Below are 56545 nucleotides of genomic sequence, written 5' to 3' on the forward strand. Positions count from 1 at the left end.
ACCGGCTCCGCCAAGGGCGGCAGGTACACGCCGTTCGAGCAGGGCGCGGGCCGGATCCAGGTCGACCGGGCCATCAAGCAGACCGTGGTCGCCGACCCGGTGTCGGTCGACTTCGGTGTCCAGCAGTGGCCGCACACCGACGACACCCCGGTCACCAAGCAGCTCACCTACCGCAACCTCGGCACCAAGGACGTCACGCTCAGCCTCTCGGCGAGCGCCACCGGCCCGCGGGGCGCGGCGGCCCCGGCCGGATTCCTCAAGCTGGGCGCGACCAAGGTGACCGTCCCGGCCGGCGGCACGGCCGCCGTCGGCGTCACGGTCGACACCCGGCTGGGCGGCACCCTCGACGGCGCCTACTCGGCCTACGTCACGGCCACCGGCGACGGCCAGAGCGTCCGGACGGCGGCCGCGGTCCAGCGTGAGGTGCAGTCGTACAGCGTCACCGTCAAGCACATCGGGCGCGACGGCGCCCCGGCCGGTGTCTACAGCACCGACCTGGTGGGCTCCTCGGGTCTCGCCGAGGGCCGTGACTACGCGGTGCCCGCCGACAACTCCGGGACCGTCACGATCCGGGTGCCCAAGGGCACCTACCTGCTCGACGCCCTGATCGCCAAGGACCTCACCACCTTCGACGGCGGCGTCGACTGGCTGGTCCAGCCGAAGCTCAGCGTCACCCGGGACCTCACACTCACCCTCGACGCCCGGACCACCAAGGCCGCCGACATCACCGTGCCTGACCCGCGGGCCAAGCCCGGCTTCGCGACGGTCGACTACATGTACGACCCGGTGGGTGTCGGGTTCGGAATCGGCTTCGACACCTTCGACAAGATCCGGATGGCGCCGCTGGGCGGCGAGGTCGCGAGCGGCCTCTTCCAGACCTGGAGCGGCCAGTTCACCAAGGGCGCCGGCGAGGAGTACGACGTCGCCACCACCGCCCAGGTCAAGAGGATCCAGGGCGACAAGGTCCGGCACTTCAAGGCCGGCGAGCTCGCCACGGTGGTGAACAGCCTCGGCGCCGCCGCCCCCGGCAAGACCGGCGCGGTCAGCCCGTGGGGCATCATCGGCGAGGACATGGTGATGGGCGGCTACACCGAGCAGAAGCTGCCCGGCAGCCGCACCGTCCACGTCTCCACCGTCGACGGCGCCCAGTGGGGCTTCGACTTCGGCCAGTTCAGCGGCCACGACGCCCAGGGACTGCCGGTCGCCGACGCCTTCTACAGCAGCGACCCCCAGCGGTACGAGGCCGGCAAGAGCTATCGGAACACCTTCAACAGGGCGGTCTTCGGCCCGCACCTGGACAGCATGTACGGCCTGTACCGCGACGGGAACCAGATCTCGGGCGTCGTCCCGCTGTTCTCCGACAGCGGCAAGCACGCCGGTTCCTCCGACTTCCTGTCGGTGAACACCACCCTGTACCGCAACGGCGCCAAGGTTGGCTCCAACAAGGACCCGCTGTTCGGCGACGGCGTCTTCACCGTGCCGTCCGCCGACGCCGAGTACCGGCTGACCACCTCGGTGATCCGCTCGGTCAAGGTCGCCGCCGCCTCCACGCGGATCGACGCGAGCTGGACCTTCCGCTCCAAGAAGCCGACCGGCCTCGGCCCGGTCCGGCTCCCGGCGTCGACCGCGCGCTTCGGCGCCGCCACCGGCTCGGACAGCCGCGTCGAGGCCGGCCGGACGGTCTCCTTCCCGGTCACCGTCGAGGGCGCGGCCGCCGGCCGCAACCTGAAGTCCCTCTCGGTCTACGTGTCGTACGACTACGGCAAGACCTGGAAGAAGCTGACGGTCACCCACGGCAGGATCACCGTCAAGAACCCGGCGAAGGGCAAGGCGATCTCGTTCCACGCCAAGATCGCCGACAAGAAGGGCAACAAGTCCACGATCTCGGTCTACAACGCGTACTACGCCAAGTGAGCCGCGACCGCTGAACACCCGCACGCGGAACGGCCCGCCGGAAGCAGTGCTTCCGGCGGGCCGTTCGCGCACCCCGGGACGGGCTCAGGGCATGGCGACGCGGGTCGCGTCCGTGCCCCAGCTGGCCAGCAGCCGCAGCGCCTGCGCCGACGCGGAGCCCGGCTCCGCGTGGTACGTGACCAGCGCCTGGTCCGGGTCGTCCGGAATCCGGAACGACTCGTAGCTGAGGGACAGCTCACCCACCAGCGGATGGTGCAGGTGCTTCAGGCCGTGGCTCTTCTCCTTGACGTCGTGCGTCGCCCACAGCCGCCGGAACTCCTCGCTCTTCACCGACAGCTCGCCGACCAGCGCCGAGAGCCGGGTGTCGTCGGGAAAACAGCCCGCGTCCATGCGCAGCAGACAGACGATGTCGATCGCCTTCTGCTCCCACTCGACGAAGAGATCCCGGTACTCGGGCCGCAGAAACACCAGCCGCGCCCAGTTGCGCTCCGCGACCGGCAGCTCCGACCAGTCACCGAAGACCGCGGCCGCCATCCCGTTCCACGCCAGGATGTCCGAGCGCCGACCGCCGATGTACGCCGGCACGCCCTCCATCGCCTCCAGCAGCTGCCCCAGCGCGGGCCGCACCTGCTGCGGCCGCGCCGACGTCCGCTTCTTGTGCTGCTTGCCCTTGGCCAGGTGCATGAGGTGCGCGTGCTCGGCGTCGGTCAGCCGCAGCGCCCGCGCGATCGCGTCCAGCACCTCCGCCGACACGTTCCGCCCGTTGCCCTGCTCCAGGCGCGTGTAGTACGCCACCGACACCCCGGCCAGCTGCGCCAGCTCCTCGCGGCGCAGCCCCGGCACCCTGCGGTGCCGCCCGAAGTCCGGCAGCCCCACGTCGCCGGGGAGCAGCCTGGCCCGCCGGGTGCGCAGGAATTCGCTGAGCTCGGCACGCCGGTCCAGGGGCGCGGAGGGGGAGGTCGGGGGCAGCTCTTCCATACGTCCAGTATTCACGGTCGTACGCACGCGAACCTGACCCCGCCAGTGGTAGGCACGGCGGACGTACGCAGAGGCGGGGGCTGGGTGGCGGACGTAGCGTGGAGGACGCTGGACGCGTGCCCGGGGAAGAAGGCGACCGGGTACGACCACACCGCTAGGAGAACCTCCCTCATGACCACTGTTGCTGCTTACGCCGCGCCCGCCGCGAAGGCTCCGCTGGAGCGGACCATGATCGAGCGGCGCGCGGTCGGTGAATTCGACGTCCTCATCGACATCGAGTTCGCCGGTATCTGTCACTCCGACATCCACCAGGCCCGCGAGGGCTGGGGTACGGCGATCTTCCCGATGGTGCCCGGTCACGAGATCGCGGGCGTCGTCTCCGAGGTCGGCACGGGTGTCACGCGGTACGCGGTGGGGGACCGCGTGGGCGTCGGCTGCATGGTCGACTCCTGCCGTGAGTGCGACAACTGCAAGGCCGGTCTCCAGCAGTACTGCACCGGCGGCGGCCCGACCTTCACGTACAACGGCGTCGGCAAGGACGGGCAGCCGACCTACGGCGGCTACTCGCAGAAGGTCGTCGTCGACGAGAACTACGTCGTCCGCATCCCGGACGGCCTCTCCCTCGACGTCGCCGCTCCGCTGCTGTGCGCCGGCATCACCACCTACTCGCCGCTGAAGCACTGGAACGCCGGCCCCGGCAAGAAGGTCGCCGTGGTGGGGCTCGGCGGTCTCGGGCACATGGGCGTCAAGATCGCCGCCGCTCTCGGCGCGGAGGTCACCGTCCTGTCCCAGTCGCTGCGCAAGAAGGACGACGGCCTGAAGCTGGGCGCCAGCGACTACCGGGCGACCAGCGACCCGAAGACCTTCGAGGACCTCAAGGGCACGTTCGACATCATCCTGAACACGGTGTCGGCGCCGCTCGACTTCGCCGCGTACCTGTCGCTGCTGCGCACCGACGGCGCGATGGTGAACGTCGGCATCCCGGAGGAGCCGGTGCACATCCTGCTCTCCTCCGTCTTCGGAAACCGCCGCTCCCTCACCAGCTCCGGCATCGGAGGCATCCAGGAGACCCAGGAGATGCTGGACTTCTGCGCCGAGCACCAGCTGGGCGCGGAGATCGAACTGATCGACGCGAACCAGATCAACGAGGCCTACGAGCGGGTCCTCAACAGCGACGTCCGCTACCGCTTCGTGATCGACACGGCCACCATCTGAGTCACCCCCGCCGCCTCCGGCCGAACAGCCGGAGCGGACAGGGGCCGCCGACCCGGTGGGCGTACGCACCCCGGGACCTCCAGCGGAGGTCCCGGGGTGCGGGTCACCAGGCCGGTGGCCGCCGGTGGCCCGCGCTGAGACAACGCCTGCCTCGGACGGTGCCGGGCGTACGTTGGACAGGAGGAGGTCCCACGATGACCGTGAACCTGAACCACACCATCGTCGCCGCCCACGACAGCCACGCGTCGGCGAGGTTCCTGGCCGACATCCTCGGTCTCCGCGTCAGCCCGGAGTACGGCCCGTTCGTCCCGGTCGCACTGCCCAACGGCGTGACCCTCGACTACATGGAGAGCGCCGGGGAGATCCCGCCGCAGCACTACGCCTTCCTGGTCTCCGAGGACGACTTCGACGAGATCTTCGGCCGCGTGCGGAACGCGGGCCTGGACTACTGGGCCGACCCGCACCACAGCAGGCCCGGCGAGATCAACACCAACGACGGCGGCCGCGGCACCTACTTCGACGACCCCAACGGCCACATCCTGGAGATCCTCACCCGCCCCTACGGCAGCGGCGGCTGACCCGGCGCCCCGCCCACCGCGTCACCCCCGCAGGCCCTTGATCCCGTCCTGCGCGGCCATCACCAGCTCGACCGCACGGTTGTCGGACGCCGGCTCACGCATCTGGTTCGTCACGTAGGCGATCGCCATCCGCTCGTCCGGGTCGACCCAGACCAGCGCGCCGCCCCAGCCGCCCCAGCCGAGGGAGCTGCCGAACAGGCCGTAGCCCAGGCCGTACCGGGAGGGCATGCCGAGGATCCGGTCGACACCGTCGAACTGCACCTCCCGGGCCCGCGCGCACCCCTGCGGCGACAGCACCCGCGCCCCGCCGACCGTCCCGCCGCAGGCGAGCACGGACTGCACGAGGGCGACCGAACGGGCGTTGCCGAACCCGCTGGCGGCGGGGATCTGGGCGCGCCGCCACGCGAGGGAATTGCCGTCCCGGACGCGCAGGACGGCGACACCGGGGCGGGTCGCGCCGCTGTCCCCGGCCCCGGCCGCGTAGTCCTCGTCCCGGCCCGGCGGCGGCACGGTGAGCGCCACCCTGCGGTCGTCCTCGGCACCCAGCCCGATGTGGAAGTCCGCGCCCAGCGGCCCGGCCACCTCGGCCGCGAAGAACTCGCCCACGCTCCGCCCGGTGATCCGGCGCACCACCTCACCGACCAGGAACCCCTGGGTCAGGGAGTGGTACCCGGCCGCCGTCCCCGGCTCCCACCGCGGAGCCTGCCCGGCGAGCCGCGCCGTGGCCGTCGTCCAGTCGTACAGCTCCGCCACCGGACCCTCCCAGTCGGGCAGCCCGGCGGTGTGCGAGAGCACGTGCCGCACCAGCACGCCCGCCTTGCCCGCCGCGGCGAACTCCGGCCAGTACCGGGCCACCGGCGCGTCGGGATCCAGCTCACCCCGGTCGATCAGGACGAGCGCGCACAGGGCCGTCATCGTCTTGGTCACGGAGAACACGTTGACGATCGTGTCCCGCTCCCACGGCACGCCGCGGGCCGCGTCGGCGAACCCGCCCCACGCGTCGACCACGGGCCGGCCGTCCACGAAGACGGCGACGGCACCTCCCGCGTCCCCCTCGTCCAGCAGCCCGGAGAGCATGGTGGGCACGGCGGTGAACAACTCGTCCCAGGAGCCTCGGATCTCGGCCATGAGAGCCATTGAGCCCGCGGCGCCCGGCGGACGCAACCCAATTCCCGGCGGCCTCCCGGCGGGGTTGGTGCGGGGCCCGCGGGGCGGCGGCCCGCCGGAGGCCCGGAGGCCCGGAGGGCAGGCGGGCAGGTGGGCAGGTGGGCAGGTGGTCGCGACCGGTGCGCGCCGTGCGCGGTCACCACCGGGCCCGTGCGGAGGGGACGCGGAATCGCCCGGGGTCCTCGCGTGTTGTGGGGAGTGGGCGCGGGAGGCCGCGATGTACGGGCCGAACAGCCCGAGTGACCGAGCTGAGAGAAATTGGAGGGTCCGTAATGGCTGGGCAGACGCAGAGGGCCGTGCTGGCGGGCGGATGCTTCTGGGGGATGCAGGACCTGATCCGCCGGCTTCCGGGCGTGACCGGGACCCGGGTCGGATACACCGGTGGGGACGTGCCGAACGCGACGTACCGCAACCACGGGACGCACGCGGAGGCCATCGAGATCCTCTTCGACCCGGAGAAGACCGACTACCGGGCGATCCTGGAGTTCTTCTTCCAGATCCACGACCCGAGCACCAAGAACCGCCAGGGCAACGACATCGGCCTCAGCTACCGCTCGGCGATCTACTACGTCGACGACGAGCAGAAGCGGATCGCCGAGGACACCATCGCGGACGTGGACGCGTCCGGACTGTGGCCGGGCAAGGTCGTCACCGAGGTCGAGCCGGTCGGCCCGTTCTGGGAGGCCGAGCCCGAGCACCAGGACTACCTGGAGCGCTACCCGGACGGCTACACCTGCCACTTCCCGCGCCCGGGCTGGCGCCTGCCGGCCCGCGCGGAGAGCTGACCACGACCGTCCCGCACCGGGGCCGGGGGCACGCGACACGCCCCCGGCCCCGGCCGCACGCCCCGGCGCTACGATCCCCACCGTGGCAGGCGGAGACGACGACACACGAAGGTCCGGAACGACCCGACGGCTCGGCCCGGACGGCGCCTGGCGGGCCGTCCTCCTGCTCGACGCGCTCCTGACCTGTTTCTTCGCCGTCCTGCCCGGCACATGGTCGACGCGCGATCAGATCGACCCGGCGGAACCGGGCCCGATCCTGCCCCAGCCGTCCGACACCTTGCTCGTCGGCGCGGTGGTCCTGCTGCTCGGGCCGCGTGTCAGGCCTTCAGCCGGGCCCGGTCGCCCATCACCACGACCGGGTGAAGGTGCGGATCGAGGGTGCGCAGCAGGGTCTTCATGCCGGACTCGGGAAGGGTGACGCAGGCGGACGTGCCGTCACCGTGGTCCAGGTGCAGCCATATGCCGCCGCCCTTCTCCACTCCCTGGGGACGGGTCCAGTCGAACGGCGGTACGCCCTTGAGCCGGTTGTAGTCGATGGCGATGACGTAGTCGAACTGGTGGGCGGTGTCCTCGTCCACGTCCTCGTCGATCATCGACGTGAAGGCGTTGTCGTCGTACCAGTAGCGCAGGTGGCTGCCCGGATCCTCCAGGGACCCTCCCGCGTCGGTCAGGGAGAAGACGCCGACGGGACTGCGGTCGTCGTCCAGGCGGTGCGCGGTCGTCCAGCCCGACCTGCCGTTGTGCGCGGGCCAACTGCCCTTGATCTTCCAGGAGTCGTTCTGCTTCTGGTAGAGCACGACGGTGCCCACGTCGGAGTCCCGGCCGTCGCCGTAGACGACCACGGCCTGCTGGGCCCGGGCCGGTACGCGCTTGGACATGAGGCTTCCGACGCCCGGCAGGGGCGGTGCCTTCTTCGGGGCGGGCGGGTGCGACGCGGACGGGATGTTGACACCCGGGGCGCCGACGTGACTGCTGTGGCCGCCCGGTCCGGCGCACGCCGCGGTCGCGGCCAGCACGACCGAGCAGGCGACGGCGGCGGATATGACATGACGTGCGCCACCGCGCCGCGCCGACGAAGAACAGGTGCGTATGAGAGTTGATGTCCGCATGACCGTGATCCTGTGGCGGGATGCCCCCGGCACGCATCCCGGACAGGGCATCCGGGCTAGCGCTGTCCGGCGGACGAGTTCACGGGGGGCCGACCGTGTGACGCCGGCCGGACGTCCGGCGGCAGCGGGCGTCAGGACCCGGGGACGCGCGAGCCGCCGATCCGGCCCCGGCAGGCGTGCGCGTCGACGTCGCTGCCGCACACGACGGTGACCACGTGCCGCCCGGCGAAACGCGCGGTCCTCCAGGACGGCCGCGACACCGAGCGCGGCCGACGGCTCCACGACCAGCCCGGCGTGCTCCAGGAGCATGCGCATGCCGACGACGACCGACGCCTCCCGGACCAAGATCACCTCGACGTCCGGCGCCAGGGCCTTCACGACGTGACCGACACCGGTGGCCGGCGCCCCGCCGCCGAGCGCGGTCAGGACGGCGTCGAACGACGGCAGCGCATCGGCCAGTTCCAGGCCGGCGGTGGCCGCGCCCTCACAGGTCTCCCCGTCCAGGCTGTCCTCCAGCCGCCGGACGCCGTCGTACCGCGCGACGGCCGCCGCGCGGTCCCGGGCCGACTCGCGGTCGCCTTCGGCCAGTTCGAGCCGGGCGCCAAGCGCGCGGACCCGGTCGAGCTTGGCCGCCGTCGCCGCGCGGGACGCCACGACGGTCACGTCGAGTCCCCGGCGCCGCCCCGACCAGGCGAGTGCCTGGCCGAGGTTGCCCGCCCCGCCGCACACCACGGCCGGCGAGCACCGGGCCGCGAGGAGGCTCGCGGCCAGTTCGGTACCGCGGCCCGTGAAACTCCGTACCGGGTTGGCCGTTTCGAGCTTGATGCTCACCGTGCGACCCAGGCCCGGCTCCAGCGCTTCGCAGCGGTGGAGCGGGGTGTCGAGGAACACCGGGTCGAGCACCCGGCGGGCCCGCCCGGATCCGGCCGGTGTCGAGGCGCGTCCCCCGCAGGGCGCGGCAGCCCAGCGCCGTGGCCGACGCGTCCGTGTCGCTTCGCGGCGGGCCGGTGACCGTCCCCTATGCTCTGGTCGCCTCGGAGGTCCGGAACCCGGCTCCCGAACCCGACTTCTGATCTTCACGGAGGGCAGTACGGCGGGGATCAATCGCGAACGCCTCGTCAGGACACTGACGTTCTGGCTGCGCCCCGCGTTCGCGCTGCGGGTCGTGGGCCGGTTCCAGCGGATCGTCGGCTTCGACCGCTCGATGGCCCTGGCGTCCAGCGCGCTGACGACGCTGATCCCGCTCTCCATCCTTCTCGGCGCCCTCCTGAGCACCTTCGCGCACGCCGACGCCGCGGCGCGGATCATCAGGCGCTACCACCTCACCGGAGCGGGAGCCACCGCCGTCGACTCCCTGTTCTCGCCCGCCGAAGGCACCAGCGCGAGCGTGGGCGTCTTCGGTGCCGTGTTCCTGGTCATCTCGGTGCTGAGTTTCGCGCGCGCGGCCCAGCGGCTCTTCGAACAGACCTGGGACCTCAAGCCGCTCGGCGTGCGCAACACCCGCAACGGCCTGTGGTGGATCCTCACCTTCGGCGGCTACGCGGCGGTGACCGCGCTGCTCTCCGCACCCCGCGGCGGGAGCGTGCTGGGGGTGGCCGCCGCCCTGTGCGGCGTTCCGGTGACCGCCGCCTTCCTGGTCTGGAGCGGCCGGATCCTGTCCGCGCGACGGATCGGCCGACGGGACCTGCTGCCGTTCGCCGTCGCGGGCGCCGTCCTGACGGCGGCCTGTTCGGTCGGCGCGAAGCTGTACATGCCCCGCCTGTTCAACTCCTCCGTCGAGCGCTACGGCGTGGTCGGCGCCGTCTTCGCGATGGTCTCCGCCCTGTTCGCCGTCGGCCTCGTCCTCGTCGCGTCGGCGGCCCTGGGCCGGGAGGTACGGGACGAACTCGGCCGGATCCGCCAGGGCCACCGCCCGTCCGACCACGAGGTCCGCCGCGAGTGGGACCTCGTGGTCGGCCAGGCCAGATCCCGCTGGCGCACGGCCCGCGACCAGGTCTCCGGCCACCGGCCCAGGGGCTGAACGACACCGCACGGCCCCGCGGACTCTCGCCGGATCCCGGCCGGACGGACCTCAGGGCGCGAACAGCCACCCCAGCGCGGCGAGGCTCTTGTCGACGTACCGCTCCTGTCCCGTCTCCAGGCCGTGGGCCAGGTCCTCGAAGACCCCGCATCTGGCGTAGAACACGGCGCGTTCGACGAGAACCGCCGTGTCCTCGGTGCCGGTTCGGCGGCCGTGGACGGCGGCGCGGGTCGCGGCCGGGCCGAGATCGCGGTGGATCAGCCCGACGTCGCGGGCCGGGTCGACGAGCGCCGCGTCGCTCCAGTCGATGACGCCGGTCACCGTCCACGTGACCGGGTCGACGAGGACGTGCTCGATCCCCAGATCGTTGTGGGAGAACACCGGGGTGGGGCCGTCGTCGGGCGGCGCGGCGGCCAGGAACGCCTCGACGGGCCGCCGGTGACCGGCCGGTATCCGCCCGGCCACCGTCTCGTAGTCCTCCGCGGCCTGCCGGTGCCACTCGGCCGTCGGCTGGTGGTCCGCGTCCACCAGGCCGGCCAGCCGCGCGGCCGGCACGGCGTGCAGCGCGGCGAGGAACCCACCGAGCGCGGCCCCGGTCGACGTGCCGTGCGCCGAGCGTCCGGGCAGCGGCAGCTCCAGCAGCGGGACGCCGGGGAGCTTCCGGTAGGCCAGGCAGCCCTGCTCCGCGACCGTGAACACCGGCTCGGGGACGGGCAGCGGCGAGAATCCGGCGACGGCGGCGAGCAGTCGGGCCTCCCGGTCCACCAGGGCGCCGCGCCGCGCCGGATCGGGCTCCTTGGCGAAGCGCACGACCAACTCGCCGTTCACCTCGTACGCCAGGTTGTCCACACCCTCGCCGAGCGGCACCACGGACGCGACCCGGTAGCCGGGCATCCGCGCGGCCACGATGCCGGGGACGTCCGCGGCACGGCCGCCTCCGCGACGGGACACGCGCCCACCCTACGGCTCAGAGCCGGCTGTACTTGTCGATGTCCTCGGTGAACTCCTCGATCGTGTGCGGGGTCAGCGTCGGCCGGGTGTCACCGATGGCCGTCATGTAGTCCTCGGTGGTGGCCGCGCGCCCCTGGCGATGCGTGACCTCGTACTCGAACGCCGCCTGGGCCCCCTTGCGGGCGGCGAATTCGATGTCGGCCGGCGTGAACAGCTCGCTGGCCTGCACCAGTCGGCCGAGATCCACCGAGTTCTCCGAGGCCCTGAGATAGCGGGCCCAGATCGCCGCGCGGGCGGTGGGGTCCGGCGGCCCGATGGGGATGACGTAGTCGAACCGGCCAGGCCGCAGGAACGCCGCGTCCAGCGAGCGCACCGAGTTGGTGGCGCAGGCCAGCAGCCGTGCGTCGTGCTCGCGGAAGACGGGGATCAGCTTGAGCAGCTCGTTGGTCACGCCGTGCCCGGGGTCGACCGCCCTCCCGGAGCGCACACCGGCGATCTCCTCGACCTCGTCGATGAAGAGCAGCACGGAGTCCAGCTCCGCCAGGTCCGCGAAGGCCTCCCGCAGCGCCACGGCCAGCCCCTCGTTCGTGTCGGCCGCGAGCCGGGAGGGGAACAGCTCCACGAACGGCCAGCCGAGCCGTGAGGCCACCGCCTTGGCGAAACTGGTCTTCCCGGTGCCCGGCGGGCCGAACAGGATGATCGACTTGGGCGGGACGACGGCGTAGCGGTCCGCGAGCGCCGGCTCGGTCAGCGGCAGGACGACCCGGCGTTCGACGATCTCCTTCTCCCGCTCCATGCCGGCCATGGCGTCCCAGAGCCCCTCGGGCAGCATGCGGCCGCCCAGCGCGGCGAGGACGTCGGCGTTCGCGGTGCCGGGCGGTTCGAGCTTCTCGTAGTAGGTCAGGCCGGACCGCGACCGGTAGCCCGAGTTCTCCAGGGCCTTCGTCCCGGCGGCCCCGGCCGGCAGCAGCGCGCTGACGTGGCGTACTCCCAGAGCCCGCAGCCGTCGTTCCAGCTCGGTGAGGAGCGCGCTGCCGATCCCGCGCTCGCGCCAGCGGGAGGCGAGCGCCACCAGCAGGATCCATCCCCGCTTGTCGGTGGCCTGGGCCACGGCCATGCCGACCAGCTGGCCGCCGACCACCGCGACCACCGCCGTCTGACCGGCCTTCGCCGCGGCCATCACCTCGGAGACGGGGAACACCCGGTGCTCGTCGGCCTGCCGGCTCTGGTCCCAGATCTGGATGGCCTGGTCGAGATCGTCGTCGTGATAGTCACGCAGATGCCAAGCGGGCATCGCCACCACCTCACCCGGCGCGGAGTACCCATTGTCCTCTGTGCGGTGCTTCGTGGCGAACCAGGTCCCCCCCCGAAATCGCGGTGCGACGCGCGGACCGGGGTCGTCAGGGTCCCTCCCCACGGGCACGGACATCCACGGGGATCGAGTTCCGCCCTCCCTGCGCCGGGACCGAGGACAACGACGGCGAGTCGTGGGTGGCCGCCCCGCACTTCTGGCCGCTCTACGACGAGGTTGACCACACGTCCTTCGGCCCCCTCTTCGGCGTCCGCAACGACGCGGGGTAGGGGTTCGGGCCGCTCGCACCCGGTCGAGGTCTTCCCGCCGACACGTCGAGCGGCCTGCGGGCAGGGCTGGACCCCCGGACCGACCAGGGCGAGCTGGACGGCGTGAGCCGGATCAGCTGGGCCGAGAACGCCTCCGTCGATCCGACCTGGGCCGAACGCCGTCACGCGGAAGCCACCACCTCGCCGGCCATGACCTCAGGAGGGTGGGGGAGCAGTGACGCGAGGTGGTCCCGTACGAAGTCCGAAGCCATCGAGATCGACTCCTCCGCGCCGGCCCGGTCCCGGAAGACGCTCGTCGAGACCATCACGCCGTTCCCGGCGTCGATCCAGTAGTAGGCCACGAAGCCGGACACTTGACGCATGAGCGGCACGAACCCCTCGCTCACGCGACGCGCCGCCTCCGCCGGATCGGTCACTCCTTCGTACCGCCGGACCGCTACGTACATCCCCGAGCTCCTCACGGCGTACCGGATTCGTCCTCTTGCCGAGACGGGGTATCCCGGCGGCGGCCGTCCGGCGCACGACGCGTCCGGGAATCATCCGAAGGGCCGCCCTGGCTGATCCGAACGGCGGTTGCCGGCCCTGCCGCGACGGTTCGTTTCACCCGCCGTTTCGTTGCGCGGATTGAAACGTCCCGTCCCCCCCGTGGGCAGAAGTCCTGTCTGTCGGGCGGCCCGTCACCCGTGGAGGTGGGCGAGTGACGCGTCGTCGACGGGATAGGGGCGTTCCTGCGGCAGCAGTCGGGCCGCGGAGGTCAGGTCGCCGGCGCTGACGAGTGCGTGGATCTCGTGGGCGAGCGGGGTCACGTCGCGGATGGTGAGCGTCCACTCGTCCGCGTAACGTCGTGCCGCGTCGCCGGACAGGCCGAGCTGCAGGGACCGGTACGGCAGGGGCCGCAGGCGCAGGTCGCGCTCCGGGTCCCACTGCACCCGGGTCGGCGCGTGCTTCAACTGCCGTTGCCAGGTGGCCCGGTCGGGGTGGACGCCGTGGGTGTAGCTCGACAGGCAGGCGTTGCGCAGCGCCCAGTCGAAGCCCTCACGGCTGATCTCCACGGCCAGGACGGTCTCCTGTCCCTCCTTGGCACCCCAGCCGCAGCGGTACATCATCCACAGGAACGACGGCTTGATCCATGTCAAGCAGCGTTCACAAACCTCTTGGGTTGCTGCTGGCAGGCTACGTCCGGCACGTGGGCAGCCGGCGTCGGATCGTCGAGGAAGATGTGCACATGGTTGATCACTCTCATGGGATATCTCCCATGTCGCTCGTGGGCGATGAGCGGGCGTACGCGCTCTGCGGTGGCATGACGGCCCGGGAGTGTTTCACCTTCGGGAGCGCCACCGTCGTCATCGGCGATGCCGGGACGCTGATGATCGTAGAAGCCGGAGACGCTCCCGGTAGGAGTTGCGTGTGGAACGCCGACGAGGTCCGTCTGGTGGGCCCTGCACCAACGCCCGTCAGGAAACGGCTGATGGATGAGCCCTGGGAGCGGGGCGTAGATGGAATGAAGCTGCCGGTTCATCTGGCGGTCCGGAACTCGGAGGGCCTGGTGTATCTAGGTACCGGATCCGTGACCCGGGCAAGCGCGGTGCTCCGTCCCGGCTCCGGCGAACACGTCCTCACCGACTGCGCCCTTCGCCTCGCTACACCGTTGAGCAGGCCCGACTTGGACCGCGTCCGGCCTTGCCTCCCGCCGGCAGATCTCCCGAACCTGGAATGGCTCGGACAGGTGAACGATGACCGAGTCCGTGCGCTCGAACAGTTCATCACCGGCTGGTACCCCGCCGCGGCTGAGACTGCCGAACTACCGCCAGTTCAGGAACCTCCTGTGGATCTGCCTGAAGGACTGGGGCATTTCTACCGGCTTTCCCAGCACCGCCCTCGCTGTTTGGGACTGCAGAACCGAATCCTTCCCCCCTCCAAGCTTCAGACCGACCCCAGAGGGGAGATGCTCGTATTCGGCGAAGAGAACCAGGGAGGTTTCCTCTGGTCGCTGATGTGGACGCTCGACGGTGCCGAAGCCGATCCGACCGTCTGGTTCCGCGAGTACGACGAACCTCCGATCGCCGAGCGGGAACCTCTCAGCGGTTTCCTCATCCAGTTCTCACTCTTCGAGGCTTCCATGGGTGCCGAGTACGTGGCTCTGTGCGACGAGGTCACGGAAGAACAGCTCGACCGGCTCACCGAAGGACTGCTCCCCGTGCCCCTAGGGCCCTTCTGCGCTGCGTTCCCCACACGCTTCTTCGCGGCTCCAGGACTCGTTCTGCATGTCTCGGGCGAGGGTGGTGACGCCGGTTTCAGTGTCTGGGCCGGCGCAACCCATCGCACCGCTCTTGCGTCACTGGGTGACACGCCGGTCAACTGGATCCGCTTCGACGGCTGACACGGCGTGACGCCGCTGCCGCCTCCGCGGTCAGGTTTCGCTGTTGCCGGAGCGGCTGGTGCCGGTGTCCGCTTCACGGATCCACAGAGAAAGGCCGCTGCTCGTCGCTACGGCGAGGGTCTGGCCGGAGGGCGAGAATCCAGCGGTACGGAGTTCGGAGTAGTCGGAGTGGAAGATGTGCCACCAGCGTTCCCCGTGCGGACCGGAGTGCGGCAGACCGCCGTCGCGGGAGAGCAGGACACGCTCGTTCGGCCACGCCGGGGCAACGACCTCCAGCTTCCAACCGTCTCCGCTGGTGGTGTGCAGTCCTCCGCCGAAAAGTCCCGCGATCCGCACCCGGCTTCCGACGACCGGTCCCAGTCCAGGACACCACTCGGCGGGATCCGCGTCGCGGCCGCTGTCCTCAAGGTCAGCCTCACGATCCCGCGCGATCTTCTCGCCGGTGACGGCGTCGAAAAGTCCGAGCCCGTCGTGGGAGACGACCATCACCAGATCGTGACCGGTGTCGGGGTCCGTCGTGAAGCCGATCCCGAGCAGTCCGCCGACAGGGACGCCGTACTCGGACTCAAAGACGGGTCGCCAGGGGTCGGGCGCGGGCACCACCGGCGCCGCGAGAATTCGGTTCCGCATCGCCCGCTGGTAGTCGCAGAGTTCGGGCTCTTGATCGGACTGACCGACCGGGGGCGTCTCCTTCGTCCACTTCATCACGGGCCAATGATCCTCGCCTCGACAGGCAGGCCCAGAGGTGGCCTCGGTTCAGCGCGTGGGCACAGATGCTTGCGGGCTGTGAACGCTGCTTGATGACTCACGTCATCCGGTCCCGCCTCCATGCGGCTGGGAAGCGTCCGTCTCGGACGGCGGGGTGGCCGATCTCCGGGCGGTACGCCTGGTAGACGGTGACCGTGGACTCCGAGTGGGCCGCGCGGATCCTGCGTAGCGGTTCTTCCATGGCGTACAGCGTGCGGGCGGCCGGGGCGGGCGGCCACCGAATTTACGGCCGCCGCGCCCGGCGTCGCCGCATCCCGTTGTCGTGGGCCTCGGTCGGCGCGGGCCGCTCTCAGCCGGGCAGGGTCGCCGGGCTTCCGCCGTTCGCCTCGTAGCCCGCTACCGCCAGGGCGCGGTACAGGGCGAACTCGGCGGCCGGGTTCGCGGACAGGGTCCACGGCAGGGCTCCGACGTGTCCGTCGACGTGTATCAGCTCGCCCATGGCTTCCGACCAGCGTTCGGAGCGGACCAGGAAGAAGACCAGCAGGTGCCGGACGTGGGCGAGCATCGGGTCGCTCTCGCGGGCCGAGTGGACCGCGTGCAGGGCGCCGTGGACCGCCTTGGTGACGACCTCGCTCTGGTAGAAGCTCGCCACCAGGTTGACCTCGGGGAGGTGCTCGAAGACCGCGAACAGCGGCATCGCGGCCAGCAGCGAACCGCGCGGAGCGCGCGCGGCGGCGGCCTCGGCGAAGGAGTACGCCGTCTCGCGCGAGCCGTGCCACTTCTCGCACCAGTAGTGCAGGGCCGCGAGGTGCGCCCCCATGTGCGCGGGCGCCCGGTCCAGGATCTTCAGCCAGAGCTGCTCGAACTCCGGCCGCCCGTAGTGCAGCCCGCGCGCCACCGACAGCTCGATGATGTACGGCACCGGGTCGCCGGGGGACAGCAGCGCCGCCTGCCCGCAGGCGTCCCTGGCCTCCTCCATGATGATCCGGAAGTCGTCCGTGCCCGGCGTCGACGTCCGCCACGCCTGCTGCACCAGGAACTCCGCGTGCACGGCCGCGCCGCCCGCGTCCTTGGGCTGCTCGGCCCGCCACACCCGCAGCCACTGCCCGCCCGGCGTCTCGCTGACGCCACCCGGGCGCTGCTGGAGCTCCAGTGCCGCCGCGCCGGCGAAGGCCTGCACCCGCTGCCAGCGCAGCTCGCCCGCGATCTCCGTGCCCGCCAGCAGCTGGGCCGCCGCGCGGTGGTCGTGGGTGCGCTGCACCAGGTCCAGGACGTCGAGCAGGTCGTGATCGGGGCCGGGCATGCGAATGTCCAGCTCCTCCTCGCGCACGAATCCGTAGTCCGCCGGGTCGGCGGCGTCCGGGTGGCCCGGGTGGACCTGCTCGATCACGCCGCGCCGCCGCCGCAGGACGGGGAGCAGCACGAAGCTCAGCAGGAGCAGCGCCATCAGGGCCCAGAGAATCGCCATGCGTCAAGCGAACCAGACGGCGCCGACAATTGGCCAACCGGTGGTCGCGGCCTGTGGACAACGAGCGTGGCGGGCACGCCGGCCGTACCCGCCCGTCGCCCCACGTGCGCGGTACATGCCAGGCCCGCGGGCCTTCGGGACGCGTGAGCAGGGAGGTGAGCACTAGGCTCATGACCTATGAGCAACAGGCACATCAGTCAGCATTTCGAGACCCTCGCCATCCACGCGGGCAACACGGCGGACCCCCTCACCGGTGCGGTCGTACCGCCGATCTACCAGGTCTCGACCTACAAGCAGGACGGCGTCGGCGGTCTGCGCGGCGGCTACGAGTACAGCCGTAGCGCCAACCCCACCAGGACCGCCCTGGAAGAGAACCTCGCCGCGCTGGAGGGCGGCCGCCGCGGACTCGCGTTCGCGTCCGGGCTGGCGGCCGAGGACGCCCTGCTGCGCACGCTGCTCAGCCCGGGCGACCACGTGGTCATCCCGAACGACGCCTACGGCGGCACGTTCCGGCTGTTCGCGAAGGTCGTCTCCCGGTGGGGCGTGGAGTGGTCGGTCGCCGACACCAGCGACCCGTCGGCCGTGCGCGCCGCGATCACCCCGAAGACCAAGGCGGTCTGGGTGGAGACCCCGTCCAACCCGCTGCTCGGCATCACCGACATCGCCGCGGTCGCGCAGGTCGCCCACGACGCGGGCGCCCGGCTCGTCGTCGACAACACCTTCGCCACGCCCTACCTCCAGCAGCCGCTCTCGCTCGGCGCGGACGTCGTCGTGCACTCGCTGACGAAGTACATGGGCGGTCACTCGGACGTGGTCGGCGGCGCGCTGATCGTGTCGGACCAGGCGCTGGGCGAGGAGCTGGCCTACCACCAGAACGCGATGGGCGCGGTCGCCGGTCCGTTCGACTCGTGGCTGGTGCTGCGCGGCACCAAGACGCTCGCGGTCCGCATGGACCGGCACAGCGAGAACGCCACGCGGATCGCCGACATGCTGACCCGGCACCCGCGCGTGACGCGCGTGCTGTACCCGGGCCTGCCCGACCACCCCGGTCACGAGACCGCCGCCAAGCAGATGAAGGCCTTCGGCGGCATGATCTCCTTCCAGGTCACGGGCGGCGAGGAGGCGGCGGTCGCGGTCTGCGACCGTGCCAAGGTCTTCACGCTCGGCGAGTCCCTGGGCGGGGTCGAGTCCCTGATCGAGCACCCGGGCCGGATGACCCACGCCTCGGCGGCCGGTTCCGCGCTGGAGGTGCCCGCCGACCTGGTGCGCCTGTCCGTGGGCATCGAGAACGTCGACGACCTGCTGGAGGACCTGCAGCAGGCGCTCGGCTAGGTCCCGGTCACCAGCCGACGACGGGCGGAGTCGTCGTGGACGGCGGCTGCGCCCACGGCCGGACCACCGCCGCCCACCAGGTGAACGCCACCGCCGCCGCGCACAGCAGCAGCCACAGCACGCGGCGGGCCGTGCGCCGGCGGCGCATCAGGCGGCCGCCCCGGCGCAGCGCCTCGCCGTGGATGTCGGGCGGCACCCGCGGCGGCCGCTGCTCCATGATCCGCCGGGCGGCGGCCTCGCGTTGGACGCGGTTCACGACGGTGCCACCTTCGCTCCCATGACCGTGGGCGCCGCCTTCCGGGGCGGATGCAGCAGGGTGGCGGTGGCCCGGTCGCAGATGGCGTGCACGCGTTCCGTGGGCAGGCCGAGCAGGGCCGCGGTCTGTTCCTCGGCGACCCCCTCGTACAGCCGTAGCACCACGATCAGGCGCTCCTGGGCCGTCAGGACGGCGAGGGCGCTGTCCGGGTGCGGGCGGGTGCGGCTCAGCGGCCCGCCGTACCGGTGCCAGACGGAGTTCGCGAAGCGCAGGGCCAGGTGCTGGCGGGCCCGGTCGTACGGGTCCTCGCCGCGCAGCCGGTCCCAGCTCGCGTACGTGTGCGCGAGCGCGAGGGTCAGCAGGCGCCGTGCGCGCGGGTTGGCGTCCGGGGCCTCCGCGGTGAGCAGGGTCGCGGCATGCAGCAGCCGGCCTGCCGCGCCCGCGACGAACGCCTGGAACTCCCGGGCCCGGCGGGCGTCCTGGAACGCCTGCCGATCTCGCACCGCACCTCCCCCTCCACGGGCCGCTCCGCGTCCGGATACGGACACGGATTCGGGTTCGACCGAGGCCCGGTCTCATATGAGGCCAGGGGTGCCCTCACGGTCAAGAGCCGGGCGACACGCGCGCGTACCGGATGTTCGACGGGACGGATCCGGGCGGGGCCGAGCACCCGGCCGGCCGCGGCCTTCAGCCGGGACGTGACCGGGTGTCCGGAGGGAGCATCGGCGCGCGACCAGGCATGGAAGGCTATCGAGGCGCGACCGGGAGCCGGCGCGGCTCCGCACGCGAGCGGGAACCGAAGTGGCTCGGCACACGAGCGGGAGTCGGCGTGGCTCAGCACGCGAGCGTGTGACGGGACTCGACGCGAGGACCGGGCGCCGGGCCGGTTCAGGTCGCCGGCGGGGTGTCCGAGGCAGGCTGGACGGTCATCCGGGCGGACAGGGCGGTGTTGAAGCGCGTCAGCAGCGCGCAGAAGGTCTCGCGCTCGTCCGGCTCCCAGTCGCGCGTCAGCTCCGCCATCAACTGGCGCCGTGAGGACCGTACTTCGTCCAGCCGCGACAGCCCGCGCGGGGACAGCTGGAGGACCACGGCCCGTCCGTCCTCGGGATGCGAAGTGCGCTTGACGAGCCCGGTGTCGACCAGCGGAGCCACCTGCCGGGTGACCGTGGAGGAGTCGATCCCCATGCTCGCGGCGAGCGCCTTGACCCCCATGGGGCCTTCCTTGTCCAGGCGGTTGAGCAGCAGATACGCGGCGCGGTCCATGGAGTTGCGCACCTGCCCGACGCCGCCGAGCCGGGTCTGTTCGGCACGGCGGGCGAACACCGCCACCTCGTGCTGCAGCGTGTCGAGGAGGCCGGTGTCACCGACGGTCGTCATGTCCATCGACATTTCAGGTGTTGTGGGCATGGCCGGGGGCTCACTTCAGGAAGAGTGCTGGTGTGGGGGACAGAGTACGCGGACAGGGGTCGGGCCGTACCGGCGCTGCGCAAACCGGTCTCGGAGCTTGGTCACACCCGGGGCTTTGGCCTGTGAACTGCGAGACTTGAGTCATGAGCTACAGCACGGCTGACTCCTTGCGCCCCGTCACCCTCGACGACGTACGGGGCGCCCAGAAGATGCTCGCGGGTGTCGCGCGGGTGACCGCGATGGAGACCAGCAGGCACCTGTCCCAGCTGGTCGGCTCGCCGGTGCACCTCAAGTGCGAGAACCTCCAGCGGACCGGTTCGTTCAAGCTGCGCGGCGCCTACGTGCGGATCGCCGGGCTGCTGCCCGAGCAGCGCGCGGCCGGGGTCGTGGCGGCCAGCGCCGGCAACCACGCGCAGGGCGTGGCCCTGGCCTCCGCGCTGCTCGGCGTGCACGCCACGGTGTTCATGCCCGACGGCGCGCCCCTGCCCAAGATCAGTGCGACCCGTGAGTACGGCGCGGAGGTACGGCTGCACGGACAGGTCGTCGACGAGACCCTGGCCGCCGCCCAGGAGTACGCGGCCGAGACCGGCGCGGTCTTCATCCACCCCTTCGACCATCCCGACGTCATCGCGGGTCAGGGCACGGTCGGCCTGGAGATCCTGGACCAGTGCCCGGAGGTCGGCACGATCGTCGTCGGGGTCGGCGGCGGCGGGCTCGCGGCCGGGATCGCGGTCGCGGTGAAGGCGATCAGGCCGGACGTGCGGATCGTCGGCGTCCAGGCGGAGGGCGCGGCCGCCTACCCGCCCTCGCTCGCGGCCGGCCGCCCGGTCTCGGTGCGCCAGCCCGTGACGATGGCCGACGGCATCAAGGTCGGACGGCCGGGCGACGTGCCGTTCGCGCTGGTCGAGGAGCTGGTGGACGAGGTCCGCACGGTCGGCGAGGACCACCTCTCCGCCGCCCTGCTGCTCTGCCTGGAGCGGGCCAAGCTGGTCGTGGAGCCGGCCGGCGCCGCGCCGGTGGCGGCGCTGCTCGCCGAGCCCGGCGGCTTCGCGGGACCGGTCGTCGCGGTGCTCTCCGGCGGCAACGTCGACCCGGTGCTGATGCAGCGGGTGCTGCGGCACGGCATGTCCGCGCAGGGCCGCTACCTGGCCGTACGGCTGCGGCTGACCGACCGGCCGGGCGCCCTGGCCACACTCCTCGGGGTGCTGTCGGACGCCGACGCCAACGTCCTGGACATCAGCCACGTGCGGACCGACCCCCGGCTCGGGCTCTCGGAGGCGGAGGTCGAACTGCAGCTGGAGACCAAGGGCCCGGCGCACTGCGCCGAGGTCGGACACGCGCTCCGCGAGGCCGGTTACACGGTCATCGACTGACCCGGGCCGCCGCTCCCGGCCGGGTCCGCCGTGCTGTGCGGCGCTCCCGCCGGAGGGCCGGCCCGCCCCGTTCCCGTTCATTCACTCGTTCGAGAAAATCTGTCGACGGACGCGATACATCGCGTTATGGTGTGTCGCACGGCGAGGGGTCGCGTCCGCCTGCCGTCGTACCGGCGAAAACCATAGGCGGCCCGAAGCGCGCATCCCTAGCCTTTCTCGAAGAATTCTCGACGACGTGGAGACTCATATGCCAGGCGCCATCTACGCCGAAGGCCTGGTGAAGACCTTCGGTGACGTAAGGGCTTTGGACGGCGTCGACCTCGATGTCCCCGAAGGCACCGTCCTGGGACTGCTCGGGCCGAACGGCGCCGGCAAGACCACCACCGTCCGCTGCCTGACGACCCTGCTCCGCCCCGACAGCGGCAGAGCGGTCGTCGCCGGCCTGGACGTGGCCCGGCAGCCGGACGCGGTGCGCCGCTCCATCGGCCTGTCCGGACAGTTCGCGGCGGTCGACGAATACCTGACCGGCCGCGAGAACCTGCAGATGGTGGGCCGTCTCTACCAGATGGGCGCCAAGCAGGCCAAGGCCCGCGCGGTCGAGCTGCTGGAGCAGTTCCACCTCACCGACGCCGCCGACCGCCCCACCAAGACCTACTCCGGAGGCATGCGCCGCCGCCTCGACCTCGCGGCCGCCCTGGTCGTCTCGCCGCCCGTGATGTTCATGGACGAACCGACGACCGGCCTCGACCCGCGCAACCGCCAGCAGCTGTGGGAGGTCATCAAGCAGCTCGTCTCCGGCGGTACGACGCTGCTGCTCACCACCCAGTACCTGGAGGAGGCCGACCACCTCGCCCACGACATCGCCGTCGTCGACCACGGCCGGGTCATCGCCCAGGGCACCTCCGACCAGCTCAAGGCCCGCACCGGCGGCGAGCGCGTCGAGGTCGTGGTGCACGAGCGCGCCCACATCCCGACCGCCGGCGAGGTGCTGCGCGGCTTCGGCAAGGGCGAGACCACAGTGGAGGAGCACACCCGCAAGCTCACCGTCCCCGTCACCGGCGGCGCCAAGCTGCTCGCCGAGGTCATCCGCGAGCTGGACTCCCGGGGCATCGAGATCGACGACATCGCGCTGCGCCGTCCGACCCTCGACGACGTGTTCCTGTCCCTGACCGGACACACGGCCGAGGAGGAGAAGACCGAGGACACCGGCGAAGAGGGCCGGCAGGAGACCCGCAAGGACACCCGCAAGGAGACCGTGAAGTGAGTGCCGTCAGCGACACCGTGCGAGTGGCGGCCGCCCCGGGCAACGCCGTCACCCAGTCCTTCCGCGACTCGATGGTGGTCGCGAAACGCAACCTGATCCGGATGTCCCGGATCCCCGAGATGTTGATCTTCGGGCTGATCCAGCCCATCATGTTCGTGGTGCTGTTCACCTACGTGTTCGGCGGCTCGATCCAGGTCGGCTCGTCCACCTCCACCCAGGCCTACCGCGAGTTCCTGATGGCGGGCATCTTCGCGCAGACGGTGACCTTCGCCACCGCGGGCGCGGGCGCCGGCATCGCCGACGACATGCACAAGGGCCTCATCGACCGCTTCCGTTCGCTGCCCATGGCGCGCGGCGCGGTGCTGACCGGCCGGACCATCGCCGACCTGGTGCAGACGGCGCTCACCCTGGTCGTGCTGGCCGTCGTCGCACTGATCGTCGGCTGGCGCACGCACGAGAACATCGGCAAGGTGCTCGCCGGATTCGGCCTGCTCCTGCTGCTCGGGTACGCCTTCTCCTGGATCGGCGCGCTCATCGGCCTGTCCGTGCGGACCCCCGAGGCGGCGACCTCGGGCGGTCTGATCTGGCTGTTCCCGCTGACGTTCATCTCGAACGCGTTCGTGGACGCGAGCCACCTGCCGACGTTCCTGCGGCACATCGCGGAGTGGAACCCGTTCAGCGCCACCGTCCAGGCCAGCCGCGAGCTGTTCGGGAACCTTCCGCCGGGGTTCAACGCGTCCAGTGCCTGGCCCATGCAGCACCCGGTCCTGGCCTCGCTGATCTGGTCGGTCGCGATCATCCTGGTCTTCCGGACGCTCGCGGTCCGCAAGTACCGCTCGGCCACCGCGTGACGCACCCCGCGTGACGCACGCCGAGTGAAGTGCACCGTCTGAAACGCACCGCGTGACGCCCCGCGTGACGCCGTACGGAACGACTACGCCCCCGGCGTCCGTGGACGACGGGGGCGGGTGGTCGTGAGGTCAGCCGGAGTAGGGCTCGGCCTTGAGGATCTTCACCGACGCCTTCTTGCCGTTCGGCAGCTCGTACTCCGCGTTCTCGCCCACCTTGTGCCCGATGACACCGGTGCCCAGCGGGGACTGCGGCGAGTAGGTCTCGACATCGGCGCTGGCGTACTCCCGCGAGGCGAGGAGGAACGTCATGGTGTCGTCCTCGTCGCCGTCGAAGGCGATGGTCACCACCATGCCGGGCGCGACGGCGCCGTCCGTCGAGGTCGGAGCCTCACCGACCTTGGCGTTCTCCAGAAGCTGGGTCAGCTGGCGCACACGGAGCTCCTGCTTGCCCTGCTCCTCCTTGGCCGCGTGGTACCCGCCGTTCTCGCGCAGGTCGCCCTCCTCGCGCGCGGCCGCGATCTTGGCGGCGATCTCCGTGCGCGCAGGACCAGACAGGTACTCCAGCTCGGCCTTGAGCTGGTTGTACGCCTCCTGGGTCAGCCAGGTGACGTTCTCGCTGGTCTGGGTCACAGGTGCTCCTCGTCGGTACTGGGAATACAAAGCATCGCCCTACCCAGAAGCATGTTCCTTCACGGAAGGGCGAAACCACGAGCCTAACAATTCAACGGCGTAAGGGGGAGGACATAAGCCATCAGAATCACGTCAACGCAGGTCAGCGCCTACGGATTGATGGCCGGTGTCAGCCGGAGTGGCAGCCCAGCAGCTCCGCCGTGGTGCCCCGGGCCGTCGTACGGAGCGTGACGACCTTGTCGATCTCGGTGGCCGGACCGTTGAAGCGGAAATCCGCCCGGCCCACCTCGGAGCCGTCCGCCGCCTGGGACCGCAGGGTGCAGTAGCCGGAGGCACCGGCGTCCTTGTGGACCTCCAGGTGCACCTGGACCGCGGAGGCCGAGGCGTCGAAGGTGACCACCTGCGCGCTGATCTCGCTCTTCACCACGTAGTGGTAGGCGAAATAGCCGACCAGGGCGAGCAGCAGGGCGCCCAGGACGGCACCGGTGATCTTGAGCTTGCGGTCGGCGGCCTCGTCCGAGGAGCGGCCGTAGCGGCCCTCGGGCAGCCGCGCACTCGCGGTACTCATGATCGTCCTCCTGGCAGGAATCCCGCCCGGACCCGGCCGGTCCCGGACCCCGGAATTATTCGCCCCCCGATTCGGTCACTATAGAAGCGCCGATCGCACCCGAAGACACCGGGGCGCCGACTTACTGAGGATTGAGTCTTGACTGACCAGCTGCGACTGATGGCCGTCCACGCCCACCCCGACGACGAGTCGAGCAAGGGCGCGGCCACCATGGCGAAGTACGTGTCCGAGGGGGTGGACGTGCTGGTCGTGACCTGCACGGGCGGGGAGCGCGGCTCCATCCTCAACCCCAAGCTGCAGGGCGACCAGTACATCGAGGAGCACATCCACGAGGTGCGCAAGAAGGAGATGGACGAGGCGCGGGAGATCCTCGGCGTCAAGCAGGAGTGGCTCGGATTCGTCGATTCGGGTCTGCCCGAGGGTGACCCGCTGCCGCCGCTCCCCGAGGGCTGCTTCGCCCTGGAGGACGTCGACAAGGCGGCCGGCGAGCTGGTCCGCAAGATCCGCGCCTTCCGCCCGCAGGTGATCACCACCTACGACGAGAACGGCGGCTACCCGCACCCCGACCACATCATGACCCACAAGATCTCGATGGTGGCCTTCGAGGGCGCGGCCGACCGCGAGAAGTACCCCGAGGGTGAATTCGGCCCGGCGTACCAGCCGCAGAAGCTCTACTACAACCAGGGCTTCAACCGCCCGCGCACCGAGGCGCTGCACGAGGCGCTGCTGGCCCGCGGCATGGAGTCGCCGTACGGGGACTGGCTCAAGCGGTGGAGCGAGATGGAGCGCACCGAGCGCACCCTGACCACGCACATCCCGTGCGCGGACTTCTTCGAGATCCGCGACAAGGCGCTGATCGCGCACGCCACGCAGATCGACCCCGACGGCGGCTGGTTCAAGGTCCCGATGGAGCTCCAGAAGGAGGTCTGGCCGACCGAGGAGTACGAGCTGGCGAAGTCGCTCGTCGATACCTCCCTCCCCGAGGACGACCTCTTTGCGGGCATCCGCGACAATGCCTGACATGAGCGCAAGCGCAAATCTGGCACTGACGCACCTCGTCCCCCTCGCCAAGGAGGTCGACGAGAACAAGGTCACCCCCGGCGTCCTCGGCTTCATCGTCTTCGCGGTGATGGCCGTGGCGGTCTGGGGCCTGATGAAGTCCATGACCAAGCACATGCGGAAGGTCGACTTCAAGGAGTCCCCGGACGCCAAGGCGGACCCGGGGACCGCGGTGGCCGACTCCAAGGGCTGACCGGCGTCAGGACGCCTCAGGAACCGGCACTCCCATCACCTCCCGGGCGTGCCGGCTCGGCACCATGCCCAGGCGCCAGGCCTGCCAGCCGGACTCCAGCGCGATCCCGCGGTCCAGCAGCAGGCCGTACGCCGTGACGTACTCGGCCAGCTTCTCGTCGCGCAGCGGATGGGCGCCGCGGGAGAGCTGGGCCAGCTCCTCCTGGGCGACCGCCGTGCCCACCTCCACGCCGCCCGGCGCCGCGTAGGGGAGCAGGGTGCAGCGCAGGAAGCGGGCCCAGTCCTCGCCGCGGCGATCGCCGTACGACGAGAACAGGGTCGCCGCCTCGTCGCACAGGGCCATGGCCTGCTGGGTGCGGTTGTTGCCCGCGTCCACGACGGCCAGTTCCAGGCAGGTCCAGGCCTCGCCGTGGACGACACCGATGCGTTGGAAGTCGGCGCGCGCGTCGACCAGGAGCTGACGGGCGAATCCGGAGTTGCGCAGCGAACCGGTCTGGGCGGCCCGCTGGTCCCGGGTGGCCCGGGCCGAGTGATGGCGGGCGCAGGCCAGTCCGTACACGTCCCGCATCCGGGAGAACATCGTGCGCGAGCGTTCCAGTTCGCGGACCGCCTGGTCCAGGGTGCCGGTCTCCTCCAGGGCCTGGCCCAGGTAGTAGACCGTCCAGGCCTCGCCGCGCGCGTCCTCGTTCTCCCGGTGCCGGGCGGCCGCCTGCCGCAGGGCCTCCACCGCCGGGGTCGCGTCACCGTCCACCAGCCGCGCCCGGGCCAGCTGGGTCAGCGCCCAGGCCTCGCCACGGGCGTCCCGGGTACGGCCGTAACGCTCCAGCGCCGCCCCCAACTCGCGTTCCGCACGCGGTACGTCGCCCATCCGCAGCGCCAGCTGGCCGAGCTGGAAGTACGCCCAGGCCTCGCCGTGCACCGAGTTGCCCTCCCGGTGCAGCACGAGCGAGCGGGTGAGCAGGTCCATCGCCTCCGGCAGCCGGGCGCGGTCGCGCTGCACCGCGGCCAGCGCGTGCATCGTCCAGGCCCGGTCGGTCGCCAGCTGAGGGGCCGCCTGGAGATCCAGCGCCTCCTGGAGCCTGGCCGCCGCCTCGGTGAGGTTGCCCTGATGGTGCAGGGTGATCCCGAGGGAGCACAGGGCACGGGCCGCGCCGGCGTCGTGGTGCGCCTCCATGTAGAGGTCCACGACCGAGGTGAGGGTGGTGCGCGCCTTGTCCAGCTCGCCCAGCTGCCGGGCCGCGATACCGGTACGCCACTGCACCGAACGCACCAGCAGGCCCTGGTCCACCGCCTGCGCCAGCTCGCTGATCTCACCGAGCCGGTACAGGTCGCCGCGGAGCAGGCAGTAGTCGCACAGGGCGCCCAGCAGGCTCTGCACGGCCGCCTGGTCGACGCCCTCCGCGTGCCGCAGCGCCGCCGTGATGAAGCTCGACTCGTCGTCCAGCCAGCGCAGCGCCTCGTCGAGGGAGGTGAAGCCGTGCGGACTGAACCGGTCCGAGCGGGTCGACATGTTGCCGTCCACCAGCCGCAGCACGGAGTCCGCCAGCTCGCCGTAGTTGACGATCAGCCGCTCCTGGGCCGCCGTACGGTCGGCCGGCTCCTCCTCGTCGGCGAGCCGGGCCTGCGCGAAGGCACGGACCAGGTCGTGCAGCCGGTAGCGGCTGCCCCGGACGTGGTCGATCAGGCCGGCCCGCGCGAGCGCGGCCAGATGCCGGGCCGCCTCCGCCTCGTCCGTGGCCAGCAGGGCCGCCGCGGCCGCCGCCCCCAGCGAGGACCGGCCCGCCAGCGCCAGCCGGCGCAGCAGCCGCCGTCCGGTCTCCGACTGGTCGGTGTAGCGCAGCCACAGCACCCGCTCCACCGGCTCGACCGGCCCGTACGCGGCGAGGTCCGTCGCCAGCTGGAGCGGTGACCGCACCCCCAGGGACGAGCCCGCCACCCGCAGCGCCAGCGGCAGCCCGCCGCACAACTCCCGGATGCGCTCGGCCGACTGGGCGTCGTAGGGCCCCGACGCGTCCTCGCCCGCCGTGCCCAGCAGCTCCTCCGCGCCCGCCGCGTCCAGCGCGGTCACCGGCAGCCGGTGCACCCAGGCCGGCAGATCCGCGGGCAGGTCCAGCGGCTCCCGCGCGGTGACGAGGACCAGGCTGTCCGAGCGCTCCGGGATCAGCGTGCGCACCTGCTCGGCGTCCGAGGCGTCGTCCAGCACGATCGTCACCGGCAGCCCGGTCAGATGCTGGTGGTACAGCTCGCCGAGCCGTTTGACCTGCTGGTCGGCCGAGGAGCGCTCACGGAACAGCAGCTGCTCACGCGGCGCGCCCAGCCGGTTGAGCAGGTGCAGCAGCGCGTCCCGGGTGGGCAGCGGCGGCTCGCCGCTGGTGTCGCCGCGCAGGTCCACCACCACCGCGCCCCGGAAGAAGTCCTTCAGCTCGTGGGTGGCCCGGACGGCCAGGGCCGTCCGCCCGGAGCCGGGCTCCCCGTGCAGGACCACGACCGTCGGACGGGTCTCCGTGGTCGCCCGCGCGGCCTGCGCCCACTGCCGGATCCGCGCCAGTTCCTGGTGACGGCCGGCGAACGGGCCCCGCGGATCGGGGAGCTGGCCGAACGACTGCTGCAGCACCGTGCGCCTGCGGGCCGCCGCGCTCTTGTCCGTGCCGCGCAGCCCCGGAGCCTGCTTCTTCGGCCCCGTCGACGCGCTCAGCACCCGCTGCTGGTCGAGGAACGGGCGGATGCCCCGTACCTCCAGGGCGGTCAGCCACTGCAGACGCAGCTGCTCGGGACCGCCGGGCTGTCCCGCCTCCCCGGCCTGGTGGTGGGCGGCGGGCAGGTGGGTGCCGGCGACCTTGACGACCGTCGCGGCCGCGCCGATCACGCCGGCGGCCGCGCCCGCGCCGAGCGCCGGGCCCGCGCCGGTGCCGAAGGAGAGGTCGGCGACGGCCGCGGCGACGGCGGCGACGGCCGCCACCAGCAGGGGAGTTCCGGCGCCGTCTCTGGCGTAGCGCTGGCCGAAGCTCTGCCGGCCCGCCTCCTGCTCGTCCAGAGCGCGGGTGTAGGCGTCGTACTCGGCGGCGGCGGTCCGCGCCATCGACTCCAGGGCGCCGCGGGCCCGTGTCAGCAGCAGTTGTCCGTCGATCCGGCCGCCGGAGCGGCGCACCTCCTCCTCCACGGCCTTGACCAGCAGCCGGTCGGCTTCCGCCCGATGGGCGTCCCGCATGTCCCGTCCCCCTCCAGCGGCAACTGTCTTGCCTATGAGTGTCCTTGGGAGAGCGCGAAGTTGCGAGAGGGCCGGATCATCGAAGAGGGCGGACTACCTGGACACGGGCTCGCCGTGCCGGCCCTTGGACAGCGCCAGGTAGACGCACGCCGCCGCCAGGCCCGCCTCCGCGACCGCGCTGCCGACCGCCACCGCCAGCTCGGTGCCCACCGGCGACGTCGTCAGGTCGAACCAGGCGTCCAGGACCGCGACCGATGCCGTCGCCGAGGCCGTCAGGCGGGCCCGGGGGTCACCGCGCAGCCCCAGCACGGCGGTGCCCGCGCAGCCCAGCGCCATCAGGACGTCCAGCCCGATCCAGGCCAGCGACCAGTTGTGCACCTCGGTCCTGGTGGGCAGCGTCAGCGCCAGCACCACCATCCACGGCACGAGCAGCACGGCGGACGATCCGAGCAGGATCAGTGCCCACCGCTTCAGCCGCCTCGCCCGCGTCATGCTCCACGCCTTCCCCGTCGATGACCGCTCCAACACCCGTGCTCCCCGGCCTGTTCCGTCCCGGCGCGGGTCGTGGCTCACACGGACTGTGAGGCCCACGCCCGCGAGACGGCGTCCGTGCGGGACCGCCGGCCGGGCCGGGCGCTGTGAGAGGCTGGACCGCATGAACCGCCTGGCTGGTGTGACCTCGCCGTATCTGCTTCAGCACGCGGACAACCCGGTCGACTGGTGGCCCTGGGAGCCCGCCGCGTTCGAGGAGGCGCGGCGGCGGAACGTGCCCGTCCTGCTGTCGGTCGGTTACTCGGCGTGCCACTGGTGCCACGTGATGGCCCACGAATCGTTCGAGGACCGGGCCACCGCCGACTACCTCAACGAGCACTTCGTCTCCGTCAAGGTGGACCGCGAGGAGCGCCCCGACATCGACGCCGTCTACATGGAGGCCGTGCAGGCGGCCACCGGGCAGGGCGGCTGGCCGATGACCGTGTTCCTGACGCCGGACGCCGAGCCCTTCTACTTCGGTACCTACTTCCCGCCCGCGCCGCGCCACGGGATGCCGTCCTTCCGGCAGGTCCTGGAGGGCGTGCGGAGTGCCTGGGCGGACCGGCGGGACGAGGTCGCCGAGGTCGCCGGGAAGATCGTCCGTGATCTCACCGAGCGGGAGATCGGCCACCAGGGCACCCGGCCGCCCGGCGAGCAGGAACTCGCGCAGGCCCTGCTCGGCCTCACCCGCGAGTACGACGCGCAGCGCGGCGGGTTCGGCGGCGCCCCCAAGTTCCCGCCGTCCATGGTCGTCGAGTTCCTGCTGCGCCACCACGCCAGGACCGGTTCCGAGGGCGCCCTGCAGATGGCCGTGGACACCTGTGAGCGGATGGCCCGCGGCGGGCTGTACGACCAGCTCGGCGGCGGCTTCGCCCGGTACTCCGTCGACCGTGACTGGACCGTGCCGCACTTCGAGAAGATGCTGTACGACAACGCCCTGCTCTGCCGGGTGTACGCCCACCTGTGGCGGGCCACCGGGTCGGAGTCGGCCCGCCGGGTCGCGCTGGAGACCGCCGACTTCATGGTCCGCGAACTGCGCACCGAGGAGGGCGGGTTCGCCTCCGCGCTGGACGCCGACAGCGACGACGAGACCGGTGCGCACGTCGAGGGCGCGTACTACGTGTGGACGCCCGCGCAGCTCGACGAGATCCTCGGTGCGGACGCCGAACTCGCCGCCCGGTACTTCGGCGTGACCGCGGACGGCACCTTCGAGCACGGCCAGTCGGTTCTGCAACTCCCGCAGCAGGAAGCTGTGTTCGACGCGGAGAAGGTCGAGTCGGTCAGGCGGCGGCTGCTCGCGGCGCGGGCGCGGCGGCCCGCGCCCGGCCGGGACGACAAGGTCGTCGCCGCCTGGAACGGGCTCGCCGTCGCCGCGCTGGCCGAGACCGGCGCCTACTTCGACCGGCCGGACCTGGTCGAGGCGGCGGTCGGTGCCGCGGACCTCCTGGTCCGGCTGCATCTCGACGACCACGCGCGGATCGCCCGCACCAGCAGGGGCGGCCGGGTCGGTGCCAACGCGGGTGTGCTGGAGGACTACGGCGATGTCGCCGAGGGCTTCCTCGCGCTCGCGTCCGTGACCGGCGAGGGGGTCTGGCTGGAGTTCGCCGGACTGCTCCTCGGCCACGTCCTGACCGGGTTCGCCGACCCGGAGACCGGTGCCCTCTACGACACCGCCTCCGACGCCGAGCGGCTGATCCGGCGTCCGCAGGATCCGACCGACAACGCCACGCCGTCCGGCTGGACGGCGGCCGCGGGCGCACTGCTCGGTTACGCGGCCCACACCGGTTCGGAGGTCCATCGCACGGCGGCCGAACGGGCGTTGGGCGTCGTCGGGGCGCTCGGGCCGCGGGTTCCGCGCTTCGTCGGCTGGGGGCTCGCGGTCGCCGAGGCGCTGCTCGACGGCCCGCGGGAGATCGCGGTCGTGGGACCGGACCGGCGGGACGGCCGTACGGTGGCGCTGCACCGCACCGCGCTGCTGGGCGTCGCCCCCGGTGCGGTGGTGGCCGTGGGGACGGCGGGGAGCGACGAGTTCCCGTTGCTGGCCGGGCGTCCGCTCGTCGGCGACGAGGCGGCGGCGTACGTGTGCCGCGGCTTCACCTGTGACGCCCCGACCACCGACCCGGAACGGCTCAGGGCGGCGCTGGGCGGCTGAGGTCTCCCGGCGCTCGTCGCGTCGAAACATGTCATTTATCTGAAGAGTTCGTGCTCTTCACATCACCCCCATATGATCCACCTCGCGCCGTGACGCGTGTGACGCGTGGTCACGGCCGGGGAGCAAGTGGGGAATCGGGAGTCCCGCACAGCGGTCATCAGGCGGCTCTGTACGCCCACGACGGCCGATGTGTGAAGATTCTGTGAGTGAAGTTCGCGCTTTGTGTGATCCTCGTTCACCCATGAACTTCTAGCATCGCCGAAACAGTGCCCGGTTCTGTCGCTTTTCGGACCGAGGCAGTCGTGTCATGTGTGGGGGGAGAACGCAACATTGTCCGAGTTCTTCGACCAGGTCTGGTCGTGGATCGTCGAGGCTGTGGGGGAAACTTCGTGGCGAGAGCTGATGCCGCTGGGGCTCGCAGGACTCTTCGTCTGGGCGCTCTGGCTGTACCGAGCGGTGCTCTCCCGGTTCGCCAGACCGGTCGTCAACACCTTCCGCACCAGTGTCTCCGTGGTGGTCCCGGCGTACCGGGAAGACCCTGACATCCTGCTGGAGTGCCTGGAGACCTGGCTGGCCCAGGATCCGGCCGAGATCATCATCGTCCCGGACGTCGACGACCACGAGGTGCTGCACCGGCTGTCGCTGGTGGAGGACCCGCGAGTCCGGGTGCTCGCCTTCGAACACCGAGGGAAACGTTCCGCCTTGGGGGTCGGCATCCGCGCGGCCACCGGCGAGGTCCTCGTCCTGGTGGACTCCGACACCCGCTGGGAGCCGGGACTGCTGGACGCCGTGCAGATGCCCTTCGCGGACCCCGCGGTCGGCGGCGTGGGCACCCAGCAGAACGTCTACCAGCGCACCACCAGCGTCTGGCGCCGCATAGCCGACTGGCTGGTCAACCTCCGCTACTACGACTACGTCCCCGCCATGGGCCGGGCCGGCGCCGTGGCCTGCCTCTCGGGGCGTACGGCCGCCTACCGCAGGGCCGCGGTCCTGCCGGTCCTGGAGAACCTGGAGAACGAGTTCTTCCTCGGCCGCCGCTGCGTGGCGGGCGACGACGGGCGGCTGACCTGGCTCGTGCTCGCCTCCGGCTACAAGACGGTGCACCAGTCCTCGGCGCGGGCGGTCTCCATGTTCCCCTCGTCCTTCCGGGCCTTCGTGAAGCAGCGCGTGCGCTGGAGCCGCAACTCCTACCGGTGCTACCTGACCGCGCTCTACAAGGGCTGGCTGTGGCGGGCCCCGCTGGTCACCAAGATCACCGTGCTGCAGATCCTGCTCACCCCGGTGACCATGGGCATGGCCCTCGGCTACCTGCTGCTGAGCCGCCTCGACCTCAGCCCGCGCGGCATCGCCCTCACGCTCGTCTGGCTGATGCTGGGCCGCGCGGTACGCGGCTACTCGCACCTGCGCCGGCACCCGCAGGAGATCCTGCTGCTGCCGCTCACGGCCGTCGTGGTCATCATGATCTCGCTGCCGATCAAGCTGTACGCCTTCGTCACCATGAACAAGCAGGGCTGGCTCACCCGCAGTTCCACCAGCGTCGGAGGCGAGGGCCAGAGCGCCTCGACCCTTGCCGGCGGCGGTCAGAACCACCCCGCTCTCCAGCCGGAGGTGATCTGACACCATGTCAGCACAGCTCAAGACCCGCACCAGGCCCGGACCCGGCGTCCGGCTGCGCCGGGCGGGCGCCAGAACGGCCGCGCTGCTCGGCGCCTTCGCGGCGGCGGCGACGCTGCTGCTCGGCACCTCCGCCACGGCGCACGCCGACGAAAACGGCGACAGGACGCGGAAACTGGCCGCCGAGGACGCCGAGACGCAGGCCGCGCTCGTCGCCGACGAGGACCACCGGCTCAACCAGGTACGGGCGTTCACCTCGGTGGCACCGCTGCAGAGCACCAAGTGGACCGTGCCCTACCGGCTGGACACCGACAACGGCTACACCCTCGTGCTCACCGAGCGCAGCAACGCCTACACCATCGCCGACCTGCTGAAACTCGCCCCGCAGACCTTCGTGCGGCGCAAGGACGGCTCGTACCTGCTGACCGAGAACATCTACCTCAACGTCGGCGCCAAGCTGAAGCTGTCCAACCCGGGCGGTCTCACCCTGCGGATGGCCAGCAACCGCAGCGGCTTCGTCTCCATCGTCTCCTTCGGCGGCGAACTGGCGCTGCAGGGCACCGCCCAGGCGCCGTTGAAGATCACCAGCTGGGACCCGCGGAACAACAGGGCCGACACCGACGTCCGCGACGGCCGCGCCTATGTACGCACCATCGGCGGCCAGTTCGAGATGACCCACACCGAACTCTCGGACCTGGGCTTCTGGAGCGGCCGCACCGGCGGGCTCAGCCTCACCGGCACCGACCGGCCGAACACCGGCTCGCTGGAGAACACCGGCCAGATCCACGGCAAGACCGCACGCGAGCGGGCCAGGAAGCGGGACGACGCGCAGGACGACGGCGCCGGCAGCGGAGACGTCACCGCCATGCCCTCCGGGGAACTGACCACCCCCGACGCGCGCTTCTCGACCGGCGGTCTCTCCTACGTCTCCGGCTCCATCACCCACTCGACCATCACCGGCAACGCCTTCGGGATCTTCATCTCCAGTGCCACCGGGATCGAGATCAGCGACACGACCGTGCGGGACAGCCTGCAGGACGGTGTGGTGCTGCACCGCTTCGTCTCCAGCTCGCTGGTGCAGCGCACGGTCGCCAAGGACAACGGCGGCGACGGCTTCATCCTCTCCCGCGCCACCCAGCAGGTGCGCATCAGCGGGTCCACCGCCGAGGGCAACGGCGGCAACGGCTACACCCTCAGCGGCAAGCCGCTCGCCGACGGCCCCTCCGCCTCGGGCCAGGCCGTCGACAGCTACGGCTCCAACTCGGTCGCCAACAGCGTGGCGAAGGACAACGGCCGCTACGGCGTCGAGGTGCTGGGCGGCTTCGACGTCGGTGTGCAGAACAACCGCATCGAGGGCGGTGACATGGGGATCGTGGCCCGCCTGGAGGCGGACAAGGTGTCCATCACCGGCAACCGCCTCACCGGCCAGGACCGGCAGGGCATCTCGGTCCGGGACGGCGTCGGCGACGCCACCGTCACCGGCAACATCATCGACGGCCCCGAGACCGGCGTCTACGTCCGCGACTCGGCCGCCGAGATACGCGGCAACACCGTCCAGGACGCCACCCACCACGGGGTCAGCCTGGTCGGCGGCGTCGACGGGACGACGGTCTCCTTCAACGTGATCGGCGGGGTCGGCCCCAGCGCGCTGGACGCCGGGCGCTCCCACGGCGACACCGACATCAAGGAGAACCAGACCTTCGCCTGGTACGACACCAGCTCCTTCTGGGTCAGGGTCAAGCACTACGCGAGCCCGATGACCCTACTGTGGACGGGCATCCTGCTGCTGATCCTGTTCTCGGCCCTCATGGGCCGCCGCAGGCGGCGCGGTCACGGGCCGGCCGGTCCGATCGTCCACCCGTACTCCGACAAGGCGCCGCTGCCCGCCCCGCCCCCGGCCGAGATCGACGTGGCGGGCCGCCGCAGGGTGCCGGTGATGAGCGAATGAGCGACCACACCCCGGACACGGGCACCCCGGGGACCCGGCCCCCGGCAGTGCAGCGGCTGCGCCGGATCTGGGTCCTCGGCGGCGTGCCGCTGTGGGTGGCGTCGGCCGCCCTGCTGGTCTCGGTGGTGGCGCTCATCGTGGCCGCCTCCGGCGGGGACGGCCCGCCCGTGGTGTACGGGGCGGGCCCCGACGCGGGCCCCACCATCCCGGTGGCCACGCCCTCGGACGACGCCGACGGTTCCGGGACCGCCTCCGCGGCCCCGGAGCCGGACGGTACGGCGTCCGGCGACCCGACGCCCGGACCCACCGCGTCCGCCGCCGCGCCCGCCGGGTCCGGAGGGACGGCGTGCCCGGCGGCCACGGTCACCGTCGGGGACGCCCAGTCCCTCGCCCGGGCACTGGACCGGGCACGGCCCGGCGACGTCATCCGGATGCGGGACGCGGTGTACGACGACCGGTTCACCGCGTCCGTCCCCGGCACCGCGGCCAAGCCGATCTTCCTGTGCGGCGGGCCCGGCGCGGTGATCGACGCCGGTGGCGTCGACGGCGGCTACGGCTTCCACCTGGACGGCGCCGACTACTGGCGGCTGATCGGCTTCACGGTCCGCAACGGCCAGAAGGGCGTCATGGCCGACCGCGTCCACCACACCGTCGTCCAGGGCCTGACCGTCGAGAACATCGGCGACGAGGGCATCCACCTGCGCGACTTCAGCTCCGGCAACCTGGTGGCGTACAACACGGTCCGGGACACCGGCAGGCGCAAGGAGAAGTTCGGCGAGGGCATCTACGTCGGCTCGGCCGAGTCCAACTGGTGCACGGTCAGCGACTGCAAGCCCGACAGGAGCGACGACAACGTCATCCGCGGCAACCACGTCAGCGCCACCACCGCCGAGTCCGTCGACATCAAGGAGGGCACCACGGGCGGCTCGCTCGTCGGGAACACCTTCGACGGCGCCGGGCTCAGCGGCGGGCACAACGACTCCTGGGTCGACGTCAAGGGAAACAACTGGCTGATCAAGGACAACGTCGGCCGGCACTCCCGCGAGGACGGCTTCCAGACCCACCGGATCCTCGACGGCTGGGGCACCGGGAACGTGTTCCGGGGCAACACCGCCGAAGTGGACGGCCCCGGCTACGGCTTCCATCTCGCGCCCGTCGAGGACAACAAGGTCGCCTGCGACAACAAGGTCGGCGGCGCGGCGAAGGGCCTCGCCAACACCGCCTGCTCCTCCTGACGGCGAGGGGCCCGGCGCGCGACCGGGCCCCGCACGCCGGCGCAGTCCCTCTCCTTCACCCACGCGCGCCTTCGGCATGCGCGCGCCCTGCTCGGGAACCCCTCTCGGAGGCATCATGGACACTTCTCTCGACGGCACCGGCACGCCCCGTCTCACCGTCATCGGCACCGGCTACCTGGGCGCCACGCACGCCGTGTGCATGGCGGCACTCGGCTACGACGTGCTCGGCGTCGACGTGGACCACGCGAAGATCGAACTGCTGAGAGCCGGCCGGGTGCCGTTCTTCGAGCCAGGTCTGCCCGAACTCCTCGTCAAGGCACAGGAATCGGGCCGCCTGCACTTCACCACCAGCCTCGCGGAGGCCGCCGAGTTCGGCGACGTCCACTTCGTCTGCGTGGGCACCCCGCAGCAGCCCGGCTCCTACGCGGCGGACCTCACCTACGTCGAGGGCGCGGTCACCGAGCTGGCCCGGCACCTGCGCCGCCGGGCCCTGGTGGTCGGCAAGTCAACGGTCCCGGTGGGCACCGCGGCCCGGCTCGCGGAGCTGGTCCGCGCCACCGCCCCGGCCGGCGACCAGGTCGAACTCGCCTGGAACCCGGAGTTCCTGCGGGAGGGCTTCGCCGTGGAGGACACCCTGCACCCCGACCGGCTGGTGTTCGGCACCGAGTCCGCGTGGGCGGAGGAGCGGCTGCGCGCCGCGTTCGCGCCGGTCATCGCCCAGGGCACCCCCGTGGTGGTCGCCGACCTGCCGACCGCCGAGCTGGTCAAGGTCGCCGCCAACTCGTTCCTGGCCACGAAGATCTCGTACATCAACGCCATGGCGGAGGTCTGCGAGGCGGCCGGCGCCGACGTGCACGTGCTGGCGCAGGCGCTGGCCTACGACGACCGGATCGGCGGCCGCTTCCTCAGGCCGGGCCTCGGCTTCGGCGGCGGCTGCCTGCCCAAGGACATCCGGGCGTTCATCCACCGCGCCGAGGAACTGGACGTCGCCCAGGCGGTGGCGTTCCTGCGCGAGGTGGACGGCATCAACCAGCGCCGCCGGGCCCGCACCGTGGACCTGGTCCGCGAGCTGGCCGGCGGGGAGCTGGCCGGGACGAGGGTGGCCGCGCTGGGCGCGGCCTTCAAGCCCGACTCGGACGACGTCCGGGACGCCCCGGCGCTGGACGTCGCCGCCGCGCTGCACCGGGCCGGCGCCCAGGTGACCGTCTACGACCCGGTGGCCATGGACAACGCCCGCCGCGTGCACCCGGAGCTGACCTACGGCACCGATGTGCTGGGGACCGCCGCGGGCGCCGACGTGGTGGTGCTGCTCACCGAGTGGGCGCAGTTCCGGGAGATCGACCCGGAGGTGATGGGCTCCGTGGTGAACCGGCGCCGGGTCGTGGACGGCCGGCACGCCCTGGACCCCGCCGAGTGGCGGACGGCCGGCTGGGAGTACCGGGCGCTGGGCCGCAGCTGACCCGGAGCGGGCACCTCAGGCGAACTCGGCGAGGGCGCGCTCCACGATGGCCTCCAGCTGCTCGTGGTGCGCGCCCTTCCAGTAGGCGCGGCCGCACTCGGCGCACTGCGCGAAGACGTCGTACGACTTCTGCGTGCCGCCCTTCAGCTGGTCCGCCACCTCCTCCTTGGTCGCCTTCCGCAGCAGGCCGTTGCAGGCCGTGCAGCGGGTCCAGGGGCGCAGTTCGGGCGCGAAACGGTGCAGGACGTCGCGGAGCTGGTCGTCCGGGCTGGTGCTGTACACGAAGGCACCGGCCCACAACTCGCGGCGACGCAGCAGGCCGCGGTCGCGGCTGAGCAGCACGCGCCGCTCGGCCGCCGACCGGGCGGAGAGGGCCGGGTCGCCGATGTCCGTCGACTCGTAGGCGGCGTCCACGCCGAGCAGGCGCAGCCGGCGGGCGAGGGTGCCGAGGTGGACGTCGAGGAGGAAGCGGAGCGGGGCGCCCGGGACGTGCTGCGGGCGCCGGACCGCGCGTACCTCCACCGACTCGCCGGCCGCCGGGACGTGCCCGGCCGGGACCTCCAGGCCGTCCACCACCAGGGCGCCGACCTCGGTGAGCGGGACGCCCAGGGACTCGATCACGTGGCCGAGCGTGGAGACGCCGTCGACGGCGAGCGGGTGCGCGCCGGTACGGCGGGCGTGCGGGACGAACAGGGCCAGTTCGGGGGCGACTTCGACGCTGATCTCGGCGGTGTTCACCTGGTCAGGATGGCACGCCGGGCGGTCGGGGCCTCAGGGTTTTTCGGCCGGCAGCCCGTGTTCGATGACATTGAGCGCGCGGTCCACGAGGGTCTCGAACTCGGGCGCGTGATCCTGCTCCGCCCAGTACATGGAGGTCTCCATGAGCCCGCCGACGATGGACATCGCGTAGACCCGCACCTCCAGGCTGTGCGGGTCGCGCCCGGTGCGCTCGCCGATGGCCTGGCAGAGCAGCCGGCCGGTCTCCGACATGCTCTCCATCATCCGGGAGCGCACCGCGGGCACCTCGACCATCAGGCGGGTGCGCAGCCGGGAGACCGGGTGGGCGTCCTTCATGCCCAGCGCGACCGCCCGGTGCATCACCTGGCGCAGGGACTCCGGCCACGGCTCGTCGGCGGGCCGGGCGCGGAGCTCCTCCAGGATCAGCGGGTCGTACTCGTCGGTGAGGACGATGTCCTCCTTGGTCGGGAAGTACCGGAAGACGGTGGACGGCGACACCTCGGCCCGCTCGGCGATCTGCTCGATCGTCGTGGCCTCGTACCCCTGCTCCTCGACCAGCGCGTACATGGCCTCGCGGATCGCCTCACGGGTCTTGATCTTCTTCCGCTCGCGCAGGCCGAGCCGGGGGTTGTCGGCCGGGGAGAAGGAGGTGCGCGGTGCCGTCATGCTGGTCATTGTCCGCCATGGGCGGTGGCGGGGGCCACGGCCGGGTCCCCGTTCCCGTCGGCCTCCTCGACGGTGCCACGGGCGGCCGGGGCGCCCGGCAGGAACGCGGCCGCCAGCAGCGCGGTCACCAGGGCTGCGATGCCGCACACCAGCAGGACCAGGCCCATGCCGTGGACGTACGCGGCGTCGGCGGAGGCGGCGAGCGGGGCCGAGCCGGTCCTTGCGGCGACCAGGTGGGCGGCGACCACGGACTCGCCGGCGGTGTGGCCGAGCGCGGCGGGCAGCCCGGTCACGTCGAGACGGTCACGGAAGGTGCTCGCGAGCAGGCTGCCGAGCAGCGCGATGCCGATGGCGCCGCCGACCTGGCGGGTGGTCATCAGCAGCCCGGAACCGCTGCCGGCCCGGTCGCCGGGCAGGGCGGCGAGGGCGCCGTCCATGGCGGGGACCACCGAGAAGCCGAAGCCGAGGCCCGCGACGGACAGCCACAGCGCGGTGTGGCCGTAGCCGGAGTCCACGGTCGTACGGCTGCCGAGGATCGCGGCGAAGGCGAGGACGACCAGGCCGGTGGCGATCACCGCGCGTGATCCGAAGCGGGCGACGATCGCCTCGGCGCCCCGCGCGGCCACCAGCAGGCCGCCCATCATGGGCAGCAGGCGCAGGCCGGTGCCGAGGGCGTCGTTGCCGAGGACCGCCTGGAGGTAGGGCGGCAGCACGAACAGCAGCCCGGAGAGCACGAACATCACCAGGGTCGCGGCGAGGGTGTTGAGCAGGAAGCCGCGGTGGCCGAGGAGGCTCATGTCGAGCATGGGGCGCTCCACGCGGCGTTCGCGCAGCACCAGGCCGGTGAGGAGGGCGGCTGCGGCCGCCAGCGGGACCAGGACCAGCGGGTCGCCCCAGCCGCGGTCGGGGGCTTCGATGATCGCGTAGATCAGGGCGCCGAGGCCGGTCGCGGTCAGTGCGGTGGACAGGACGTCGACCTTCGGGGAAGCGGGATCGCGGGTCTCGGGGAGCAGGAAGACGCAGGCGGTGACGCCGATCGCGGCCATCGGGACGTTGATCAGGAAGACCGAGCCCCACCAGAAGTGGTTGAGCAGGAAGCCGCCGATGATCGGACCGAGCGGCAGGCCGAGCGCCGAGGCGGCCGAGACGATGCCGACGGCCCGGGTGCGTTCCCGCGGTCCGAACAGCGAGGGCAGCACGGACAGGGCGAGCGGCATCACCAGTGCCGCGCCGACGCCCATCACCGCGCGGGCGGCGATCACCCGGTGCACGTCGTCGGCCAGGGCGCCGACCAGGGATCCGGCCAGGAAGACCACCAGGCCGGTGACGAGCATCCGGCGGCGGCCGAAGCGGTCGCCGAGGAGTCCGGCGGGGAGCATCAGCGAGGCGAAGACGACGACGTAGGCGTCCGCCATCCACTGCTGCTGACTGGTGGTGGCGCCGAGGTCCCCGGCCATCGTCGGGAGCGCCACGTTGAGGATCGTCGTGTCGAAGCCGAGCACCAGCATGCTCGCGACCAGGGCGCCCAGGGCCCACCAGCGGCGGGGGTCGCGGTGGGCGTCGTCAGAGTGAGTGACAGTAACCATGAAATGAGAGTAGCTCTCAAAATCTAGCGTCTGTCAATGGGGGGTGGGTGTCAGGGCATGCGAAAAGCGGCCACGGCTGGGGAGCCGTGGCCGCTTCGGGGGTGGAGGGCGGGGTTACGCGTGCTGGTAGGCCACCAGGGAGATCCCCACGTAGTGGACGACGAACGCGGCCAGCGTGAGGGAGTGGAAGACCTCGTGGAAGCCGAAGTAGCGCGGTGACGGGTTCGGGCGCTTGATGCCGTAGATCACGCCGCCCGCGCTGTAGAGGAGGCCGCCGACGATCACCAGGACCAGTACGGCGATGCCGCCGGTGCGCATGAAGTCGGGCAGGTAGAAGACCGCCGCCCAGCCCATCGCTATGTAGCAGGGCGTGTACAGCCAGCGAGGGGCGCCGACCCAGAAGACCCGGAAGACGATGCCGGCCGCGGCCGCGGCCCACACGCCCCACAGCAGCCACTGGCCCTTCGAGGCCGGCAGGAGCAGCAGGGTCAGCGGGGTGTAGGTGCCCGCGATGATCAGGAAGATGTTGGCGTGGTCGAGTCTGCGCAGCACGCCGTCCATGCGCGGACTCCAGTTGCCCCGGTGGTAGAGCGCGCTCACGCCGAACAGCAGACATGCCGTCAGGGTGTAGATCCCGCAAGCGACGCGGCCGCGCGGTGAGGTGGCGAGGGCGGTGAGAACGAGACCCGAGACCAGTACGGCCGGGAACATGCCCAGATGCAGCCAGCCGCGCAACTTGGGCTTGACCTGGTGCGACAGGGAGGAGAGCGCGCTGGAGCCGCGGCCGGCGGCCGGCGAATCCGAGGGCGCGTCGGGGACGGGCGCAGTCATGCACCGCATCGTATCTACGGAACCGTAGGTTACGGATCAGTCTCGGCCGATGACGGTCCGGGAGTGGCCATCGTCTCACGGGCTCCGGCCCCGCTCGTCCCGCCGGGCAAAAAGACCTTGAGGCGAACTCAATGTGGACGCAAAGAAGCGCAGGTCGGCCCCGCGACCGTGGCCTTCCTCACGTCGCTCATCTGTGACTCCCTCTGGACAGATGGGTGATCGAGTCGGAGGATCAAATGAGTGCGGTCGGCACCGGATGAGCGGCTACGAGAAGCATCCGGGTCGCAGCCCCCACGGGGCGACAAGGTCCTCAGCGGACCAAAAGATCAAAAAAACCCCTCATTTAGGAGCAATCGTGGCGCGCGACATCGCGGCTCCCACCGTCATCCCCACCAAACATCAGGAACTGATCTCGTGGGTCAACGAGATCGCCGAACTGACGCAGCCGGACAGTGTGGTCTGGTGTGACGGATCCGAGGCCGAGTACGAGCGACTGTGCGAAGAGCTCGTGGCGAAGGGCACCTTCAAGAAGCTCGACCCGATCAAGCGCCCCCACTCCTACTACGCGGCCTCCGACCCCACCGATGTCGCCCGGGTCGAGGACCGCACCTTCATCTGCTCCGAGCAGGAGAAGGACGCCGGCCCCACCAACCACTGGAAGGCCCCCGCCGAGATGCGGGAGATCTTCGCGGGCGAACAGGGCCTGTTCCGCGGCGCGATGAAGGGCCGGACGATGTACGTCGTCCCGTTCTGCATGGGCCCCCTCGGCTCCCCGCTCTCCGCGATCGGCGTGGAGATCACCGACTCCGCGTACGTCGCCGCCTCCATGCGCACGATGACGCGCATGGGCCAGGCCGTCCTCGACGAACTCGGCGAAGAGGGCTTCTTCGTGAAGGCCGTGCACACCCTCGGCGCCCCGCTGGAGCCCGGCCAGGCCGACGTGCCCTGGCCCTGCAACCAGACCAAGTACATCTCGCACTTCCCCGAGTCCCGCGAGATCTGGTCCTACGGCTCCGGCTACGGCGGCAACGCCCTGCTCGGCAAGAAGTGCTACGCCCTGCGCATCGCCTCCGTGATGGCACGCGACGAGGGCTGGCTCGCCGAGCACATGCTGATCCTCAAGCTCACGCCCCCGCAGGGCGAGTCCAAGTACGTCGCCGCCGCCTTCCCGAGCGCCTGCGGCAAGACCAACCTCGCCATGCTGGAGCCCACCGTCTCCGGCTGGACCGTCGAGACCATCGGCGACGACATCGCGTGGATGCGGTTCGGCGAGGACGGCCGCCTGTACGCGATCAACCCCGAGGCCGGCTTCTTCGGCGTCGCGCCCGGCACCGGCGAGCACACCAACGCCAACGCGATGAAGACGCTGTGGGGCAACGCGGTCTTCACCAACGTGGCGCTCACCGACGACGACGACGTCTGGTGGGAGGGCATGACGGAGGAACTCCCGGCCCACCTCACCGACTGGAAGGGCAACGACTGGACCCCGGCCTCCGCCAACGAAAACGGGTACAGCCCGGCCGCCCACCCCAACGCGCGCTTCACCGTCCCCGCCGCCCAGTGCCCGATCATCGCGCCGGAGTGGGAGGACCCGCGGGGCGTGCCGATCTCGGCGATCCTCTTCGGCGGCCGCCGCGCCACCGCGGTCCCGCTGGTGACCGAGTCCTTCGACTGGAACCACGGCGTGTTCCTGGGCGCCAACGTGGCCTCCGAGAAGACCGCGGCGGCCGAGGGCAAGGTCGGCGAGCTGCGCCGCGACCCGTTCGCCATGCTCCCGTTCTGCGGCTACAACATGGGCGACTACATGGCCCACTGGATCGACGTCGCCAAGGACAAGGACCCGGCGAAGCTCCCGAAGATCTACTACGTCAACTGGTTCCGCAAGAACGACGAGGGCAAGTTCGTCTGGCCCGGCTTCGGCGAGAACTCCCGGGTCCTGAAGTGGATCGTGGAGCGGCTGGAGGGCACGGCGGAGGGTGTGGAGACGCCCATCGGCGTGCTGCCGACGCGGGAGTCCCTCGACACCGACGGGCTCGACCTGGCCGACGGCGACCTCGACTTCCTGCTCACCGTCGACAAGGAGATCTGGCGCGAGGAGGCCGCGCTGGTCCCCGACCACCTGAACACCTTCGGCGAGCACACGCCGAAGGAGCTGTGGGACGAGTACCGGGCGCTGGTGGAGCGCCTGGGCTGAGTCCCCCTTCCCCAGGACTCCGCGGCCGGTTCGGGATGTGCCCTGACCAGCGATCGTCACGGCCGGCCGCGGTGTGAACGGGCGAGGCCGCGCACAATGGGGTGCGTGGCTTGTGGGCCCGCCGTTCCCGTCACTTCCCGTCCGCCCCGACGGGGGCGGGGCGGCGGGCCTTCGCCTTCAAGGGGACAGGGGGTGCGATCTCGGCTGACGGCCGGTGGTGGGGCGTTCGCGCGGTTCCCCTCGCCCCTGCAAGAGGCGTTTCAGTTGCCCCGTTCTTCCAGGTAGCGGGTGTGGGTCTCCTGGCGTCCGGCCTCCGTGTCCCTGAGGGTCGCCGCCAGGCGTTCCGCCTCCTCCGTGAGGAGGGTGAGCTGGCGTTCCAAGTGCCGTTCCGGCGGCTCCTGGCCGGGAGTCAGGCGCGTCCACCACCGTGTCCGTACGAAGCTGTCGACCGCCTCCGGGATGTCCTGCCGTACCGTCCGGGACAGCACGTGCACGCCCTCCGGGTCCTGGGCCAGCAGCTCGGCCGCCCAGCCCGGGTCGAGCAGGGCCGTCAGCAGGCCGGTGAGCTCGCCGAGCCGGGTCCCGGCCGACGCCGGCAGGCCGACCTCCGCCAGGTAGGTCTCCAGCTTCGCGAAGTCGGCCCGCACGCCCTCCAGTTGCGCGGACGGCGTCGGGAAGTCCGGCAGCGGCGGCCGCTCCGGCGGCGCGATCAGCGCGCCCGCGCCGTACAGACCCGCCACCACCACCGGCCAGTACGGTCCCGCCACCCCGGTGAAGGTGAGGACCAGGCCGAGGAGGCCGCCCGCCGAACCGGTGAGGTTCTTGCGGGACTCCAGGCAGCCGAGAACCCTACTGATAGCCACGGATCTCCTCGAAGGCGCCGTCCAGGGAGCCTTGCTGGGCGTCGAAGAGGCGGCCGCCGGTCAGGTCGGCGATGTGCCGCAGCTCGGCGGGGGAGGAGTCGCCGAACAGGATCGGGAAGACCGGGATGTTGCGCCGGTCGGCGGACAGGCCGCGGTAGAAGGCGTCGAACTCGCCGGCCTCGGCGCCCGTGGTGTTCTCGCCGTCCGTCATCAGCACGATCGAGGTGAAGGTGTCCCGGTCGGTGCGCAGCCGGTCGTACGCCTTCTCCAGGGACGTGTAGATCGCGGTGTCGCCGGCGGCCCGCAGCGCGTCGGTGTCCTCGCGGATCGCGTTCAGCCCGGCGTCCGGGTCGGCCGGGTCGACGACGTGCGTGCTGACGTCCTTCACGTCCGAGCCGAAGGGCATCAGGGTGACCTCCTCCCGGTCGCGGAAGTCGCCCGTGAGGTCGGTCAGGGCCTTCTTCAGGCGGGCGAGACGGTCGCCCTCCATCGAGCCCGAGGTGTCCAGGACGTAGACCGTGCGGGACGGTCTGCGCAGTTCGTTCTCGTACGCGGAGATCAGCCCGTCGGCCACCGACTTGCCGCCCGGGAAGGGGAGTTCGCGGCGGCGGGTGGTGTCGAGGCCGGCGGCGGGCGGCACCGAGGCGACCACCGGACGGCGGTGCGTGGTGTCCGTGATCAGCTTCTGCACGGCCGTGCTCCGCAGGTCCTCGGTCACCCGGCGGACGTCCTCGCGGGTGCCGGCGGAGGAGGCGGCCAGCGACGAGAACGGGTAGTCCGCGGTGATCACGCCGTCGCGGGGACGGATCACGGTGAGGCCCGGGATGCCCTTGAGGACCGACTCGTAGTTGAGCAGGGCGTCGACGTCGCCGCGCCGCCGGTAGGCGGAGGCCAGCCAGCCGGAGGAGCCCGAGGTCAGGGTCTGGCCCTTGAAGAACTTCTTCAGCCGCGGGGTGGCCTTGGCCACGTCGGCGTCGGTGAGCGCCGACTGGGCGCCGGAGAGCGCGGACGCCACCGAGACCAGCGTGGTGAAGCCGGAGTTGGAGCGGGCCGGGTCGGTCATGCCGTACGTGAGCCTGCCGCTCTCCACGGCCTGCTCGATCTGCGACCAGGTCACGTCGGCCGGCTTCCAGCCGAGCGAGGCGACCGTGGCCGTCCGCACGCCGATCGCGACCGGGCTGGACATGACCGAGGTCTCCGAGACCACCTTCCTCGCCGCCTCCGGGCGCAGCCGCAGGTAGTCGTCGGAGGACAGCCACAGGGCGTCGTACCTCCCGTCCGCCGTGCCCTGGGCGACCAGGTCCACGGCGTCCAGGGTGCCCAGGTAGGTGGGGCGGACCGTCACGCCGGTGTCCTTGCGGACCCGGTCGAGGACGGCCGTCATGTCGCTCAGTTCGGAGGAGGCCAGGACCCGCAGGGTGCCGGGTGCGGGTGCCGTGGCGTCGTCGTCGCGGTGGTCGCCGGCGGAGGTGCATCCGGTCAGCAGGGCGGCGGCGGCGAGCAGGGTCAGCAGCGGGCGTCGGTTCATGCCGGGCCGCCCTCCAGCGCGCCCTTGGCGCGGCTGCGCTCCAGGTGGGCACCGGCCGACCGGAGTTCGTCCGTGAGGGACTGCACGGTTTTCGCCATCACCTCGGTCGCCTGCACCTTGTAGGTGTCGATGGCGTCGAGCGTGCGGTAGATCTGCTGGAAGGCGGCGCGCAGCGTCTCGGCGCCGACGGCCGGGTCGGCGGCGATGCGCTGGATCTCCCCGCTCTGGCCCGCGAGCATCTCGGCGTTGCCCCGGATCAGGTCCTCGGTCGTCCCGCGCAACGCGTTGACCTGCTCGATGACCTTCTTCTGGTTGTCCAGCGCGGAGGCCAGCATCACCGAGATCCGCAGCGCCGACACGGTGGTGGTGGCGGCCCGCTCGACGCCCTTGATCAGCTCGTCGTTGTTGCGGCGTACGACGTCCATCGCGAGGTAGCCCTGTGCGGACACCGCGAGCTGGGTCAGCAGGTCCTGGTGCTTCTGCCGGACCGGGAAGAGCACGTCCGCGCGGAGCGCGTCGGCCTCCTCGGGATCCGGGTTCCGGCCGATGTGCTGCTCCACGGCGTTGTCCAGGGCCTGGGTGAGGACCACGTACTCCTGGAGCTTGCCCATGGTCTCCCAGAGCCGCACCCGCTCGGTCTGCAACGCGGCGTTGTCCCGGCGGAGTTCGTCCTGGCCGCCGCGCAGCGAGCCCACGATCTTGTTCAACGTGCCCTGCGCGGAGGCGTACTTGGCGACGTGGTTCGCGGAGTCTGTTGCCGCCCGGCAGCCGGGACAGGAACTTGCGGCCCTTGCCCGCGGGCAGGTCGCGCGGGTCCAGGTCCTCGACGACGCGGCGCAGTTCGACGAGCGATCCGGCGACCTTGCCCTGGGCGTCGCCGCCCTTGTCGGGCAGGCTGCGGACGGCCCGCTCCAGCATGCGGTTGGACTGCGAGGCGGCGCTGCGCATCTCGCCGGCGCCGAGCCCGGTGATCTCCCCGACCTTGCTCGCGAACTCCGGGGAGCGCGCGTCCAGGGCGGCGAGGTCGCGGACGTACACGGAGGCCCGGTGCGCCATGTCGGTGCGGACGCCCTCGTCGACGGGCACGAGACCGCCGGCCTTCTCCCGCGGCACCGGCGCGACCGCCTCGGGCGGGGTCAGCGTGAAGACGTCCTCGCCGCTCAGCGTGGGCGGGTGCTCGCCGCCGCTCGGCCTCATCTTGTCGAAGTTGCTCACAGTTTCCCCCCGTCAGCCGCGCGCCCGGCGGGCCATCTCGTGCAGCACCGCGGAGGTGGGCACGGGCGCCTGCCGGACGCCGGTCAGTGTCTGGTTGAGGTACGCGGCCCGGTCGGCGGTGGCCGTGACGAACTCGGCGGAGTCGCCCTGGGGCCGGAAGCCGTGCTTCACGGCGAGCCTGCGCAGGGCCGGATCGGTGCTGAGGAGTTCGCCGAGTCCCCGGCCCGCGTCGTCCAGCGGCACGATCGTGTGGTCGCTGTTGACCGTGGTGTCCGGGTAGAGGACCACCAGGTCGTCGGCGCCGTGCTGTTCGGCGAGCAGCGAGACGACCTGCGACTCGTACAGGCACACCAGCGGGTTGCCGGCACCGCTGATGAAGTCCCGGAAGACCGAGTCGCTGCTCGGCTGCTGGGCGCCCTGCACGCTGACGAGCTGGTGCAGCAGCGGCGCCGTCCTCGTGATGTCGGCGTTCCCGGCCACCACCCGGCCGCCGTTGGCGACGTAGGAGGTGGCGGCGAGGTAGAGGGCGCCGGAGTTGGAGGTCTCCGGGTCGGTGCTGGTGATGTACAGCGTCCCGGTCAGCTCGCCGTGCGCCGTGGCGCCCTTGAGCTGCTGCCAGGTCCGGTCGTGCCGGACGGCGTCCAGGTAGGCGGTCATCCTCAGGGTGCCCTTGCCCTTGCCCTTGCCCTTGCCCTTGCCCTTGCCGTCGAGCACGGCCAGGCCGTTGGCCGCCAGCACGTCGGCGGCGCTGCGGTGGGCGACCACCACGAGCGGCGAGTAGAAGGGCCTCGGGAGCGGCTGGCGGGCGTGGTACTTCGCGGCCAGCTGGTCGGCGGGCGCCGAGCTGGAGGGGAACGCGAAGTCGTAGCCCTTCAGATCGAGGCCGTCCATGGCCCAGGAGCCCGACGCCTCCGTCCTCACGGTGTAGCCCTTGGCGGCGAGGGCCTTCACCACATCGGGATCGGCGAAGAAGTCCGACTTCTCCGAACCGATCACCCCACGCACGGTCTTCGTTGCCGTGCCCTTGTCGTCCCCTTGCCGGCCCGCGACGACGGCAGCCACCACGCCGCCGATCAGCAGCACCGCCAGGACGATTCCCGCGATACGTCTCACGTCCCGGAGCGTGCTCGCGGAACTCCACGTTCCTGGGCGACGGGGGTGAACGGGTGGTGAATCGGACGTCCCGGATCACCACGGCGGGGCGAGCGCCGGTCCGAGCCGCGGCGGGAGATGGGGCAACCCGGTCCGCGCGGGGTTAGGGGGCGCGCGGACCGGGGCCGTTCGAGGGGGCGGGGTGCCCGGGGTCAGGCGGTGACGGTGAGTCCGGTCGCCGCCGCGTGGGCGTCCATGCGCTCCGCCGCGAGGATCGCCGCCGCCGTGTCCGCCCGGGACGCGGCGACGACCAGCGCGCGGCCGGCCAGCGCGTGGGCGCGCTGGTGCAGGGGTGCGGGGCGCCCGACCGTGGCCGGCGACGCGCGGACCGGCGTACGTCCGCCCCGCAGCCGGGCCACCTGCTCGGCCAGCCGGGTCGCGGCGGCGTCGAGGTCCGTGGACGGCGTGAGGCCGCGCAGCTCGTCCGTGACGGCGAGCAGGGCCGCGAGATGTCCGGCGAGCTGGATGTCCAGCTCCTCCTCGCGCGTCCGGTGGGGGAAGTCGGAAGGCGTACCGGCCATCGTGCTGTGCACCGACTTGGTGCGGATCGGTTCGTACATGGGAGATGGCCTCCTGTGCTGTCAGGAAGCCATCCTAGCTTAGATCTCGTCTAAAGTTGACCCTGTTCACCGTCCGTGGACCGGCTACGGCTGCCCGTAGCCGTCCAGGAACCGGCCGATCCGGGTGATCGCGTCCCGCAGGTCGCCCACCGACGGCAGGGTCACCACCCGGAAGTGATCCGGCTCCGGCCAGTTGAAGCCGGTGCCCTGCACGACCATGATCTTCTCCTGCCGGAGCAGGTCCAGGACCATCTGCCGGTCGTCCTTGATCTTGAAGACCTGCGGGTCCAGGCGCGGGAAGAGGTAGAGGGCGCCCTTGGGCCGGACGCAGGTCACGCCCGGAATCCGGGTGAGCAGCTCGTAGGCGGTGTCCAGCTGCTCCTTCAGGCGGCCGCCGGGCAGCACCAGGTCGCCGATCGTCTGGCGTCCGCTGAGCGCGGCCACGACGCCGTGCTGGCCGGGCATGTTCGCGCACAGCCGCATGTTCGCCAGGATCGTCAGGCCCTCGATGTAGGAGTCGGCGTGCGCGCGCGGGCCGGAGATGGCCATCCAGCCGACCCGGTAACCGGCCACCCGGTAGGCCTTGGACATGCCGTTGAAGGTGAGCGTGAGCAGGTCCGGGGCGATCGCGGCGGTCGGGGTGTGGGTGGCGCCGTCGTAGAGGATCTTGTCGTAGATCTCGTCCGAGCAGACCAGGAGGTTGTGGCGGCGGGCGATGTCGGTCAGCCCGCGCAGCATCGCCTCGTCGTACACCGCGCCCGTCGGGTTGTTCGGGTTGATGATGACGATCGCCTTGGTGCGGTCGGTGACCTTGCGCTCGACGTCGGCGAGATCGGGCATCCAGTCGGACTGCTCGTCGCAGCGGTAGTGGACCGCGGTGCCGCCGGAGAGCGAGACGGCCGCCGTCCACAGCGGGTAGTCCGGTGCCGGTACGAGGACCTCGTCGCCGTCGTCCAGCAGGCCCTGCATCGCCATCACGATCAGCTCGGAGACGCCGTTGCCGATGTAGACGTGCTCGACGTCGGTCTCGATGCCGAGGGTCTGGTTGTGCATGACGACCGCGCGCCGGGCCGCCAGCAGGCCCTTGGCGTCGCCGTAGCCGTGCGCCGAGGAGACGTTGCGGAGGATGTCCTCCAGGATCTCCGGCGGGCAGTCGAAGCCGAAGGCGGCCGGGTTGCCGGTGTTGAGCTTGAGGATGCGGTGACCCGCCGCCTCTAGCCGCATCGCCTCCTCGAGAACCGGGCCCCGGATCTCGTAACAGACGTTGGCGAGCTTGGTCGACTGGATCACCTGCATGCCGGTGAGCTTACGGTGCGGTAACGCTCGTTGCGTCGTGTTTTCCACCACGTGAGACACGGAGCGTCGCGTGGGGGCTCCGACGGTTTGGCCTGTTATCGCCGGTAGCTGTTTCATCGGCCCCTTTCCTCCTGGAATCCGCGTCCATGCCGAGACCTGCCGACGAGGAGACCGGACCCGCCGGCCTCCACCACTCCGGGGGCGGACCGGCCCCCGCGTACGAGGAGTGGCCGTCCTTCCCGCATCGTCGCGAGCGTCCCGCCCGCTCCCGCCGTCTCCCGCGGCGCGGTCGCCCCGCCCGCGGTGACCCGGGCGTCGCCCACGCCGCCGGCCGGGAGCGGCTGGTCCTCGCGGCCGGGCGCGGGCACGGCGGGGGCGGCGGCCACCACCGCCGCTGAGCGCCGGGCCGTTTTCCGGCCAGGCCCCGTTCGCCGCGCGATCGGTACAACGAGCCGACCAGAAGCGGCGATTCACCGTCATCCCGGTCCAAGGGCCCCGGCAGTCCGGCCGGAAACTGCGTGGTGTCCCCTCATCCCGATGTGCTGAAAATGTGCATGACAAAAATGCGGGTGACCGGAAGATCTCCGGTCACCCTCGTCGTATAGAGGGGACCCCCACATGAACAAGCCTCTCGTCGCCGCGCTCGCCTCCCTGGCCATCACCGGGATGGGCGTGGCACCGGCGGTCGCCGCACCCGCGGCCAAGGCCGACGCGCGGCCGAAGGCGGCCGCCGCGGTGACCGTCACCTTCGCCGGCACCGTCTCGCTCAGCAACTGCTCCGGCTCCGTCATACGCTTCCCGAACTCCGCGGACACCGACCCGGCGCTCGTGCTCACCAACGGCCACTGCCTGGAGACCGGCTTCCCGGAGCCCGGCGAGGTCATCACCAACCAGTCCTCCAGCCGGACCTTCGGCCTGCTGAACTCCGCCGGCACCAAGGTCGCCACGCTCCGCGCCAACCGGGTCGTCTACTCGACGATGACCGACACGGACGTCACGATCTACCGCACCACCACCACGTACGCGGCGATCAAGAGCTCCTACGGCATCAGCCCGCTGACCGTCAGCAGCGCGCACCCCGTCGCCGGCACCGCCATCAAGGTCGTCTCCGGCTACTGGAAGACGATCTACAGCTGCAGCATCGACGGGTTCGTGTACCGCCTGAAGGAGGGCGACTGGACCTGGAAGGACTCGGTCCGCTACACCTCCGCCTGCGACACGATCGGCGGGACCTCGGGTTCGCCGGTGATCGACACCGCCACCGGCCAGGTCGTCGCCGTCAACAACACCGGCAACGAGGACGGGCAGCGCTGCACGGTCGACAACCCGTGCGAGGTGGACGCGAACGGCACCGTCACGGTCCGGCAGGGCATCAACTACGCGGAGGAGACGTACATCATCCCGGCGTGCTTCACGACGGGGAACGTGCTCAACCTGAACGCGAGCGGATGCACGCTGCCTAAGCCGTAGCGCCCTGAGGGGCCGCGTTGCGCACGGACCTGCCGGCCAGCACGTCCGTCCTGCGGCCGTCCTCCATCACGAACCGGCCGTCGATCAGGACGTGCGGGATGCCCGTCGGGAGCCTCCGGGGCTCCGCGAACGTGGATCCCGCCGCCACCGTCTCCGGATCGAAGAGCACGAGGTCGGCCCGGTGGCCCTCGCGGACGAGTCCGCGGTCCGGCAGGCGCAGCCGGGCCGCGGGACGGCCGGTGAGGTGGGCGACGCACTCCTCCAGGGACAGGACGCCCAACTCCCGTACGTAGTGGCCGAGGTAGTGCGGGAAGGTGCCGTAGGCGCGGGGGTGGGGCTTGCTGCCCTGGAGGATGCCGTCCGAGCCGCCGGTGTGGACGCGGTGCCGCATGATCGCGCGGACGTTCTCCTCGTGGCCGACGTGCTGGAGGATCGAAGGGGCCAGCCGGTCCGCCAGCAGCAGACGGCGGGCCGTGGTCCACGCCGGCTCGCCGCGCCGCCGCGCCGACTCCTGGACCGTACGGCCCACGAAGTCCGCCAGTGCCGGATCGGCCACGCCGGAGATCTCGATCGTGTCCCACTCGATGGGCACGCCGTGGCAGCCGTCCGAGCCGACCGACTCCAGGTGGTGGCGGATCCGCTCGGCCGTGTCCTCGTCCGCCAGCCGGGCCAGGACCGCGTCCGGGCCGCCCTCGCTCGCCCAGCTGGGCAGCATCGCCGCCAGGGTCGTGCTGCCCGGGGTGTACGGGTAGGTGTCCAGGGTGATGTCGGCGCCGTCCGCGAGGGCCTGGTCCAGCAGCGCCAGCAGCTCGGGCGCCCGGCCCCGGTTCACGCCGAAGTTCATGGTGGCGTGCGCCAGGTGCAGGGAGCAGCCCGCCTCCCGGGTCAGCGCCACCATCTCCCGGTACGCCTCCAGGGCGCCCGCGCCGTAGGAGCGGTGGTGCGGGCAGTAGTAGCCGCCGTAGGACGCCACCACCCGGCACAGCTCGGTCAGTTCGGTGTCCGGGGCGTACATGCCGGGCGTGTAGGTGAGACCTGAGGACATGCCGACCGCGCCCTCTTCCATGCCCTGGGCCACCAGCCGGCGCATCCGCTCCAGCTCGGCCTCGGTCGCGGCGCGGTCCTCCCAGCCGACGGCCAGCGCGCGGACCGTGCCCTGGGGGATCAGGTAGGCCGCGTTCACGGCGATGCCCCGGTCCAGCCGGTCCAGGTACTCGCCGACCGAGCGCCAGTCGAAGTCGATGTCGTCGCCGTGGCCGTTCCATCCGGTGATGGCCCGGCGCACCTCGGCGAGGGTGCGGTCGTCGACCGGGGCGTACGACAGCCCGTCCTGGCCCAGCACCTCCAGGGTGACCCCCTGCGCGGCCTTGGCGCTGTGGTCGGGGTCGCGCAGCAGCGCCAGGTCGCTGTGGGCGTGCATGTCGATGAAGCCGGGGGAGAGGACCAGGCCCTCGGCGTCCAGCTCGCGCACCGCGCGCGGACGCCCGCAGCCCGCCGCCGCGGCCTCCTTGACGACGGCGACGATCCGGCCGTCGTCGACGACCACGTCCGCCCGGTAGGAGGGCGCGCCGCTGCCGTCGACGACCTCGGCGTCCCGGATGACCAGATCCTCCACGACCCCTCCTAGAAGAACGTGCGGACGTAGTCGACGACTGTGCCGTCCGCCTCGGCGACCGGGATCAGCTGCCACTTGTCGAACGTCGTGCACGGGTGCGAAAGACCGAGGCCCACCCAGTCGCCGACCTGGAGGTCGGCCTCGGGGGTGGTGGCGAGCCAGGCGTGCTGGTCGGACAGGCCGGTGACCGTCACGCCGGTCGCCGGGCGCTCGGTGCCGTCCCGGCGGACCGCCCGTGCGGACGGGAGGTCCAGGTCGTAGGCCGCGTCCCGCTTGCCGGCGTTGGCGAAGGCCTGCTCCGCCGAGGGGCGGGAGACGATCTGCGCCCACAGCCGGAAGGCCGGCTCCAGCGCGCCCTCCTCGGGGACGCGGTTGAACGGGGTGACCTCGCGGTAGCGGCCCTCGTCGTGCGAGACGTAGGCGCCGGACCGCAGCAGCTTCAGCACCGGCAGGGAGAGCGCGGGGATGCCGGCGAAGACGTCGGCGACCGCGTCGAACCAGGCGCTGCCGCCCGCGCTCACCACGATCTCGTCGGTGCCGGCGAAGTGTCCGGCCGCGTCGAGGCCGACGGCGAGCCCGACGAGCCGGCGCAGGTAGGCGCGCACCCGGTCGGGGTCGGCCCGCGGGACCTCGCCCTCGTACCCGGCGACGCCGACCAGCCGCAGCGTCTGCGCCGCGGCCACCGCGTCCGCGACCGCCACGCACTCCGCCTCGGTGCGGACGCCGGTCCTCGCGCCCTCTCCCGCGGCCAGCTCCACGACGACGTCGACCGGCCGGGAGCCGGTCCCCTTCAGCGCCGCGTCCATCAGCTCCGCTCCGCGCACGGAGTCGACGTAGCAGACGAAGCGGAACTCCGCGTCGCGCTCCAGCTCGGCGGCGATCCAGCGCAGCGCCGGGGCGTCCACCAGCTCGTTCGCGAGGAAGATCCGGCGGATGCCGAAGGCGCGGGCCACCCGTACCTGGTGCGGGACGGCGAGCGTGATGCCCCAGGCGCCGTGCTCGATCTGGCGCCGGAAGAGCTGCGGTGCCATGGAGGTCTTGCCGTGCGGGGCGAAGACCAGGCCGTGCCGTGCGGTGTACGTCTGCATCAGCGCGAGGTTGTGCTCCAGGCGCTCCGCGGAGAGGGCCAGCACGGGCGTGGCGAAGCCGTCCGTGAAGAGGTTGCGGCGCTGAGCGGTCAGCTCGCCGACGGTCAGGCCGTCGGCGTCCGGCGGGAGGCCCTTGAAGCGGTGGTCGACGCGTTCCTCGGCGAGTCGGGCGAGCGCGTCGGTGCCGGTGTCGAAGGACACGGAGCCTCCCTGATCCAGTCGGTTGCATCCTCTGCAACGTCCATTGCGTATATCGCGTAACGCTGTCTAACATCCACGCCAACGCCGGGTCAATGGAGCCCGCAGCGACCCGCTACGACGAGGAGCCAGGACCATCGTGAAGGCCACGGACCCCGTGGACGCCGCTGACGTCGTGGACGTCGTCGCGCTCGGCGAGTCCATGGTCACGTTCCTGCCCACCCGGCCGGGACGCCTCGCCGACGTGCCGTCCTTCGCCCGTGCGATCGGCGGCGCGGAGTCCAACGTGGCGTGCGCGCTGGCCGCCGCCGGCCACGCCGTGCGATGGGTCAGCCGGGCCGGCACGGACGGGTTCGGCGACCACCTGGTCGAGACGGTGGCCTCCTACGGCGTCGACGTCCGGCACGTGGAACGGGATCCGGCGCGGCCGACCGGGGTGTACTTCCGCACCGCGGGGGACCGGGCGACGGACGCGCACGAGGTCGCCTATTACCGGGCCGGTTCGGCCGCGTCCGCGATGTCCGCGCGGACGGTGGACCTGGCCGCCGTACGGGCGGGGCGGGTGCTGCACCTGTCCGGGATCACGGCCGCGCTGTCCGGCGGCTGCCTGGACCTGCTGCGGGAGCTGACGGCTGCCGCCGAGGACCGGCCGGTGCTGTCCTTCGACGTCAACTACCGGCGCGGACTGTGGGGTTCGGGCGAGGGACCGGAGGTGCTGCTGGAACTGGCGCGCCGCGCCGACCTCGTGTTCGTGGGGGAGGACGAGGCGGAGGAGGCGTGGGGGGTGACGGGCGGGCCCGAGGCGGTCCGCGCGCTGCTGCCGGAGCCGGCGGTGCTGGTCGTCAAGCAAGGTGCGGCAGGAGCCACGGCGTTCGTGCCGGGTGCGGGTGCGGGTGGGGGTGCGGGTGCCAGTGCCGCTGCCGGTGGGTGGGGGCTGCTCGCGCAGTTCCCGGCGCCCCTCGCGGGGCGTGGCGGCAGCGTGCCGGCGCCAGTGCGTGAAACCGGCGAGTCCTCCTCGGGGACCTTCGAACCCGCCCCCGTCGTCGACGTCGTCGCGCCCGTCGGTGCGGGGGACGCCTTCGCCGCCGGGTTCCTCTCCGGGACCCTGCGCGGCCTGCCGCTGCGGCGGACCCTGCGGCTCGGCCACCTCTTCGCCGCCGCCGCCCTGACCACCTCCGCCGACCTCGCCGCGCCGCCCGCCCGCGACACCGCCGACCGGCTGACCGCCCTGGACGCCGGCCGGTGGGAGAGACTTCGACTCGGCCCCGGCTGGACCGAAGCCGACCCGGCCGAAGAGGAGGTACGCACCCCATGAGCCAGACCGTCGACCGCGCGCTCAGCATCCTGCCGCTGCTCGCCGAGGGGCCCGCCGACCTCGGCCGGGTCGCCGAGCGCCTCGGCGTCCACAAGTCGACCGCGCTGCGGCTGCTGCGCACCCTCCACGAACACGGGCTCGTCTACCGCCAGTCCGACCAGCGCTACCGCCTGGGCGCCCGGCTCTTCGCGCTCGCCCAGGAGGCCATGGAGAACCTCGACATCCGCGAGATCGCCCACCCCCACCTGGCCCGGCTCAACGAGGCCTGCGGGCACACCGTGCACCTCGCCGTGTTCG

The 56545-nt window shown here is 71.8% G+C and carries 49 protein-coding genes and 3 pseudogenes (2 of these 52 only partly in view); 22 read left to right on the plus strand and 30 right to left on the minus strand.

The genetic code is table 11. The features are described 5' to 3' along the window. Nucleotides 1-1914 carry the 3' portion of a S8 family peptidase gene (locus ACIRQ9_RS05375; protein ID WP_404167340.1) on the plus strand. Its footprint begins 1401 nt before the window's first position, so the window shows 1914 of its 3315 coding nt (coding positions 1402-3315); the start codon falls outside the window, past its left edge; its stop codon occupies nucleotides 1912-1914. 84 nt (nucleotides 1915-1998) lie between these two features. On the opposite strand, the gene ACIRQ9_RS05380 is transcribed toward ACIRQ9_RS05375, so the two are convergent. Continuing rightward, on the minus strand, nucleotides 1999-2892 hold the full coding sequence (locus tag ACIRQ9_RS05380; protein WP_404167342.1) for a helix-turn-helix domain-containing protein: 894 nt from the start codon (nucleotides 2890-2892) through the stop codon (nucleotides 1999-2001). 171 nt (nucleotides 2893-3063) lie between these two features. On the opposite strand from ACIRQ9_RS05380, the gene ACIRQ9_RS05385 reads away from it, so the two are divergent. Continuing rightward, complete coding sequence (locus ACIRQ9_RS05385; protein ID WP_404167344.1) at nucleotides 3064-4107, plus strand: NAD(P)-dependent alcohol dehydrogenase; 1044 nt, start codon at nucleotides 3064-3066, stop codon at nucleotides 4105-4107. Between the two features lie 194 nt (nucleotides 4108-4301). After that, entirely contained in the window at nucleotides 4302-4685 is a 384-nt protein-coding gene (locus ACIRQ9_RS05390) for a VOC family protein (RefSeq protein WP_404167346.1), read from the plus strand. Nucleotides 4686-4706: 21 nt separating this feature from the next. Here the strand turns inward: ACIRQ9_RS05390 and ACIRQ9_RS05395 are convergent, their stop codons facing one another. Next, nucleotides 4707-5813, minus strand: a complete 1107-nt coding sequence (locus ACIRQ9_RS05395) for a serine hydrolase domain-containing protein (protein ID WP_404167348.1) — start codon at nucleotides 5811-5813, stop codon at nucleotides 4707-4709. Between the two features lie 311 nt (nucleotides 5814-6124). Here ACIRQ9_RS05395 and msrA point away from each other — a divergent pair, with 311 nt between their 5' ends. Continuing rightward, nucleotides 6125-6637 carry a peptide-methionine (S)-S-oxide reductase MsrA gene (msrA, locus tag ACIRQ9_RS05400; RefSeq protein ID WP_351318649.1) on the plus strand — a complete coding sequence of 171 codons (513 nt, stop codon included), beginning with the start codon at nucleotides 6125-6127 and terminating at the stop codon, nucleotides 6635-6637. A 317-nt stretch (nucleotides 6638-6954) separates the two neighbouring features. Here msrA and ACIRQ9_RS05405 read toward each other — a convergent pair whose 3' ends face one another. Beyond that, on the minus strand, nucleotides 6955-7746 hold the full coding sequence (locus tag ACIRQ9_RS05405) for a hypothetical protein (protein ID WP_404167351.1): 792 nt from the start codon (nucleotides 7744-7746) through the stop codon (nucleotides 6955-6957). A gap of 131 nt (nucleotides 7747-7877) precedes the next feature. Further along, nucleotides 7878-8698: pseudogene (locus ACIRQ9_RS05410) on the minus strand (pyridoxal-phosphate dependent enzyme). A 213-nt stretch (nucleotides 8699-8911) separates the two neighbouring features. Here ACIRQ9_RS05410 and ACIRQ9_RS05415 point away from each other — a divergent pair. After that, nucleotides 8912-9766, plus strand: a complete 855-nt coding sequence (locus tag ACIRQ9_RS05415) for a hypothetical protein (RefSeq protein ID WP_404167353.1) — start codon at nucleotides 8912-8914, stop codon at nucleotides 9764-9766. Between the two features lie 51 nt (nucleotides 9767-9817). Here ACIRQ9_RS05415 and ACIRQ9_RS05420 read toward each other — a convergent pair whose 3' ends face one another. From ACIRQ9_RS05420 to ACIRQ9_RS05435, 4 genes are all read right to left on the minus strand, one after another. Next, nucleotides 9818-10717: a phosphotransferase family protein gene (locus ACIRQ9_RS05420; protein WP_404167355.1), complete on the minus strand. Its 900-nt coding sequence runs from the start codon at nucleotides 10715-10717 to the stop codon at nucleotides 9818-9820. A gap of 16 nt (nucleotides 10718-10733) precedes the next feature. Beyond that, complete coding sequence (locus tag ACIRQ9_RS05425) at nucleotides 10734-12011, minus strand: ATP-binding protein (protein WP_404167357.1); 1278 nt, start codon at nucleotides 12009-12011, stop codon at nucleotides 10734-10736. Nucleotides 12012-12459: 448 nt separating this feature from the next. Further along, entirely contained in the window at nucleotides 12460-12744 is a 285-nt protein-coding gene (locus ACIRQ9_RS05430) for a hypothetical protein (RefSeq protein WP_404167359.1), read from the minus strand. A 231-nt stretch (nucleotides 12745-12975) separates the two neighbouring features. Then, nucleotides 12976-13470 (minus strand): DUF4291 domain-containing protein, encoded by a 495-nt coding sequence (locus ACIRQ9_RS05435; RefSeq protein WP_404167540.1) that lies wholly within the window; start codon nucleotides 13468-13470, stop codon nucleotides 12976-12978. Here ACIRQ9_RS05435 and ACIRQ9_RS05440 point away from each other — a divergent pair. Beyond that, nucleotides 13458-14678 (plus strand): hypothetical protein, encoded by a 1221-nt coding sequence (locus ACIRQ9_RS05440; RefSeq protein WP_404167361.1) that lies wholly within the window; start codon nucleotides 13458-13460, stop codon nucleotides 14676-14678. The genes ACIRQ9_RS05435 and ACIRQ9_RS05440 overlap by 13 nt on opposite strands. Nucleotides 14679-14708: 30 nt before the next feature. Here the strand turns inward: ACIRQ9_RS05440 and ACIRQ9_RS05445 are convergent, their stop codons facing one another. The 3 genes and pseudogenes from ACIRQ9_RS05445 to ACIRQ9_RS05455 form a co-directional block, all read right to left on the minus strand. Continuing rightward, a complete protein-coding gene (locus tag ACIRQ9_RS05445; protein WP_404167363.1) occupies nucleotides 14709-15383 on the minus strand; it encodes a hypothetical protein in 675 nt (224 codons plus the stop codon). Between the two features lie 103 nt (nucleotides 15384-15486). Next, nucleotides 15487-15627: pseudogene (locus ACIRQ9_RS05450) on the minus strand (DUF4291 family protein); the annotation flags it as partial. Nucleotides 15628-15735: 108 nt separating this feature from the next. Continuing rightward, complete coding sequence (locus ACIRQ9_RS05455) at nucleotides 15736-16854, minus strand: hypothetical protein (RefSeq protein WP_404167365.1); 1119 nt, start codon at nucleotides 16852-16854, stop codon at nucleotides 15736-15738. Nucleotides 16855-17031: 177 nt separating this feature from the next. Between ACIRQ9_RS05455 and ACIRQ9_RS05460 the strand changes: the two genes are divergently transcribed. Then, a complete protein-coding gene (locus ACIRQ9_RS05460; RefSeq protein WP_404167367.1) occupies nucleotides 17032-18186 on the plus strand; it encodes a cystathionine gamma-synthase in 1155 nt (384 codons plus the stop codon). Between the two features lie 7 nt (nucleotides 18187-18193). Here ACIRQ9_RS05460 and ACIRQ9_RS05465 read toward each other — a convergent pair whose 3' ends face one another. The 3 genes from ACIRQ9_RS05465 to ACIRQ9_RS05475 form a co-directional block, all read right to left on the minus strand. Next, a complete protein-coding gene (locus ACIRQ9_RS05465) occupies nucleotides 18194-18442 on the minus strand; it encodes a hypothetical protein (RefSeq protein ID WP_404167369.1) in 249 nt (82 codons plus the stop codon). Next, the gene (locus ACIRQ9_RS05470; RefSeq protein WP_404167371.1) at nucleotides 18439-18945 is read right to left on the minus strand and encodes a sigma factor-like helix-turn-helix DNA-binding protein; all 507 of its coding nucleotides are present in this window, start codon (nucleotides 18943-18945) and stop codon (nucleotides 18439-18441) included. The genes ACIRQ9_RS05465 and ACIRQ9_RS05470 overlap by 4 nt, the downstream gene beginning before the upstream one ends. A gap of 385 nt (nucleotides 18946-19330) precedes the next feature. Beyond that, nucleotides 19331-19825 (minus strand): MarR family winged helix-turn-helix transcriptional regulator, encoded by a 495-nt coding sequence (locus tag ACIRQ9_RS05475; protein ID WP_404167542.1) that lies wholly within the window; start codon nucleotides 19823-19825, stop codon nucleotides 19331-19333. A 167-nt stretch (nucleotides 19826-19992) separates the two neighbouring features. Here ACIRQ9_RS05475 and ilvA point away from each other — a divergent pair, with 167 nt between their 5' ends. The 3 genes from ilvA (at nucleotide 19993) to ACIRQ9_RS05490 (ending at nucleotide 23337) form a co-directional block, all read left to right on the plus strand. Beyond that, nucleotides 19993-21222, plus strand: coding sequence for a threonine ammonia-lyase (gene ilvA / locus ACIRQ9_RS05480; protein ID WP_404167373.1), 1230 nt, complete (start codon nucleotides 19993-19995; stop codon nucleotides 21220-21222). Between the two features lie 247 nt (nucleotides 21223-21469). Beyond that, complete coding sequence (locus ACIRQ9_RS05485) at nucleotides 21470-22486, plus strand: ATP-binding cassette domain-containing protein (protein WP_404167375.1); 1017 nt, start codon at nucleotides 21470-21472, stop codon at nucleotides 22484-22486. A 71-nt stretch (nucleotides 22487-22557) separates the two neighbouring features. Further along, a complete protein-coding gene (locus ACIRQ9_RS05490; protein WP_404167544.1) occupies nucleotides 22558-23337 on the plus strand; it encodes an ABC transporter permease in 780 nt (259 codons plus the stop codon). A gap of 129 nt (nucleotides 23338-23466) precedes the next feature. Here the strand turns inward: ACIRQ9_RS05490 and greA are convergent, their stop codons facing one another. Both greA and ACIRQ9_RS05500 read right to left on the minus strand, forming a co-directional pair. Beyond that, nucleotides 23467-23967: a transcription elongation factor GreA gene (gene greA / locus ACIRQ9_RS05495; RefSeq protein WP_362172454.1), complete on the minus strand. Its 501-nt coding sequence runs from the start codon at nucleotides 23965-23967 to the stop codon at nucleotides 23467-23469. Between the two features lie 169 nt (nucleotides 23968-24136). Next, nucleotides 24137-24535 (minus strand): DUF4307 domain-containing protein, encoded by a 399-nt coding sequence (locus ACIRQ9_RS05500; protein ID WP_351318680.1) that lies wholly within the window; start codon nucleotides 24533-24535, stop codon nucleotides 24137-24139. Between the two features lie 138 nt (nucleotides 24536-24673). Between ACIRQ9_RS05500 and mca the strand changes: the two genes are divergently transcribed. Then, nucleotides 24674-25555, plus strand: coding sequence for a mycothiol conjugate amidase Mca (gene mca, locus ACIRQ9_RS05505; protein ID WP_351318682.1), 882 nt, complete (start codon nucleotides 24674-24676; stop codon nucleotides 25553-25555). Beyond that, nucleotides 25548-25787 carry a hypothetical protein gene (locus ACIRQ9_RS05510; protein WP_404167378.1) on the plus strand — a complete coding sequence of 80 codons (240 nt, stop codon included), beginning with the start codon at nucleotides 25548-25550 and terminating at the stop codon, nucleotides 25785-25787. Before mca ends, ACIRQ9_RS05510 begins: the two co-directional genes overlap by 8 nt. 6 nt (nucleotides 25788-25793) lie before the next feature. On the opposite strand, the gene ACIRQ9_RS05515 is transcribed toward ACIRQ9_RS05510, so the two are convergent. Both ACIRQ9_RS05515 and ACIRQ9_RS05520 read right to left on the minus strand, forming a co-directional pair. Then, on the minus strand, nucleotides 25794-28994 hold the full coding sequence (locus tag ACIRQ9_RS05515) for a tetratricopeptide repeat protein (protein WP_404167380.1): 3201 nt from the start codon (nucleotides 28992-28994) through the stop codon (nucleotides 25794-25796). 93 nt (nucleotides 28995-29087) lie between these two features. Further along, the gene (locus ACIRQ9_RS05520; RefSeq protein WP_404167382.1) at nucleotides 29088-29486 is read right to left on the minus strand and encodes a hypothetical protein; all 399 of its coding nucleotides are present in this window, start codon (nucleotides 29484-29486) and stop codon (nucleotides 29088-29090) included. A gap of 163 nt (nucleotides 29487-29649) precedes the next feature. On the opposite strand from ACIRQ9_RS05520, the gene ACIRQ9_RS05525 reads away from it, so the two are divergent. The 5 genes from ACIRQ9_RS05525 (at nucleotide 29650) to ACIRQ9_RS05545 (ending at nucleotide 37933) form a co-directional block, all read left to right on the plus strand. Continuing rightward, on the plus strand, nucleotides 29650-31677 hold the full coding sequence (locus ACIRQ9_RS05525) for a thioredoxin domain-containing protein (RefSeq protein ID WP_404167384.1): 2028 nt from the start codon (nucleotides 29650-29652) through the stop codon (nucleotides 31675-31677). Nucleotides 31678-32007: 330 nt separating this feature from the next. After that, nucleotides 32008-33294, plus strand: a complete 1287-nt coding sequence (locus ACIRQ9_RS05530) for a glycosyltransferase family 2 protein (protein WP_404167386.1) — start codon at nucleotides 32008-32010, stop codon at nucleotides 33292-33294. 4 nt (nucleotides 33295-33298) lie between these two features. Then, nucleotides 33299-35239 carry a right-handed parallel beta-helix repeat-containing protein gene (locus ACIRQ9_RS05535; protein WP_404167388.1) on the plus strand — a complete coding sequence of 647 codons (1941 nt, stop codon included), beginning with the start codon at nucleotides 33299-33301 and terminating at the stop codon, nucleotides 35237-35239. Next, entirely contained in the window at nucleotides 35236-36474 is a 1239-nt protein-coding gene (locus ACIRQ9_RS05540; RefSeq protein WP_404167390.1) for a right-handed parallel beta-helix repeat-containing protein, read from the plus strand. The genes ACIRQ9_RS05535 and ACIRQ9_RS05540 overlap by 4 nt, the downstream gene beginning before the upstream one ends. Before the next feature lie 115 nt (nucleotides 36475-36589). Further along, nucleotides 36590-37933 carry a UDP-glucose dehydrogenase family protein gene (locus ACIRQ9_RS05545; RefSeq protein WP_404167392.1) on the plus strand — a complete coding sequence of 448 codons (1344 nt, stop codon included), beginning with the start codon at nucleotides 36590-36592 and terminating at the stop codon, nucleotides 37931-37933. 15 nt (nucleotides 37934-37948) lie between these two features. Here the strand turns inward: ACIRQ9_RS05545 and ACIRQ9_RS05550 are convergent, their stop codons facing one another. From ACIRQ9_RS05550 to ACIRQ9_RS05565, 4 genes are all read right to left on the minus strand, one after another. Beyond that, nucleotides 37949-38671 (minus strand): Mut7-C RNAse domain-containing protein, encoded by a 723-nt coding sequence (locus tag ACIRQ9_RS05550; RefSeq protein WP_404167394.1) that lies wholly within the window; start codon nucleotides 38669-38671, stop codon nucleotides 37949-37951. Nucleotides 38672-38704: 33 nt separating this feature from the next. After that, entirely contained in the window at nucleotides 38705-39346 is a 642-nt protein-coding gene (locus ACIRQ9_RS05555) for a TetR/AcrR family transcriptional regulator (protein WP_404167396.1), read from the minus strand. Then, nucleotides 39343-40923 (minus strand): MFS transporter, encoded by a 1581-nt coding sequence (locus ACIRQ9_RS05560; protein WP_404167398.1) that lies wholly within the window; start codon nucleotides 40921-40923, stop codon nucleotides 39343-39345. Before ACIRQ9_RS05560 ends, ACIRQ9_RS05555 begins: the two co-directional genes overlap by 4 nt. Before the next feature lie 114 nt (nucleotides 40924-41037). Then, entirely contained in the window at nucleotides 41038-41754 is a 717-nt protein-coding gene (locus tag ACIRQ9_RS05565) for a hemolysin III family protein (RefSeq protein ID WP_404167400.1), read from the minus strand. Between the two features lie 355 nt (nucleotides 41755-42109). Between ACIRQ9_RS05565 and ACIRQ9_RS05570 the strand changes: the two genes are divergently transcribed. Next, nucleotides 42110-43948 carry a phosphoenolpyruvate carboxykinase (GTP) gene (locus ACIRQ9_RS05570; RefSeq protein ID WP_404167402.1) on the plus strand — a complete coding sequence of 613 codons (1839 nt, stop codon included), beginning with the start codon at nucleotides 42110-42112 and terminating at the stop codon, nucleotides 43946-43948. Between the two features lie 260 nt (nucleotides 43949-44208). Here ACIRQ9_RS05570 and ACIRQ9_RS05575 read toward each other — a convergent pair whose 3' ends face one another. The 6 genes and pseudogenes from ACIRQ9_RS05575 to ACIRQ9_RS05600 all read right to left on the minus strand — a co-directional run bounded on the left by ACIRQ9_RS05575 (nucleotide 44209) and on the right by ACIRQ9_RS05600 (nucleotide 50562). Next, nucleotides 44209-44811: a hypothetical protein gene (locus tag ACIRQ9_RS05575; protein ID WP_404167404.1), complete on the minus strand. Its 603-nt coding sequence runs from the start codon at nucleotides 44809-44811 to the stop codon at nucleotides 44209-44211. After that, complete coding sequence (locus tag ACIRQ9_RS05580; RefSeq protein ID WP_404167406.1) at nucleotides 44798-46339, minus strand: substrate-binding domain-containing protein; 1542 nt, start codon at nucleotides 46337-46339, stop codon at nucleotides 44798-44800. Before ACIRQ9_RS05580 ends, ACIRQ9_RS05575 begins: the two co-directional genes overlap by 14 nt. Further along, nucleotides 46336-47536 (minus strand): annotated as a pseudogene (locus ACIRQ9_RS05585) (toxic anion resistance protein). Before ACIRQ9_RS05585 ends, ACIRQ9_RS05580 begins: the two are co-directional and overlap by 4 nt. A 30-nt stretch (nucleotides 47537-47566) precedes the next feature. Continuing rightward, the gene (locus tag ACIRQ9_RS05590) at nucleotides 47567-48667 is read right to left on the minus strand and encodes a hypothetical protein (protein ID WP_404167408.1); all 1101 of its coding nucleotides are present in this window, start codon (nucleotides 48665-48667) and stop codon (nucleotides 47567-47569) included. 191 nt (nucleotides 48668-48858) lie between these two features. Further along, complete coding sequence (locus ACIRQ9_RS05595) at nucleotides 48859-49266, minus strand: hypothetical protein (RefSeq protein ID WP_404167410.1); 408 nt, start codon at nucleotides 49264-49266, stop codon at nucleotides 48859-48861. An 84-nt stretch (nucleotides 49267-49350) separates the two neighbouring features. Continuing rightward, the gene (locus ACIRQ9_RS05600) at nucleotides 49351-50562 is read right to left on the minus strand and encodes a pyridoxal phosphate-dependent aminotransferase (RefSeq protein ID WP_404167412.1); all 1212 of its coding nucleotides are present in this window, start codon (nucleotides 50560-50562) and stop codon (nucleotides 49351-49353) included. Nucleotides 50563-50708: 146 nt separating this feature from the next. Between ACIRQ9_RS05600 and ACIRQ9_RS05605 the strand changes: the two genes are divergently transcribed. After that, nucleotides 50709-50960 carry a hypothetical protein gene (locus ACIRQ9_RS05605; RefSeq protein ID WP_404167414.1) on the plus strand — a complete coding sequence of 84 codons (252 nt, stop codon included), beginning with the start codon at nucleotides 50709-50711 and terminating at the stop codon, nucleotides 50958-50960. A 220-nt stretch (nucleotides 50961-51180) separates the two neighbouring features. Beyond that, nucleotides 51181-52032 (plus strand): serine protease, encoded by an 852-nt coding sequence (locus ACIRQ9_RS05610; RefSeq protein ID WP_404167416.1) that lies wholly within the window; start codon nucleotides 51181-51183, stop codon nucleotides 52030-52032. Here the strand turns inward: ACIRQ9_RS05610 and ACIRQ9_RS05615 are convergent. Together ACIRQ9_RS05615 and ACIRQ9_RS05620 are read right to left on the minus strand one after the other, a co-directional pair. Beyond that, on the minus strand, nucleotides 52022-53647 hold the full coding sequence (locus ACIRQ9_RS05615; protein WP_404167418.1) for an amidohydrolase family protein: 1626 nt from the start codon (nucleotides 53645-53647) through the stop codon (nucleotides 52022-52024). The genes ACIRQ9_RS05610 and ACIRQ9_RS05615 overlap by 11 nt on opposite strands. A gap of 8 nt (nucleotides 53648-53655) precedes the next feature. Further along, entirely contained in the window at nucleotides 53656-54936 is a 1281-nt protein-coding gene (locus tag ACIRQ9_RS05620; protein ID WP_404167420.1) for an amino acid deaminase, read from the minus strand. A gap of 199 nt (nucleotides 54937-55135) precedes the next feature. Between ACIRQ9_RS05620 and ACIRQ9_RS05625 the strand changes: the two genes are divergently transcribed. Continuing rightward, nucleotides 55136-56248: a sugar kinase gene (locus ACIRQ9_RS05625; RefSeq protein WP_404167546.1), complete on the plus strand. Its 1113-nt coding sequence runs from the start codon at nucleotides 55136-55138 to the stop codon at nucleotides 56246-56248. Beyond that, nucleotides 56245-56545: the 5' end (the start) of an IclR family transcriptional regulator gene (locus ACIRQ9_RS05630; protein ID WP_404167422.1), read on the plus strand. The gene runs 461 nt beyond the window's last position; 301 of the gene's 762 nt are visible here — the first part of the coding sequence; it begins with the start codon at nucleotides 56245-56247; its stop codon lies off the right edge, out of view. Before ACIRQ9_RS05625 ends, ACIRQ9_RS05630 begins: the two co-directional genes overlap by 4 nt.

Source organism: Streptomyces sp. NPDC101237 (assembly GCF_044767465.1).
Taxonomy (GTDB): domain Bacteria; phylum Actinomycetota; class Actinomycetes; order Streptomycetales; family Streptomycetaceae; genus Streptomyces; species Streptomyces gramineus.

Coding starts and splice junctions, on each gene's coding strand:
- ACIRQ9_RS05520 (WP_404167382.1), bottom strand. CDS start 29,486: ATGACGCGGGCGAGGCGGCTGAAGCGGTGGGCACTGATCCTGCTCGGA.
- ACIRQ9_RS05380 (WP_404167342.1), bottom strand. CDS start 2,892: ATGGAAGAGCTGCCCCCGACCTCCCCCTCCGCGCCCCTGGACCGGCGT.
- ACIRQ9_RS05540 (WP_404167390.1), top strand. CDS start 35,236: ATGAGCGACCACACCCCGGACACGGGCACCCCGGGGACCCGGCCCCCG.
- ACIRQ9_RS05445 (WP_404167363.1), bottom strand. CDS start 15,383: ATGAAGTGGACGAAGGAGACGCCCCCGGTCGGTCAGTCCGATCAAGAG.
- ACIRQ9_RS05475 (WP_404167542.1), bottom strand. CDS start 19,825: ATGGACATGACGACCGTCGGTGACACCGGCCTCCTCGACACGCTGCAG.
- ACIRQ9_RS05535 (WP_404167388.1), top strand. CDS start 33,299: ATGTCAGCACAGCTCAAGACCCGCACCAGGCCCGGACCCGGCGTCCGG.
- ACIRQ9_RS05525 (WP_404167384.1), top strand. CDS start 29,650: ATGAACCGCCTGGCTGGTGTGACCTCGCCGTATCTGCTTCAGCACGCG.
- ACIRQ9_RS05605 (WP_404167414.1), top strand. CDS start 50,709: ATGCCGAGACCTGCCGACGAGGAGACCGGACCCGCCGGCCTCCACCAC.
- ACIRQ9_RS05600 (WP_404167412.1), bottom strand. CDS start 50,562: ATGCAGGTGATCCAGTCGACCAAGCTCGCCAACGTCTGTTACGAGATC.
- ACIRQ9_RS05515 (WP_404167380.1), bottom strand. CDS start 28,994: ATGCGGGACGCCCATCGGGCGGAAGCCGACCGGCTGCTGGTCAAGGCC.
- ACIRQ9_RS05555 (WP_404167396.1), bottom strand. CDS start 39,346: ATGACCAGCATGACGGCACCGCGCACCTCCTTCTCCCCGGCCGACAAC.
- msrA (WP_351318649.1), top strand. CDS start 6,125: ATGGCTGGGCAGACGCAGAGGGCCGTGCTGGCGGGCGGATGCTTCTGG.
- ACIRQ9_RS05595 (WP_404167410.1), bottom strand. CDS start 49,266: ATGTACGAACCGATCCGCACCAAGTCGGTGCACAGCACGATGGCCGGT.
- ACIRQ9_RS05500 (WP_351318680.1), bottom strand. CDS start 24,535: ATGAGTACCGCGAGTGCGCGGCTGCCCGAGGGCCGCTACGGCCGCTCC.
- ilvA (WP_404167373.1), top strand. CDS start 19,993: ATGAGCTACAGCACGGCTGACTCCTTGCGCCCCGTCACCCTCGACGAC.
- ACIRQ9_RS05490 (WP_404167544.1), top strand. CDS start 22,558: ATGGTGGTCGCGAAACGCAACCTGATCCGGATGTCCCGGATCCCCGAG.
- ACIRQ9_RS05460 (WP_404167367.1), top strand. CDS start 17,032: ATGAGCAACAGGCACATCAGTCAGCATTTCGAGACCCTCGCCATCCAC.
- ACIRQ9_RS05485 (WP_404167375.1), top strand. CDS start 21,470: ATGCCAGGCGCCATCTACGCCGAAGGCCTGGTGAAGACCTTCGGTGAC.
- ACIRQ9_RS05565 (WP_404167400.1), bottom strand. CDS start 41,754: ATGACTGCGCCCGTCCCCGACGCGCCCTCGGATTCGCCGGCCGCCGGC.
- ACIRQ9_RS05545 (WP_404167392.1), top strand. CDS start 36,590: ATGGACACTTCTCTCGACGGCACCGGCACGCCCCGTCTCACCGTCATC.
- ACIRQ9_RS05425 (WP_404167357.1), bottom strand. CDS start 12,011: ATGCCCGCTTGGCATCTGCGTGACTATCACGACGACGATCTCGACCAG.
- ACIRQ9_RS05610 (WP_404167416.1), top strand. CDS start 51,181: ATGAACAAGCCTCTCGTCGCCGCGCTCGCCTCCCTGGCCATCACCGGG.
- ACIRQ9_RS05405 (WP_404167351.1), bottom strand. CDS start 7,746: ATGCGGACATCAACTCTCATACGCACCTGTTCTTCGTCGGCGCGGCGC.
- ACIRQ9_RS05580 (WP_404167406.1), bottom strand. CDS start 46,339: ATGAACCGACGCCCGCTGCTGACCCTGCTCGCCGCCGCCGCCCTGCTG.
- ACIRQ9_RS05625 (WP_404167546.1), top strand. CDS start 55,136: ATGGTCACGTTCCTGCCCACCCGGCCGGGACGCCTCGCCGACGTGCCG.
- ACIRQ9_RS05455 (WP_404167365.1), bottom strand. CDS start 16,854: ATGGCGATTCTCTGGGCCCTGATGGCGCTGCTCCTGCTGAGCTTCGTG.
- ACIRQ9_RS05395 (WP_404167348.1), bottom strand. CDS start 5,813: ATGGCCGAGATCCGAGGCTCCTGGGACGAGTTGTTCACCGCCGTGCCC.
- ACIRQ9_RS05390 (WP_404167346.1), top strand. CDS start 4,302: ATGACCGTGAACCTGAACCACACCATCGTCGCCGCCCACGACAGCCAC.
- ACIRQ9_RS05385 (WP_404167344.1), top strand. CDS start 3,064: ATGACCACTGTTGCTGCTTACGCCGCGCCCGCCGCGAAGGCTCCGCTG.
- ACIRQ9_RS05430 (WP_404167359.1), bottom strand. CDS start 12,744: ATGTACGTAGCGGTCCGGCGGTACGAAGGAGTGACCGATCCGGCGGAG.
- ACIRQ9_RS05510 (WP_404167378.1), top strand. CDS start 25,548: ATGCCTGACATGAGCGCAAGCGCAAATCTGGCACTGACGCACCTCGTC.
- ACIRQ9_RS05560 (WP_404167398.1), bottom strand. CDS start 40,923: ATGGTTACTGTCACTCACTCTGACGACGCCCACCGCGACCCCCGCCGC.